Below are 55688 nucleotides of genomic sequence, written 5' to 3'. Positions count from 1 at the left end.
GTGGCTGCCGCGGTTGTCGATGTTGCCGACTTTGCGTGCAGGCGACTTGTTGTTGTCCAGGAACTGACCGGTGGCCTGATCCAGAGTCTTGGCCAGTACCAGGGCTTTCGGGTTGTTGTAAGTCACACCCAAATGCTCAAGGGAGGCGGCCAGAGCCAGGAACTCACCCAGCGAATCCCAGCGCAGGAAGTTTTCTTCCAGCAACTGCTGAACGTGCTTCGGTGCTGAACCGCCAGCGCCGGTTTCGAACAGACCGCCGCCGTTCATCAGCGGAACGATCGACAGCATCTTGGCGCTGGTGCCCAGCTCCATGATCGGGAACAGGTCGGTCAGGTAGTCGCGCAGTACGTTACCGGTCACCGAGATGGTGTCCTGACCGGCGCGGATGCGCGTCAGCGTGAACGCCATGGCGTCGACTGGCGACATGATGCGGATGTCCAGGCCGGATGTGTCGTGATCCTTCAGGTAGGCCTGAACTTTCTCGATCACCACGCCGTCGTGGGCGCGCATTGGGTCCAGCCAGAAGATCGCTGGAGTGCTGCTGGCGCGAGCACGGTTGACGGCCAGTTTGACCCAGTCCTGGATCGGCGCGTCTTTGGTCTGGCACATGCGGAAGATGTCGCCGGCTTCAACCGACTGTTCCAGCAGAGTGCGGCCAGCGCTGTCGGAAACGCGAACAACGCCGTCAGCCTTGATCTGGAAGGTCTTGTCGTGGGAACCGTACTCTTCGGCTTTTTTCGCCATCAGGCCAACGTTTGGCACGCTGCCCATGGTGGTTGGGTCGAAGGCGCCGTGTTGCTTGCAGTCTTCGATCACCGCCTGGTAGATGGTGGCGTAGCAACGATCCGGGATCACGGCCTTGGTGTCGTGCAGTTGGCCATCGGTGCCCCACATCTTGCCGGAGTCACGGATCATGGCTGGCATCGAGGCGTCGACGATCACGTCGCTCGGCACGTGCAGGTTGGTGACGCCTTTGTCGGAGTTGACCATGGCCAGCGACGGACGAACGGCGTAGACCGCCTGAATGTCGGCTTCGATCTGTGCTTGCTGCTCGGCCGGCAGGGCCTTGATGCGGGCGTACAGGTCGCCGATGCCGTTGTTCAGGTTGAAGCCGATCTGTGCCAGCACGTCAGCGTGCTTGCTCAGGGCGTCTTTATAGAACTCGGCAACGATCTGGCCGAACATGATCGGGTCGGAGACCTTCATCATGGTCGCTTTCAGGTGAACCGACAGCAGCACGCCTTTTTGCCTGGCGTCTTCGATTTCAGCGGCGATGAAGCTGCGCAGGGCGTTTTTGCTCAGCACGGCGCAATCGAGGATCTCACCGGCTTGTACGGTGGTTTTTTCTTTCAGGACGGTGGTACTGCCATCCCGAGCGATCAGTTCGATTTTAACGCTGTCTTTGGCGTCGATCAGGGCGGCTTTTTCGCTGCCGTAGAAATCGCCAGCGCTCATGTGAGCGACGTGGGACTTGGAGTCCGAGCTCCAGGCGCCCATTTTGTGCGGGTGCTTGCGGGCGTAGTTCTTGACCGACAGCGGGGCGCGGCGGTCAGAGTTGCCTTCGCGCAGAACCGGATTTACGGCGCTGCCCTTGACCTTGTCGTAAGCCGCTCTGGCGCTCTTGTCGGCATCGCTGGTCACGGTTTCCGGATAGTCCGGCAGTTCAAAGCCCTGGGCTTGCAATTCTTTGATCGCGGCCTGCAGTTGCGGAACCGAGGCGCTGATGTTCGGCAGCTTGATGATGTTGGCTTCAGGCGTGACGGCCAGGGCGCCCAGTTCGGCGAGGTGGTCGGCTACGGCTTTGTCGCCCAATTGCTCGGGGAAGCTGGCCAGGATGCGCCCTGCAAGAGAGATATCGCGGGTTTCCACGGCGATATCAGCGGAGGCGGTGAAGGCCTCTACGATAGGCAGCAGTGAATAGGTGGCGAGGGCTGGGGCTTCGTCGGTGAAGGTGTAGATGATCTTCGAGCGGGTGGGCATATTCGGATTAACTCTCTTCTTTGCTAGGCGTGCTCGGAATCTCGAGTTGCGCGGGGGTGAGCGCTTTCGTTCAAAGTCGTCCATGAGCCGAAAGTCGAGGTTTCTTCGCGGTGATGTTGGGTGCATCAGTCGAGCGTCAGACGACCGGGTCGCGGTAACAACCCAGTCTTTTCGGGCTTGAAAGTCTCATTCCAGACAGGTCAGCCGGTGTGACTCTGTGGTCACCGGCGCATTATACATAGGTCTTTGGTGTTGCGACGATAGGTCGCGTATTCGAGGTGACGTCCATTGGTCTAAAGGATCGGCTCGCAGGGTCGCCGTACACTGATCGCCCTGGTCCTCGATTTTGTCGTTTTTACCTTTGCTTTCAGGCTTGTAGGCCGCAAAGAGTATAGGTTTGGCCCTGGATGTATGGAACATAAGGTTCCCGTCCAGATTCAACTGGGGTACGCTCCAGAGCAGCCAGATGTTCAATCCACGTAACGGAGTTCAGCATGGGATACAAGAAGATTCAGGTTCCAGCAGTCGGCGACAAAATCACCGTCAATGCAGACCATTCTCTCAATGTTCCTAATAACCCGATCATCCCTTTCATCGAAGGTGATGGTATTGGCGTCGACATCAGCCCGGTCATGATCAAGGTTGTCGATGCTGCTGTTAAGAAAGCTTACGGTGGCGATCGTAAAATCTCCTGGATGGAAGTCTACGCCGGCGAGAAGGCTACCCAGGTCTACGACCAGGACACCTGGTTGCCTCAGGAAACTCTGGATGCTGTCAAAGACTACGTCGTTTCCATCAAAGGCCCGCTGACCACTCCGGTCGGTGGCGGCATCCGTTCCCTGAACGTCGCCCTGCGTCAGCAGCTGGACCTTTATGTTTGCCTGCGTCCAGTGCGTTGGTTCGAAGGCGTGCCTAGCCCGGTCAAGAAGCCTGGCGACGTCGACATGACGATCTTCCGTGAAAACTCGGAAGACATTTATGCCGGTATCGAGTGGAAGGCCGGCTCGCCAGAAGCGATCAAGGTCATCAAATTCCTGAAAGACGAAATGGGTGTCACTAAAATCCGTTTCGACCAGAACTGCGGTATCGGCGTCAAGCCGGTTTCCCTGGAAGGCACCAAGCGTCTGGCGCGCAAGGCCCTGCAGTATGTAGTCGACAATGATCGCGACTCGCTGACTATCGTGCACAAAGGCAACATCATGAAGTTCACCGAAGGTGCCTTCAAAGAGTGGGCCTACGAAGTGGCTGCTGAAGAATTCGGCGCTACCTTGCTCGATGGCGGTCCCTGGATGCAGTTCAAGAACCCTAGAACCGGCAAGAATGTCATCGTCAAAGATGCCATCGCCGATGCCATGCTGCAGCAAATTCTGCTGCGCCCGGCTGAATACGATGTGATCGCGACCCTGAACCTGAACGGTGACTACCTGTCCGACGCCCTGGCGGCCGAAGTGGGTGGTATCGGTATCGCACCAGGCGCCAACCTGTCGGACACCGTCGCGATGTTCGAAGCCACCCACGGTACGGCTCCAAAGTACGCAGGCAAAGACCAGGTGAACCCGGGTTCGCTGATCCTGTCTGCTGAAATGATGCTACGCCACATGGGCTGGACCGAAGCGGCTGACCTGATCATCAAAGGCACCAACGGCGCAATCTCGGCCAAGACAGTGACCTATGACTTCGAACGTCTGATGGACGGCGCCAAGCTGCTGTCGTCTTCTGCGTTCGGCGATGCTCTGATCTCTCACATGTAAGCTGATCCGCGCCAAGCAGAACCGGCCGACTCAAGTGAATGAGTCGGCCGGTTTTTTTATGACTGGATGTTTGGTGTTGTCAGCTTGATATGGTTTCGTGGTGGGTTGGAGGGTTCGTCTGGGCTGCCTGTGCAGTGGCTGACCTGATTTCAATCGCATGCAAGCCTTTTGGCCCCTGGATGATATCGAAACAAACGGCTTGTCCTGCTTTCAGGGTTTTGTAGCCATCCATTTTAATGGCCGAGTAATGGGCAAACAGATCTTCGTCCTTGCCGTCCTCGTTGATGAATCCATACCCTTTGGCATTGTTGAACCACTTGACCTTGCCGCTTGCCATGCTCATATCCCTCTGCAACAGACTCCATCACTGGAGTATCATCCAGTTCATCAGCACTCAAACCCGGAAATCGGGTTGACTGTGCGGACGTTTATTACCCACTGTGGGCCCTATTGGTTGTAACACCGTTTTGCCGATAGTCAAGGTGACCGGGCGGTCAGAGTTGAAATCCTGCCTGGGCGCCCCCACCACAGTATTTGTTCAACTAACGAACCTTTCTTTCCATGCATGCAATCAGCCAGATTCGACTAACATTCAATCAGGATCGCCCGGATTTACACGACGACGATTCCGCTGGCTTGGCTGTACAGGAGGCTAAGCCCGCGTTGCAGGCGCCGCCGATGTACAAGGTGGTTTTGTTTAACGATGACTACACACCGATGGATTTCGTCGTCGAAGTGCTCGAGGTGTTTTTTAACCTGAATCGAGAGTTGGCGACCAAGGTAATGCTGGCCGTTCATACAGAAGGACGGGCAGTATGTGGAGTGTTTACCCGCGACATCGCCGAGACCAAGGCCATGCAGGTCAACCAGTACGCCAGGGAAAGCCAGCATCCGCTACTCTGTGAAATCGAGAAGGACGGTTAACGCCGACCACTTGGGTATGAGGTGAAGCTATGTTAAACCGCGAGCTCGAAGTCACCCTCAATCTCGCCTTCAAGGAGGCCCGCTCAAAACGTCATGAGTTCATGACGGTCGAGCACCTTTTGTTGGCTCTTTTGGATAATGAGGCAGCCGCTACCGTTCTGCGTGCCTGCGGCGCAAACCTCGACAAACTCAAGCATGACCTGCAGGAGTTTATCGACTCCACCACGCCATTGATCCCTCTTCATGACGAGGATCGCGAAACCCAGCCAACCCTGGGCTTCCAGCGTGTACTGCAACGTGCTGTCTTTCACGTACAGAGCTCGGGTAAACGCGAGGTGACTGGTGCCAACGTGCTGGTCGCAATCTTCAGTGAGCAAGAGAGTCAGGCAGTGTTTCTGCTGAAGCAGCAGAGCGTTGCGCGCATCGATGTCGTCAACTACATCGCTCATGGCATCTCGAAAGTGCCAGGGCATGGCGAACACTCTGAAGGTGAGCAAGATATGCAGGACGACGAGGGCGGTGAGTCTTCTTCTTCAGGCAATCCTCTGGATGCTTATGCCAGCAACCTCAACGAGCTCGCGCGCCAGGGTCGAATAGACCCGTTGGTAGGCCGGGAGCTGGAGGTCGAGCGCGTTGCGCAGATTCTGGCGCGTCGGCGTAAAAACAATCCGCTGTTGGTGGGTGAGGCGGGCGTGGGTAAAACCGCGATCGCCGAAGGTCTGGCCAAGCGCATTGTCGACAATCAGGTGCCTGATCTGTTGGCTCACAGTGTCGTCTATTCCCTCGATCTGGGAGCGCTGCTGGCCGGGACCAAATACCGCGGCGATTTCGAGAAGCGCTTCAAGGCGTTGCTCAACGAGCTGAAGAAACGTCCGCAGGCGATTCTGTTTATCGACGAAATCCACACCATCATTGGCGCCGGTGCAGCGTCCGGTGGTGTCATGGATGCCTCGAACCTGCTCAAGCCGTTGCTGTCTTCGGGTGATATCCGGTGCATCGGCTCGACCACCTTCCAGGAATTCCGTGGCATCTTCGAGAAGGATCGTGCCCTGGCTCGTCGCTTCCAGAAGGTCGATGTGTCTGAACCTTCGGTAGAAGACACCATTGGCATTCTCAGGGGGCTCAAGGGGCGCTTCGAGCTGCATCACGGTATCGAATACAGTGATGAGGCGTTGCGTGCCGCAGCTGAGCTGGCATCGCGTTATATCAATGACCGACACATGCCGGACAAGGCTATCGACGTTATCGACGAGGCGGGTGCCTACCAGCGCCTGCAGCCGATCGAGAAGCGTGTGAAACGCATCGAGGTGGCTCAGGTCGAGGACATCGTGGCGAAGATCGCGCGGATTCCGCCCAAGCACGTCACCAGTTCGGACAAAGAGCTGCTGCGTAACCTTGAGCGTGACTTGAAACTGACAGTATTCGGGCAGGATGCGGCGATCGACTCCTTGTCGACTGCGATCAAGCTGTCCCGTGCCGGCTTGAAGTCGCCCGACAAACCTGTGGGTTCGTTCCTGTTCGCAGGTCCTACGGGTGTCGGTAAAACCGAGGCCGCGCGGCAGCTGGCCAAGGCGTTGGGGATTGAACTGGTTCGCTTCGATATGTCCGAGTACATGGAGCGCCACACCGTTTCCCGCTTGATCGGTGCACCTCCAGGCTACGTGGGCTTCGATCAGGGCGGTTTGCTGACCGAAGCGATCACCAAGCAGCCTCACTGCGTGCTGTTGCTCGATGAGATCGAGAAGGCGCATCCGGAAGTCTTCAACCTGCTGTTGCAGGTCATGGATCACGGTACGCTGACGGATAACAACGGGCGCAAGGCAGATTTCCGTAACGTGATCGTCATCATGACGACCAACGCCGGTGCCGAAACCGCAGCGCGTGCGTCAATCGGCTTCACTTATCAAGATCACTCTTCCGATGCGATGGAAGCGATCAAGAAGAGCTTTACACCGGAATTCCGTAACCGTCTGGACACCATTATCCAGTTTGGTCGCCTCAGTCATGAGGTCATCAAAAGCGTGGTGGACAAGTTCCTTACCGAGCTTCAGGCGCAACTGGAAGACAAGCGTGTACTGCTCGAAGTGACCGATGCTGCACGCGGTTGGCTGGCGGCGGGTGGTTACGATGTGCTGATGGGCGCGCGACCAATGGCTCGCTTGATTCAGGACAAGATCAAGCGTCCGCTCGCTGAGGAAATTCTCTTTGGCGAACTGGCCGAGCATGGTGGCGTGGTACACATCGACCTCAAGGACGGCGAGTTGACCTTCGAGTTCGAGACCACTGCAGAAATGGCCTGACAGTTGTTGCTGTAAAGCGAAAGGCGCCGAAAGGCGCCTTTTTGCTGTCTGGGGGATCGTTCCCACGCTCCGCGTGGGAATGCCTCAACGGACGCTCCGCGTTCGGCTCTTGGGACGCAGAGCGTCCCGGGCTGCATTCCTACGCAGAGCGTGGGAACGATCCACAAACAAAAACGCCCGGCATAAGCCGGGCGTTTTGTATTGACTTGCTTAACGAGCGCGGTAAGTGATGCGCCCTTTGCTCAAGTCATAGGGCGTCAGCTCGACGCGCACTTTGTCACCGGTAAGAATACGGATGTAGTTCTTGCGCATCTTGCCGGAAATATGCGCGGTTACGACGTGCCCATTTTCCAACTCCACACGAAACATGGTGTTGGGCAGGGTGTCGACGACAGTGCCTTCCATTTCGAAGCTGTCTTCTTTCGACATGCAGTAAAGCCCTCGGTGTCCAATGAATGGCCCGGTGCAACTGCGCCAGGCAAAAGCGGCGTGCATTGTGCCCGAAAAGTGGGGTTTAAGCCAAGGGCTTCTAGTTCAGGGTGACCCATCTCTGGTTAATGAGCAGCTCGATGGGGCGATATTGGGTCTTGTAGTTCATCTTTTTGCAGTTCTTGATCCAGTACCCGAGGTAGACGGCGTCCAGCCCCAGGCGCCGGGCCTCGCCGATCTGCCAGAGAATCGCATAGCGGCCCAGGCTGCGGCGTTCTTCCTCGGGTTCATAGAAGGTGTAGACCGCCGATAAGCCGTTGGGCAGCAGATCCGTGACGGCTACCGCCAGCAGGCGTCCCTCAAGACGGAACTCATAGAATCTGGAGAACGGCAGGTCGCGGACCAGAAAGGTTGAAAACTGATCGCGACTCGGCGGATACATATCGCCATCAGCGTGACGCTGCTCGATATAGCGCTGGTAAAGATTGAAATACTCTTCGCTGAAGTCGGGTTTCGCAGGCCGGACCTGAAGATCGGCATTGCGCTTGAAGATGCGTTTCTGCTGACGATTAGGCAGAAACTGCGTCACGGGAATTCGTGCCGGAACACAGGCATTGCAATTTTGGCAATGCGGCCGGTAAAGGTGGTCGCCACTGCGACGAAAACCCATTTCGGACAGATCTGCGTAGACGTGCACATCCATTGGCTGACTAGGGTCGAGGAACAGCGTGGTGGCCTGCTCTTCGGGCAGATAGCTGCAAGAGTGGGGCTGAGTGGCATAAAACTTCAGGCGCGCCAACTCGGTCATGATCAACCCTCGGTATAAGCTTTTGAATTAAGTGTAAGCCAGCCTGGGAGAAGTCGCCTAGCAAACCCAGGTGGCAGTATTGGGTTGGTCGAGATGCTGCTGCAAATAGCCGGAAAAACTGCTGCGAGGTATGGCGCGAGCGCCCAGGCTGTGCAGATGGTCGGTTGGCATCTGGCAGTCAATCAGCACGAAACCCCATTGCTGGAGGTGTTTGACCAGTGTAGCGAAGCCGAATTTCGAGGCGTTGTCGGCGCGGCTAAACATGGATTCGCCGAAAAACAGTTGCCCCATCGCCAGTCCGTAGAGCCCGCCGACCAGAACGCCTTGATCCCAGACTTCGACCGAGTGTGCATAACCTCGCTGATGCAAATGCAAGTAGGCAGCCTGCATGGCGTCGGTGATCCAGGTTCCGTCGGCGTAGTCGCGAGGTGCGGCGCATGCCCGGATCACCGAGCTGAAATCGCGATCGAAGGTCACCTCATAGCGCTGCTGACGCAGCAGCTTGTTCAGGCTGCGCGAGACGTGCAGCTCCTCTGGAAACAGCACTGTACGCGGATCGGGCGACCACCAGAGAATCGGCTGGCCTTCCGAGAACCATGGGAAGCAGCCATGGCGGTAGGCCTGGATCAAGCGATCGGCGGACAGATCGCCACCGGCTGCGAGCAAACCGTTGGGGTCGCGCATGGCTTTTTCCAGCGGCGGAAAGGTCAGGGTGTTGCGTTGTAACCAGGTCAGCATGGCATTCCGACTTGCAGAAGGGGAGGGCGATGGCGGGTCGTATGGCCCGCCGTGAGGCGCTGGATGATCAGTTGTCGTCGAGGTACTTCTCGGCGTCCAGTGCCGCCATACAGCCGGCGCCGGCTGAGGTGACGGCCTGGCGGTAGACATGATCGGCGACGTCGCCGGCCGCGAAGACGCCTTCAATGCCGGTTGCGGTGGCATCGCCTTCGCTGCCGCCCTTGATCAGCAGGTAGCCGTTGCGCATTTCCAGTTGGCCCTGGAACAGGTCGGTATTGGGCTTGTGGCCGATAGCGATGAATACGCCGGTCAACGCCAGATCCCTGGTCTCACCCGTATTGCTGTCCCGCAGACGGGCGCCGGTTACGCCGCTGGCATCGCCCAGCACCTCGTCGAGGTTCTGGTTCCAGTGCAGATGGATATTACCGTTGGCGGCCTTTTCGAAGAGTTTGTCCTGAAGGATTTTCTCCGAGCGCAGTTTGTCGCGACGGTGAATCAGGTGGACTTCCTTGGCAATGTTGGACAGATAAAGTGCTTCTTCCACGGCAGTGTTGCCGCCACCGACCACCGCGACCACTTGATTGCGGTAGAAGAAACCGTCGCAGGTTGCGCAGGCAGAGACACCTTTACCGGCAAAGGTTTCTTCGGATGGCAGGCCCAGGTATTGCGCAGAGGCGCCGGTAGCAATGATCAGCGCGTCGCAGGTATAAGTGCCGCTATCGCCGGTGAGGATAAACGGACGCTGCTGCAACTCTGCAGTATGGATGTGGTCGTAGACGATCTCGGTGTCGAAGCGCTCGGCATGTTTGTGCATGCGCTCCATCAGCACGGGTCCGGTCAGGCCTTCCACGTCGCCGGGCCAGTTGTCGACTTCGATGGTGGTGGTCAGTTGACCGCCGGCCTGCAGGCCGGTAATAACCATCGGCTTGAGGTTGGCGCGAGCGGCATATACGGCGGCGCTGTAACCTGCAGGGCCCGAGCCCAGGATAATCAGGCGTGAATGCTTCGCTTCGCTCATAAAAACACCTCATAAGCCTTTGTCACAAAAGAGAATGCATGCTCAAATTGAACCGCGCGTAAAGTGCTGTTGGCTATGCTACACCGAAGCCGCTCTGGCGTGGCATCGGGCGGACAAACCCGTACAATGCGGGTCTGTAACAGAATGTTCACTGATCACCAACCTGTGCTGGCAGGAGCAAGCACTATAAAGATCGCAGCCTTCGGCAACTTCTACAGTTTCAGAATCGAAGGCCAGAGTGTTAAAAGTAGCTCCAGTTACGCTCGTTAACTTTGTTACCTGCTCGGATTGAGCAGTTTTTATAGTCAATCAACAGTTGGTCGCGCTACAGGCGCAGGAAAAGACGCGTTTTGAAGAAATCCACCGCTACACCTAAAACAGTAGTTCCGCTCTGGCGTCAGCAACTGCACTACCGGTTAAAGGAAGGTGCGCTGATTGCCATTGGAGCCTTATGCCTGTTCCTGATGATGGCATTGTTGACATATGGCAAGGATGATCCGGGCTGGAGTCACAACAGCAAAATTGAAAATGTGCAGAACTTCGGCGGGCCTGCGGGCTCCTACAGCGCCGATATTCTGTTCATGGTGCTGGGCTATTTCGCTTATATCTTTCCGTTGCTATTGGCGATCAAGGCTTATCAGATTTTCCGTCAGCGCCACGAGCCTTGGCTGTGGAGCGGCTGGTTGTTTTCCTGGCGCCTGATCGGCCTGGTGTTTCTGGTGCTGTCGGGCGCGGCCCTGGCACACATCCACTTCCATGCGCCGACCGGCTTGCCGGCGGGCGCTGGCGGTGCATTGGGCGAAAGCCTCGGTGACCTGGCGAAGAACGCGCTCAACATCCAGGGCAGCACCCTGATGTTCATTGCGTTGTTTCTGTTCGGCCTGACGGTGTTCACCGACCTCTCGTGGTTCAAGGTCATGGACGTGACCGGCAAGATCACCCTCGATCTGTTCGAGCTGTTCCAGGGGGCGGCCAATCGCTGGTGGGCGGCGCGCAATGAACGCAAGCAGCTGGTTGCGCAATTGCGTGAAGTCGATACCCGGGTCAACGAAGTGGTGGCCCCGACGGTGACCGACAAACGTGAACAGGCCAAAGTCAAAGAACGCTTGATCGAGCGTGAGCAAGCCCTGAGCAAGCACATGTCCGATCGCGAGAAACAGGTTCCGCCGGTCATTGCCCCGGCACCGCCCAAGGCGCCGGAACCGAGCAAGCGCGTTGAGAAGGAGAAACAGGCGCCGCTGTTCGTCGACAGTGCGGTGGAAGGCACCTTGCCGCCGATCTCGATTCTCGATCCGGCAGAAAAGAAACAGCTCAACTATTCGCCTGAGTCGCTGGCCGCCGTTGGCCATCTGCTGGAAATCAAACTCAAGGAATTCGGTGTCGAGGTCTCGGTGGATTCGATTCACCCAGGCCCGGTGATTACCCGTTACGAGATTCAACCGGCGGCCGGGGTAAAGGTCAGCCGTATTTCCAACCTGGCCAAAGACCTGGCGCGTTCGCTGGCAGTGACCAGTGTGCGGGTCGTGGAAGTGATTCCCGGCAAGACCACCGTCGGCATCGAGATTCCTAACGAAGACCGGCAGATCGTGCGCTTCTCCGAAGTGTTGTCGACCCCGGAATACGATGACGCCAAATCCCCGGTCACCCTGGCCCTGGGCCATGACATCGGTGGCAAGCCGGTTATCACTGACCTGGCAAAAATGCCTCACTTGCTGGTGGCCGGTACCACCGGTTCCGGTAAGTCGGTGGGCGTGAACGCGATGATTCTGTCGATTCTGTTCAAGTCGGGCCCGGAAGACGCCAAACTGATCATGATCGACCCGAAAATGCTTGAATTGTCGATCTACGAAGGCATTCCGCACTTGCTGTGCCCGGTGGTTACCGACATGAAGGACGCCGCCAACGCACTGCGTTGGAGCGTGGCCGAGATGGAGCGTCGCTACAAGCTGATGGCGAAGATGGGCGTGCGTAACCTGTCCGGCTTCAACCAGAAGGTGAGAGAGGCGCAGGAGGCGGGTACACCGCTGACGGATCCGCTGTACAACCGCGAAAGCATTCACGACGAAGCGCCGCTGCTTACCAAGTTGCCGACCATCGTGGTGGTGGTCGACGAATTTGCCGACATGATGATGATCGTCGGCAAGAAGGTTGAAGAGCTGATCGCGCGGATCGCCCAGAAAGCCCGTGCTGCCGGTATTCACTTGATTCTGGCGACCCAGCGTCCATCTGTGGACGTGATCACCGGTCTGATCAAGGCCAACATTCCGACCCGTATGGCGTTCCAGGTATCGAGCAAGATCGACTCGCGAACCATCATCGATCAGGGTGGCGCCGAGCAATTGCTGGGTCACGGTGACATGCTCTACATGCCGCCGGGCACCAGCCTGCCGATTCGGGTGCACGGCGCGTTCGTTTCCGATGATGAAGTTCACCGGGTGGTTGAAGCCTGGAAACTGCGCGGTGCGCCGGAGTACAACGACGACATCCTCGCCGGTGTCGAAGAGGCCGGTAGCGGCTTTGACGGCGGCAGCGGCGGTGGCGACGATGACAGCGAAACCGATGCGCTTTACGACGAAGCAGTGCAGTTCGTGCTGGAAAGCCGCCGCGCCTCTATCTCGGCGGTTCAACGCAAACTCAAGATCGGCTACAACCGCGCTGCGCGCATGATCGAAGCCATGGAGATGGCCGGGGTCGTGACGTCCATGAATACCAACGGTTCGCGTGAAGTACTCGCCCCAGGCCCAATGCGCGACTGACCGGTGCCGCGTGAGATCACGCGGCATGCCATTCAAACGAATATCAAAGAGGACTCCCATGCGTCTTATCCGCATGCTGTTGCTGCCGGTACTGGCTTTAACCACACTTTCGGCCCACGCCGATGACAAGGACGTAGCGCGTCTGACTCAACTGCTCGAAAAGTCGCAGACCCTGACCGCACGTTTCTCGCAGCTGACCCTCGATGGCAGCGGCACTCAGTTGCAGGAAACCGCTGGCGAGATGTCGTTGCAGCGTCCGGGCCTGTTCTACTGGCACACCGATGCGCCACAAGAGCAACTGATGGTTTCCGACGGCAAGAAGGTCTCCCTGTGGGACCCAGACCTGCAACAGGTCACCATCAAGAACCTCGATCAACGCCTGACCCAGACGCCAGCACTGTTGTTGTCCGGTGACGTGTCGAAAATCAGCCAGAGCTTCGCCATCACTTCCAAGGAAGCCGGCGGCGTGATCGACTTCACGCTCAAGCCCAAGACCAAGGACACGCTGTTCGACAGCCTGCGTCTGTCGTTCCGTAACGGCATGGTCAATGACATGCAGATGATCGACAGTGTCGGTCAGCGCACCAACATCCTGTTCACCGGGGTCAAGGCCAACGAGCCGATTCCGGCTTCCAGGTTCAAGTTCGACATCCCCAAGGGTGCCGATGTGATTCAGGAATAAAGAGCAAGAGTACAAAGTCGGAATAAAGAGCCAAGAGGTTTCAAACGCTGCCATGGACCTGTTTCGAAGTGATCCGATTGCTCAACCCTTGGCCGCGCGCTTGCGCTCGACCAACCTGGACGAGTACGTCGGTCAGGAGCACCTGCTCGCTCGCGGCAAGCCTTTGCGCGAAGCCCTGGAGCAGGGAGCCTTGCATTCAATGATTTTCTGGGGGCCGCCAGGGGTGGGTAAAACCACGTTGGCGCGCTTGCTGGCGAAAGTCTCGGATGCGCATTTCGAAACGGTCTCGGCTGTGCTGGCCGGGGTCAAAGAGATTCGTCAGGCGGTAGAAGTTGCCAAGCAACAGGCTGGGCAATACGGCAAGCGAACCATTCTGTTCGTCGACGAAGTGCACCGTTTCAACAAGTCGCAGCAGGACGCGTTTCTACCCTATGTCGAAGACGGCACGTTGATCTTTATCGGCGCGACGACAGAAAACCCGTCCTTCGAGTTGAACAACGCACTGTTGTCCCGTGCACGCGTCTACGTCCTCAAAAGCCTTGATGAGGTGGCACTGCACAAACTGGTGCAACGCGCGCTGACCGAAGAGCGCGGCCTCGGCAAGCGGCAACTGAGCCTCGGTGATGAAGGTTTCAAGATGCTGCTGGCGGCAGCCGATGGCGACGGCCGGCGTTTGCTCAACCTGTTGGAGAATGCTTCCGATCTGGCCGAGGACGGCACTGAAATCGGTGTCGAACTGCTGCAAAGCCTGCTGGGCGATACCCGTCGGCGTTTCGACAAGGGTGGCGAAGCCTTTTACGATCAGATTTCCGCGTTGCACAAGTCGGTGCGCGGCTCCAACCCGGACGGCGCGCTGTATTGGTTCGCACGCATGCTCGACGGTGGTTGTGATCCGCTGTATCTGGCGCGGCGTGTGGTGCGCATGGCCAGTGAAGACATCGGTAATGCCGATCCGCGGGCCCTGAGCCTGTGCCTCGCGGCCTGGGATGTTCAGGAGCGTCTGGGCAGTCCCGAGGGCGAGTTGGCGGTGGCTCAGGCCATCACCTATCTGGCCTGCGCACCGAAAAGCAATGCGGTGTATATGGGCTTCAAGGCCGCCATGCGCAGTGCCGCCGAACATGGTTCCCTGGAAGTACCGCTGCATTTGCGCAATGCGCCGACCAAGCTGATGAAACAGCTGGGTTATGGCGACGAATACCGTTACGCCCACGATGAACCCGATGCTTATGCTGCCGGCGAGGACTACTTTCCGGACGATCTCGAACCACAGCGCTTCTATCAGCCAGTGCCCCGTGGCCTTGAACTGAAAATCGGCGAGAAGCTCAATCACCTCGCAGAACTGGACAGGCTCAGCCCAAAACAGCGGAGAAAGCCTTGATTCCATTGATTGTCGCGGTCTCCGTGGGGGGCATCGCCGGGACGCTGTTGCGCTTTGCTGCCGGCAACTGGATCAACGCTAATTGGCCTCGGCACTTCTATACCGCGACGCTGGCCGTTAATATCGTGGGCTGCCTGTTGATTGGCTTTTTGTATGGCCTGTTCATGCTGCGTCCGGAGGTGCCGATTGAGGTGCGGGCCGGATTGATGGTGGGTTTTCTTGGCGGCCTGACGACTTTTTCATCCTTTTCACTGGATACGGTGCGTCTGCTGGAAAGCGGACAGGTACCGCTGGCCTTGGGCTATGCGGCCATCAGCGTATTCGGCGGGCTGCTCGCGACCTGGGCTGGCCTGTCCTTGACCAAACTTTGATAAACGAGAGACCGACATGCTCGATTCCAAACTGTTACGTAGCAACCTTCAGGACGTAGCGGACCGCCTGGCATCCCGTGGCTATGCCTTGGATGTTGCGCGCATCGAAGCGCTGGAAGAACAGCGCAAGACCGTCCAGACCCGCACCGAAGCGCTGCAGGCTGAACGTAACGCGCGCTCCAAATCCATCGGTCAGGCCAAGCAACGCGGCGAAGACATTGCGCCGTTGATGGCTGACGTCGAGCGCATGGCGAACGAGCTTGGTGTCGGCAAGTTCGAGCTGGACGCGATCCAGACCGAGCTGGACTCGATTGTGCTGGGTATCCCGAACCTGCCACACGAGTCGGTGCCGATTGGTGATGACGAAGACGGCAACGTCGAAGTGCGCCGCTGGGGCACGCCGACCACCTTCGACTTCGAGGTCAAGGATCACGTTGCGCTGGGCGAGAAGTTCGGCTGGCTGGATTTTGAAACCGCCGCCAAGCTGTCCGGCGCCCGTTTCGCCTTGCTGCGCGGACCGATCGCTCGTCTGCACCGCGCCCTCGCGCAGTTCATGATCAACCTGCACACCAGCGAGCATGGCTACGAAGAGGCTTACACGCCGTATCTGGTTCAGGCGCCGGCCTTGCAGGGCACCGGTCAACTGCCGAAGTTCGAGGAAGACCTGTTCAAGATCAGCCGCGAAGGCGAAGCCGATCTGTACCTGATTCCGACCGCTGAAGTGTCGCTGACCAACATCGTTTCGGGCGAAATCATTGACCCGAAACTGCTGCCGATCAAATTCGTGGCTCACACCCCGTGCTTCCGTAGCGAAGCCGGTGCGTCGGGTCGTGACACGCGCGGGATGATTCGTCAGCACCAGTTCGACAAGGTCGAAATGGTCCAGATCGTCGAGCCATCGACTTCGATGCAAGCGCTGGAAGGCCTGACCGCCAACGCCGAGAAAGTCCTGCAACTGCTGGAACTGCCGTACCGTACGCTGGCGCTGTGTACCGGCGACATGGGTTTCAGCGCGGTCAAGACCTACGACCTGGAAGTGTGGATTCCGAGCCAGGACAAATACCGTGAAATTTCGTCGTGCTCCAACTGCGGCGATTTCCAGGCCCGTCGCATGCAAGCGCGTTTCCGTAACCCGGAAACCGGCAAGCCTGAGCTGGTTCACACCCTGAACGGTTCCGGTCTGGCGGTCGGTCGTACCCTGGTAGCAGTGCTGGAGAACTATCAGCAGGCCGACGGTTCGATCCGTGTACCGGCGGTACTCAAACCGTACATGGGCGGCATTGAGGTCATCGGCTAAATGGAATTTCTGCCGCTGTTCCACAACCTGCGCGGCAGTCGTGTGTTGGTCGTCGGTGGGGGTGAGATTGCCTTGCGCAAATCCCGCCTGCTGGCCGATGCCGGTGCACTACTGCGGGTGGTTGCACCTGAAATAGAAACCCAGCTGCGCGAACTGGTACAGAGCAGTGGCGGTGAATTGGTCTTGCGCGGTTATGCCGCGGCCGATCTCGATGGTTGCGTGCTGATTATCGCGGCCACTGACGATGAACCGCTCAACGCGCAGGTTTCCAACGATGCGCATCAGCGTTGCGTGCCGGTCAACGTAGTCGATGCTCCGGCATTGTGCAGCGTGATTTTTCCGGCGATCGTCGACCGTTCGCCACTGATTATTGCTGTCTCCAGCGGCGGCGATGCACCTGTTCTGGCACGGTTGATTCGGGCCAGGCTGGAGACCTGGATTCCCTCGACTTATGGCCAGTTGGCCGGTTTGGCGGCGCGCTTTCGCAACCAGGTCAAAAGTCTGTTCCCTGATGTGCAGCAGCGGCGAGCATTCTGGGAAGATGTTTTCCAGGGACCGATTGCCGACCGCCAAATGGCTGGGCAGGGCGCGGAAGCCGAGCGCTTGTTGCTGGCTAAAATCAATGGCGCCGCGCCTGTCGCGCCGGGCGAAGTCTATCTGGTTGGAGCCGGGCCGGGTGATCCGGACCTGCTGACTTTCCGTGCCCTGCGGCTGATGCAGCAAGCGGACGTGGTGTTGTATGACCGTTTGGTAGCTCCGGCGATTCTTGAACTGTGTCGTCGTGATGCCGAGCGGGTCTACGTCGGCAAGCGTCGGGCTGATCACGCGTTACCGCAGGAGCAGATCAATCAGCATCTGGTTGATCTGGCCAAGCAGGGCAAGCGGGTATTGCGCTTGAAAGGCGGCGATCCGTTTATCTTTGGTCGTGGCGGCGAAGAGATCGAAGAGCTGGCGGCCCATGGCATTCCATTTCAGGTTGTGCCAGGTATCACCGCGGCGAGTGGTTGTGCGGCGTATGCCGGGATTCCACTGACACATCGTGATTATGCGCAATCGGTGCGTTTCGTGACCGGGCATCTGAAGGATGGCACCACGGATTTGCCGTGGAGCGATTTGGTAGCTCCAGCGCAGACTCTGGTGTTCTACATGGGCTTGATTGGCTTGCCGATCATCTGTGAGCAACTGATCAAACACGGTCGTTCGGCGGATACTCCGGCAGCCTTGATCCAGCAGGGCACCACCTCGAATCAACGGGTCTTCACCGGCACGCTGGCCAATCTTCCACAGCTGGTTGCCGAGCATGAAGTGCATGCGCCGACGCTGGTGATTGTTGGGGAAGTGGTACAGCTTCGCGAGAAACTGAAGTGGTTTGAAGGGGCACAGTCGCAGGTTTGAAAAAGCTTCGCGGGCAAGCCTCGCTCCTACGGGATTTGTGTCAGGCCACAATAATGTGATCGACACCAATCCCGTAGGAGCGAGGCTTGCCCGCGAAGAGGCCATCAATTGCACACAAATCCCTTCTCAGACCTCGGCCTTGCGCCAAATCCCTTTCCCGCTCAACCGTCCCCGATCATGACTGGCATCGAAGTCCAGCGCAGGCCCTTTCGGCACGATCCCGGTCGGATTGATGGTGCGGTGGCTCGCGAAGTAATGCCCCTTGATGTGCGTGAAGTCCACGGTCTCGGCAATCCCCGGCCACTGATACAACTCACGTAACCAGTTCGAAAGATTCGGGTAATCGGCAATTCGCCGCAGGTTGCATTTGAAGTGGCTGTAATACACTGCGTCGAAGCGAATCAGCGTGGTGAACAGTCGGATATCGGCTTCGGTCAGGTATTCGCCGACCAGATAGCGCTTCTCGCCCAGTCTCTTTTCCAGCCAGTCGAGTTCGGCGAACAGCTCATCGAAGGCTTCTTCATACGCCGGCTGCGAGGTGGCGAAGCCAGCCCGATAAACGCCGTTGTTTACCGCCGGATAGATCCGCGCGTTCAGCTCATCAATCTCTGCCCGTAGAGGTTGCGGGTAGAAGTCCAGGTCATTTCCGGTCAAGCCATCGAATGCACTATTGAACATGCGGATGATTTCCGCTGATTCATTGCTGACGATGCGATTGTGCTGCTTGTCCCAGAGCACAGGCACCGTGACACGGCCGGTGTAGTCGACGGCGTCTGCGGTGTAGCGTTGATGCATGTAGGACAGGTTATCGAGGCGGTCGCCGCTGGAGCCGAACGCTTTATCGAAGGTCCAGCCGTTTTCCAGCATCAACCAGCTGACGACAGAGACGTCGACGAGGCTTTCAAGGCCTTTGAGCTTGCGCAGGATCAGCGTGCGGTGGGCCCAGGGGCAAGCGAGAGACACATAGAGGTGATAGCGACCGGCCTCGGCGGGAAAACCACCTTCACCGCTAGGGCCAGGTCTGCCATCAGCGGTCAGCCAGTTGCGGCGCTGCGCTTGTTCGCGCTGGAATGCGCCGTCCTTGCTGCTTTCGTACCACTGATCACGCCAGTGCCCTTCAATCAGCAAACCCATCTCGAACTCCTCGGTCGTTAAACGTTGGAGTTGAGTCTATGCCGATGGCTTCGAACAAAAAGCGCAAAGGTTGGGCGTTAATGATCGGTTAAATCGATTTGTCCCGAGCGTCCCAGTACTGCTGAGCCAATTCGAACGCCTGCTCCCGCGGCGAGCCGAGGCCGCGCAGGGCCAGCGCCATGGTCGAGATCAGCGCCAGTTGCGGGTAGCTGTCCTGCGCGTCGCCGCGCCAGAGCGCACTCAGTTGCTCGGGGTCCAGGGTCGCGGGTTTGACATGACGCTGGGCCGACAGCGCAGGCCATTCCTCATCCCAGCTTTCGCCACCGGTGGTGCCATACAGATGGCTGATGGTGTCCGGGTTGATTTCGATCTCACCGCCATCGCCTTTGATGACGATGGTGTTGTCGCCCAGCAAGCCGCTGGCGTCGCGGTGCACGCCCTGGTAGCCGGGATGGAAAATACTTTGCAGGCCACAGCGAGCGCCCAGTGGATTAAGAATGCGTGCCAGAGAGTGGATGGGTGAGCGCAGGCCCAGGGTATTGCGCAGATCGATCATCCGTTGCAACTGGGGCGCCCAGTCACCGAGCGGGATAAACGCCAGGTTGCTTTGCTCGAGCGCCGTACCGACTTGCTGCCAATTGCGGCACAGCGGGATCTGTAATTGATCGAGTAGCTGCTCGCTATACAGGCGACCTGCGGTATGGGCGCCGCCGCCGTGCAGCAGAATACGCACACCGTTCTGAGCCAGGCATTTGGCTGCCAGCAGATACCACGGCAGATGACGTTTCTTGCCGGCATAGGTCGGCCAATCCAGATCAACCTTCAAGGCCGGCGCTGTCAATCGTTCACGAACCGCTTCGGTAAAACCGGCCAGTTCCTCAGCGCTTTCTTCCTTGTGCCGCAGCAGCATCAGGAATGCGCCCAGTTGCGTGTCCTCGACTTTCTCGTCGAGCAACATGCCCATGGCTTCGCGTGCCTCTTCGCGGGTCAGGCTGCGGGCACCGCGCTTGCCTTTGCCCAGGATTCGCACGAATGGCGCGAAAGGGTGTTCGGTCGGTGTTTCGGTCGTCAGCGGCGCAAAATCAGTCATAAGCAATTCGTCGGTTTGGGCAGGCCCGCCAGCTTGGCGGCAAGTTTGGCGGGAGTGCCTTTGAACAGTCGGTTCAGGTGCAGGCTGTTGCCCTTGTCCGGGCCCAGCTTCAGTGCAGTGTATTTGATCAGCGGGCGGGTCGCCGGAGACAGTTGGAACTCCTGATAAAACCCGCGCAGTAACTCGAGGATCTCCCAGTGTTCCGGGCTCAGCTCGAGGTCTTCGGCGGCGGCCAGTGCATTTGCCACCTCTGCGGACCAATCGTTCAGGTCTACCAGGTACCCGTCTTTATCGAGGCCAATGCTATGAATACCGACAGTGAGCGACTTCATAGCCAGGTGTTGACCTTGTCATAGTGAATCGACAGCTCGACAAACCCTGGGTAATCGACGCGTTTGACCCAGCCAGGGATATCCAGCCCACGGGCCTGGATATCTTCCGACAGAACGAACAAGCGCAGCGTATCGATTCGAGCCTCCAGCGCGCTGAGCGGTACGCTATCGGGTTGCAGGGCATACACCGCGTCGCCGCAGAGCAGAATCGCGTCTTGCGCGCCGAGCAGACGCAGGCAACTGGTCAGCCGGTTATCGGTAAACGGCGAGTGGGACAACACATGCAAAGTCGACATCAGAGAGTTATAACCTGGTCGTAACGATCAATAATCGAGGAGATTTGCTCCGGGTTCAGCAATTGCACTGCGTCCATGTTCCGGCCGAGTGGCGCAAACCCACGCTCCATTACGCTGTTGGCGCAAGCAAAAACATCTTCAACACCAAACAGCGACAGCGCCTGCAGATTGGCGCTGAGGTCTTTTTGCTGAACGGCCCTGGCATCCTGGGTAGGTGCAAGCTGGAATACACCGTCATCCAGAAACAGCAGGCCGATCGGCAAATCAAAAGCGCCGCCAGCCAGCACGATGTCCAATGCTTCGCGAGCGCTGGGGCCTGACCAAGGCGCCTGCCGACTGATAATCAGCAACGATTTAGGCATTTCATGGCCCTCCGAAACAAATCAATCGGTCGGCCGATTGCACGGCGTCATGCAATTGACCCAGCCCGGACAACTCCCAAGGCGCGCTCAAATTGACGGCGGGGCGCTGATAACGCAGGGCTTCTTCTTCATTCAGCACGCCGCGGCGCAAGGCGGCAGCAATACACACCACGCCGTCGAGCTGATGCTCACTGACGAACGAGCGCCATTGCAACGGCAAATCTTGCTCATCTTGCGGGGTGACGATATTGCCTGACGCGCTGTGAACACCGTCCTGATAGAAAAACAGCCGCACGATCTCATGGCCACCGGCCAGTGCCGCCTGAGCGAACAGCAGAGCGCGGCGCGAGGAGGGCGCATGGGCAGCGGAGAAAAGGGCAATGGCGAACTTCATGACGGACTCTGTCAGCAAACCTTGCGCAATGATAAAGCTTTATCGCCGGGTCGGCGAAATCCGTTTCAGCCTGCCTGGGGCGGATGTTTCCAAAGCGCGAAAGAGCGCCCGTCACGCAGGTAAGCCCGACGGGCAGACCATTAACCTCTTCGACTGCAGCGTCAAGCATCCCCATGGCGATGCTCGCGGCCAGCAGTGCTGAGATTGTCAAGCGTAGCCAGGCATGACTGCCTGCCACGATCTATAGTGATACTCCCGCCACTTAATAGAAGAGAGAGTCCTATGAAACGATCCATTCTGTTTATGGTTGCCGCATTAGTCGCTACGCCGCTCTTTGCGGCGGACGATCTATGCGCCATTAATCTGAAAAAAATTAGAGACGACAAGGCGACCCCCGTGATGGGCCAGCCTCAACTGGATCAAATTCGAGATGCGCGAATAGCCGCGGAAAAAGCGCAGAAAGCCGGCGATAAACAAAAATGCATAGACCTGACCAATAGGGCTTTAAAGGACATTGAGAACTCACAAAAAAACTAATGACACGAGAGGCTGAGCCGGTAACTTCGGCTCAGCCATTCATTAGCGTGTGTGCAATGGTGACCTTGACGGCGTGCTGGTAGGCTGATGGCCGCAGCTATTGGCCAAAAACACTTAAGGAAAAGAAGTATGAAGATGGATGCGTTCGCTTTTGGCGTCACCAACTGGGCTGAGATCGAAAGGACAGAGCATCCGGGAGAAACTGGGGTGGCCTATTGGCGAACCCGGGTTTTCGGCGACGAGTCGAATCGGATTCGGGTACGCATGGTGGAGTACAGCCCTGGCTACCTTGCAGACCATTGGTGTCACAAAGGGCATGTTTTGTTTTGTATGGAGGGTGAGCTGGAAACCACCCTCGAAGACGGGCGAAAGTTCGTATTGACCGCGGGAATGAGCTATCAGGTCGGCGACAACGCAGAGGCGCATCAATCCTGCAGTGGTCCGGGCGCCAGATTGTTCATTGTTGATTGAGCGCAGCAAGGGTGACGCCGCATGAGGGATTTGCTCTTGCGCTCACCTCAAACTGAAGGCCTGACTGCCGAGCGATCTACTCGGCTTTAGTCCGATGGATTGCCCGGGCCTTCACCTCATCGGCGTACGCAATCAACCGCTCTTCACCCGCCTGGAACACTCGGCACATCCTCAGCACTGCCTGAGCATCGGCTTCATTTCCTGCGTCGCTCAATCGTTTGGCAATTTGCGTCAGATCAACGATTGACCATCTGAAATCAGACGCAATGCCCTGAAGATCGCGCCGTAGGTCCTGCTCGGATTCGTTGAGCCACATGATGACCTCCTGAATATCAATGCCGCGCCTGACCCCACTCCCGGTACTAAGTGAACAAAAAGGATCCTGAGCTTTTCAGTCGGGGCCTGGTCGCTGTTCACGGTGTTGCCTTTTGCTGATATCGCTTGCATAGACAGTAATCGACGGCTGCGCAGAGTGTGATTTGAGGCGACGAGCTGTAGGGGCGGACTAGTTTTCCGTGAGTTTGTGCGCGAAGGGCTTCGGGGGGATGCGCGCACTGGAAGGAAGCGGGTGTTGAAGCCAGTTCAGGCGAAATTCTTCGACTTCCACCCAGCGACCGTTCTGCGGTGGCAGGCGGCATTGCTTGAAGGCCACGCACACTCCTTTGTGATCGACCAAGGCAAAATTTCGATATTTATGGCGCAGGGCGAATAGAAACCGGAAAAACTGCATTGCGAACACCTCCTTGGCGATCTTCTAGTTATAGCCAACTCAAGGAAGGTAAAGCGCTTTGTTCAGTTTGAAAAGATCAATTGTGCTCGTTCGGCAGAGCGCGGGAGGAGGGCGGCGGATTTACTGCCGATTGCCGTCGACATTTTTGGGTAGTTGCGCAAATGGCGAGATGATTCGCGCTCAGGCTCTCTAAGGGGCAAACTCCATAAACGAAAAGCCCCGAATAATCGGGGCTTTCACGTACAAATATGGCGAAGGCAAGGGGCTTCGAATTTATGGACCTGTTACTGGAGCCGGTTCAATAGAAGCCGGTCGTCGAGTGCGTGAGGCATGAGTGCTCCTCGCCCGCCGCTCACTGGCAGTCGTGAATGTAAAAGTTGGCAGCTCTAAATCGGTTGGTGTATCGTTTCAGTTGTTCGCACAGCCGTATTTCTCTTTACCAGTCCATGGATGGCGAGGCGATACGTGCTGGGCGGACGCTACCCCCAAGGTTTGCCAATAGCCATTCAGGGGCTGGCTGGTTATTACCTAACGTCTTAGTCGAAATCTTTGCAAACCCCGCTTGCCGGAGAAAACTCCCGAGTCACCTCGAAGGGCATAGAGGCTTGCCCTGTAGAAGGCCGTCCTTCGAGAGCATCCAAAGCTCCTGATCTTTTTATACCCCCACACCCATCCCCTGGATTTGGTGTTTTCAGCAGGTGTCATTTCCATTCAACAGCCTCTGGCAGCATGTTCTACAGCGGACAATAGCAATTTGCCTCTGTTAGAAAGCGCCAAATAATAACCTTTCATATGTCATGGTTATTACAAGGCCGGCGTCTGGTCGTCAGGAGAGAAAGCATAACTACGCGACCACCATGCCCAAAGCGCCGGACCGCGCGGCGTGGGGGTGGCCGGCATTGGCGTGCAGATCCTGCTACTGGTTGCAGTGCAGGCTGCATCTAAATGGCATTCCATTGGTTATCTTGCCTGTCAAATTGCACTGACCTCCCTTGGCCCTCCTGCTGCCAGTGCTGCCTGAGGTTAAGGACGCCTGGTGGGGCCAGGTGATCGGGTGTTTTGAACCTCCTCAATGGGAGGGGATCGAACGATCATAGTGTCAGGCTTCGCCTGCCAGGAGATGATCAAATGAAACGTACAGCTACTTTGATTTTGGTGATGTCAGCAGCGCTGTTGCTCGGCGGGTGCTGGCCGTATTGGCATGACCATGAAGGGCACGGACGTGATCAGGGGCGTTACTACGGTGGCGAGCATAGGGGGCAAATGTATAGCCGGTGACATCGCTGTAGCAGGGCGGGAATAGATCCGCATCGGAGGGTTCGCCATGAGTACCCTGACGATCCAGGCTGTGTGAAAACGTTTTAGAGCAGGTTTGATGGTCAGAACCGGTACGAAAATCGCGTCCCTACGCAAATTTCAGGTCTGCTGACCAACCAAACACTGGCAGATTTTATGTAGCAACGCGGACTTCAACACGGTGCATGCGTTTTCACACTGCCTGGATCCAAAGCGGACATCGAGATAGCAAGCCTCAAAGGGGCCGAACGCTGAGGCCGTTGGCTATTTAAGTAGCGGCTCCCTAGAACTTTTCCCTATTTATCGGTCTATGTGGATAAGCACATCAGCTCGGTAAGCGCGAACCCGCAGATTTCTCGCAGCCAGATGGCCACACGTCCAATTGTCAATCAGAGGTTGTCTTCGCTCATGAAATTCCATGACCCACGGATGGTGCTCTTTGGCCTGTTCGCATTCGCGGCAGTGGGCTCGGCATCAGCAACACAGATGAAGACCTCAACCCCTGTTTTTGCAACTGAAGCCGCAGCCGTTCAGGCTCCGGTCCAGGCTGCCGGCAACCCTTGGCCGACCTTGGCCAGTATGGCCGGCAAGCAGCCAGGGCCGTTGCTTGCCCATGACGACCGATACTGGCATGACGGCCGTTGGCACGATCGTAGAGACGATTGGCGCCGAGACGATTGGCGCCGAGACAACTGGCGTAGAGAGCAAGCCCGCCGAGAAGCCGAACGCCATCGTGATTGGGAGCGCCACCATGATTGGGCCATGCGGCACCGCTACGAGGACGATCACCGCTACTATCGTCGCTAGTGCGAAGCCACGGGATCAATCCGCCTGCAATACGGGCGCTGCTCCGCCAACCTGCGAAACCGGGACTCAAACCGGTCCGAAATAGCAGCGCTCAGGCCACTAGCTCCACCTGGTTGATCCCATGAGACTGGATCAGTGTCCGCTCACCTGGACTCGACCATAGCAACTTGGGAACCAGACCATGGTAGCCAAACATGAACGCGAGGCCGCCTCGGGCGATCCCGTTAATGCGTACCAAGGCGTTCACATTGGCGCCTTCAAAAAACGTTGTTCATGATCAGGATCAGGCAAAAGGCAGGTATCGTATTTTCCGAAGAGCCTATAGCGATTCAGCGCAATACGATCGTATGCCCAATCCCGAAGCTTGCGTGGGAAGATGCGTAGAAGTCTCACTGGCAGCCAACTCGCGGGCAGTTGCGCGATGACTTCGAAAAATGCATCCGAGCGCACCCAGTAGTGTTGGTCGCGGATCACGGCCATGGTGTCGAATTGATCCATGGGCAAACCTGCCCAAGCAAGCAGTGCCTGCCCCTCGGGCGACTGTACTGTCGCCAACTGAATGCGTCGGTGGCGGTCATGGCGGATCAAGAACCTCACCCAGCCATTGCACAGCTTACATACGCCGTCGAACAAGACCACCGTCTCGCCTTGCTTGAGCAATGGTGCGGGTGAGGGGCGAATTTGGGAGGCTGGCATAAGCGTGGATCCAATGGGGGCCTGGTTAATCCGGATCATACCCGCGCGCCAGACTTAAAGTCTGCTTTCGGCCGGTTGTAGCCGGCAGATATTCACCAAGCGAACAGCTAAGGGATTTATTAAGGGTTTTATGTCCCATTGATTCGATCCCGCAGCCAATGCTGTCCGACTGCGAAGCCGAGCCAAGGTAAGCGAACGAGACTGCTGATAACGGCGTTTATGGTAAATCCCTGGATCCATCCTGGACACGGACACGATCAAGCGCAGAACACTACTGTAAGCCAAACCTGACCTCTGGTAATCGCCAGCCTCGTTCCAAAAGCAAACATGACGACCTCAAACTTCTAGCAGCACCTCTGTCAGATCGGGGACGCGCCAGACAGATCAGGAGTTGGAGTGATCGGCCGCCTTGGCTTTGCTTTGAGCTACAGCGGCTTCAGCCTTCTGTTTCTGTGCAACCTGGTAGGCTTCCATCGAGACTTTCCGGGCTTTCTCCATGCGTGCGATGGTCCGGTCACCACCGCCACCTGTGGCCATAGCCAGAGAGGAAACGGTCAGAGCGGCGACGACGAAGAGAGCTTTCATGGATTTCATTTGGGTATCCTCAAGTGAGATTGGGTTAACAGCTAACAGCGGGATTTATTGGCTAAAGCTGAACGTCCTTGTTCAACCTGGCTTCACCATCCAGCCAGGGCGGCGTTTCCTACTGTCCAGGTGCCTTGCTCCGTAGATTCTGCCGTGCTCTTGTTTTTGGCCCAGATGGTGAGCATCACCATCATCCCGAATCCACCGACGATGAGGACCGGATAGGCTGCCAGCAACTCCACCAACGAGTATTTCCAGGCCAACGGACGACCAACACCCAGCATTGCGGCATAGAACCACGACACGCCAGAGAACGCCCCCGAGAACAGCGCCAGCATGCGCAGGCTGAAGGAGAGCTTGAGCAACGAACCGGCTTTTTTCAGAGCAGGCAATACCGCGCTATGCAACACGACGCCATTAATGGTCAGCAGTACAACTATGCCGATCTTGGCTTGCAACTTTGGATTGAGGAAATACTCCATCCCCTTGCCGGCATAATCTATCCCGACAATACCAATGCCCGTAATCCAAAGAGCTACAAGGGCAAGCACTACGGTTTTTTGAAGACTTTCCATGTGCGCGTCATCATGCTGACCTGACGCATCCCCCTTCAGGAGTTGCTTGACCATTGCAATATCGCTGGTCAAAACAAGCCCGATTGCCACACAGCAGGCAATAAGGTGGGCATATACAACGCCCAAACGCAAAAACTCCACGGTCGACGAAGAAAGCATATTAAGCTCCATGGTTACCGGCTACCTCTTTGTTCTAGTAGTGAATCAGTAAATGACTCTCAGTTGGACTTAACTGGAACTTACAGTTACTGACTGCAATTAAGATCCAGCAATTTCTATTAATTAGTCTTGCGGTATTACGCTGTCGAGATAAAAGTGAGCTTCGCGAATGAACTTCTAATCATTCGATTATCTCCATTTTCAGGTAATGAAAATCCCCATTCGCACTTAGTGCATATGTGGTTTAACTTCCGCTTCTGGGGCTAGGTGAGGATCAGAGCCTGTGTCACCTGCTGCGTATTCTGAACGAAAAAGTCCGAGTCCGTTCATTTTTTGATCAATTGTCCCGACAAACGGCAGTGAAATGGATAGTGGCATATTGCCAGTTTTGATGGCGAAGCCAGCACCATTACTGGGTTTACGGCCAACCAGCGTGCCGCTGAGAACCGCTGCGCAAGGCCCAAAGTAGCCACGCTTGTCGCCTTACTCCTGAGTTATGCGACAACTCACTCGCGCCTGACGGTAAAGGCTTTGCGATGTCACGTGAGTCTGTCGCAGGAGGTAGGCGGAAGGGATTCGAAATCCCTCGGTCATCAACGCGTTTTTTTGCTTTTATACCCGTGCGTGAATGACGTGCGATACGAGGCAAAAATGGGGTAAGCCGTTCGCCATTCAATGTCAATCAGTGCCAAGCGCTTAATTAACCGACTTGTCAAAAAAAACCTACAGCCCATATTTCAGGGGGGGTAGGTTTTTTTGCGTTAATACTCCAGCGCAATTGGCGCATGGACAGGATGCGCCCGGGTCAAGCCGGAGGGTATACCGCAGACGCACAGATCTGCGTTGCCATTTGCCCAAGAGAGTTACCTCCGATGATTACTGATTTTCCACCAGCAGGTACCAGTGCCCATGTGTAGCCAATGTAACTCCCGTAACTATTTTTGCTATTAACTTCAACGCACCAAGAGTCCTTGGTCTTGTCGCGGCTCTCCCCCCTTGCATCTGCCGTAATGAAGAATGTGTCTCTGAATTTTGCACTGTCCGGGTCTTTCATGTCGTGACTAACAAATGTGTGGGCTAACAGCATGGCGTTTTCCGGCATTGGGTAACGATAGAGAATTGTTGCGGGTGCTACATGGGTTGGTGCTGGGTGCTGGGTGCTGTTGAGCGGTGCAGCCGGTGAGCAGTTTCAGCGTAGCAGCAGGATTTTTTGGATGGTGATCGTGGGGTGGCAGGATGCCGGAAGGCGGGAAAAGCGGGATAGTTTTGTAACGCCACCCGAAAAGTTTTGTAACGCTTTGGGGGGGAGGGGTTTTGGCCAAACCCCAGAAACGAAAAAGCCCTGAAAAATCAGGGCTTTGACGTACAAATATGGCGGAGGCGATGGGATTCGAACTCATGGACCTGTTACAGTCGACGGTTTTCAAGACCGTTGCCTTAAACCACTCGGCCACACCTCCGTATTGCGTTGCGGGCGCCATAATACCTGAATGAAACACACTGTCAAACTCTCTGCGTAGCTTGTTACAGAGCGTCTGTTATGATCTTTGCGACTGAACGTTTCAAACCTACAGGAGTGTCGCCATGCGCGAACAGGAATACGCAGTTAATAACAGCGTGCAGGCTGAGCAGCTAGAGGTTAGCCGCGTCCTGCGCAACACTTACGGCTTACTCGCACTCACCCTCGCGTTTAGCGGCGTGATGGCGTTCGTGGCGCAGCAGATGCGCGTCGGCTACCCGAACGTCTTTGTCGTGCTGATCGGCTTCTACGGCCTTTTCTTTCTCACCAACAAACTCCGTGACTCGGCCTGGGGACTGGTTTCGGCTTTCGCCCTGACCGGTTTCATGGGTTTCCTGCTGGGCCCGATCCTCAATCGCTACCTGGGCATGCAAGGCGGCGCTGAAGTGGTCAGCTCGGCCTTTGCGATGACGGCATTGGTGTTTGGTGGTCTCTCCGCCTACGTACTGATCACCCGCAAGGACATGAGCTTTCTCGGCGGCTTCATCACTGCCGGTTTCTTTGTCCTGCTGGGTGCGACGCTGGCGGGTATGTTCTTCAAGATCAGCGGTCTGCAACTGGCGATCAGCGCGGGCTTCGTGTTGTTCTCCTCGGTCTGCATCCTGTTCCAGACCAGCGCCATCATCCATGGCGGCGAGCGTAACTACATCATGGCGACGATCAGCCTGTATGTATCGATCTACAACCTGTTCATCAGCTTGTTGCAGCTGTTCGGCATCATGAGCCGCGATGATTGATCGCAAGCCTTGAGCAAAAAGCCCGCTTCGGCGGGCTTTTTGTTGGGTGCGGATAGGGTTGACCCTATTTGGAAATGACAATGCTGCCGTCGGCCTGCTGACGGTAGATGGTGTAAGGCAACAGCAAGGTATCGAGCGCTCCGGATATGACCAGGTCGATCAGCACAATGGGCGTGGCGTTATCGTATTGCTGCTCATCGATTCCCTCACCCAGCGGCGCATGCAGTGAGCAGAAATCATAGGTGACTCCGCTGTAGATTCGCGGGATCGCGCCGCAGTAACTCTTCTGCTGCTTGAGATTCTGCGCAGCCACCTCATCAGGGCGCACAACCGTGTTGATGGTGCCGCACCCGGCGAGCATTAGCGCCGCCAATAACACTGCCTGAGTTTTCATGCCGCCAATCCTTCGCCGGAAAAATGAGCAATCTACGTTGTTCGGAGCAAAACCGCACTCAGGCCATCGGTGGCAAGCGGCGCTTGACCGGAGTTTTCTTGACGATCGCGGTGTTGGTTTCGGCGTGGGTGTTGAGCCGGTCGAGCAGGGTGTCCAGTTGCTCCATCGAGCGCACATGCAGACGAGCGATGAAGCAGTCATCGCCAGTGACCTTGTCGCACTCGGTGAATTCGGGGATGGCCAGGATCTGCCGTTCGACTTCCTGCAGCTGGCCCGGAAGCGGGCGGATGCGGACGATGGCCTGGAGCTGGTAGCCGAAACATTTCGGGTCTATTTCGACTGTGTAGCCCTTGAGTAGGCCGCGCTCTTCGAGACGCCGCAGCCGTTCGGCGACGCTCGGTGACGACAGGCCGCTGATTTGCGCCAATGCTTTAAGTGAACGTCGCGAGTCAGCCATCAGCGCGGCGATCAACACCTGGTCAATGTCATCAGTCATACAAACCTCGTTAGGCAAAGGGTTCAATCTGCCTTGATAAGAAAGGTAGAAATGGATTTTAGCCTGCTATTGGCTCTGGAGCTGCCTCACTGTGGATTGTCATAATTCAGGCTCTTACCGAGGAGGCTGATGATGGACAAGTCGATACGTCGTGGGTCGTTTGAAATGACCGCTGCCATGCTGATTTCGGGAACCATTGGATGGTTCGTGCTGGTTTCCGGGCAGCCGGTGCTGGATGTGGTGTTCTGGCGCTGTGTGTTTGGCGCTGCGACCTTGCTGGTGATCTGCGCGGTGCTGGGCTTTCTGCGTCCCGGTATTTTGACTCGCACCACATTCATCCTGGCGGTGCTCAGCGGTGTGGCGATTGTCGGTAACTGGGTGTTGTTGTTTGCCTCTTATTCCCGGGCATCGATTGCCATCGGTACCGCGGTCTACAACGTTCAACCCTTTATGTTGGTGGGGCTGGCGGCGTTGTTTCTCGGAGAAAAGATCACCGCACAGAAATTGTTCTGGCTTGGTGTGTCGTTTCTCGGGATGTTGGCGATCGTCAGCGCTCATGGTGAGCAGGGCTCAGCAGGTGGCGACTACCTGCTCGGAATCGGACTGGCACTGGGCGCCGCGCTGCTCTATGCCTTCGCTGCACTGATTATCAAGCGTCTGACCGGTACTCCACCGCATTTGATCGCCCTGATTCAGGTCTGCACCGGTGTTCTGTTGTTGGCGCCGTGGGCGAATATCGCCGCGTTGCCGCAGGAGTCTGGCGCCTGGGCCAGTCTGCTGACATTGGGTGTGGTGCACACCGGCGTGATGTATGTATTGCTGTACGGCGCGATTCAAAAGCTGCCGACAGCATTGACCGGTGCGCTGTCGTTTATCTACCCGATTGCGGCGATTTTCGTCGATTGGTTCGCCTTCGGTCATCGCCTTGAGCTGATGCAATGGCTGGGCGTGATCGCGATTCTGCTCGCTGCGGCAGGCATGCAGCAGGGCTGGAGCCTTGGCTTTCGGCGGGCGGCGGTGCAGTGACTGGTTTTCAGATCTTCCAATGCACGGCGGTCTTGGCCAGGCGTTGACGCATATTGTCGAGATTGGCGGCCAATTGCCGGGTCAATAGGCGATAGCCGTCCAGCGCGGTGTAGACCGGAACGCTGAATGTGGAGTTGTCCGGCGAACCGGCAACAGAACGGTCTAGCCGTTGCGAGGCACCGGACTTGAGGGCGCGGGCCATGCCGATCAATTGCACGCGGATCTGTCGGTGCTCGGTTTTCAGGGCTGATTGCATCAAGGCCATGGCCTGTTCGTCGCTGGGATCGGGCCGTGTGTTGGCGAGGATTTCGAGGGTGCTGACACACATCCGCAGGTTGCGCTGAAGAGCGTCCAGTTCGGTCATGGAGATCCGCACTTCCTTGGACACCGACGGCATCAACGAACGCAGTTGCACCATCGCGCCGTTCAGGCGGTTCATCAGTTTGAGATGTTCGTCGTCGGTGACCGATTGGCCACTGACGATGCGGCCGTAGATCGTCGCACAATCGCGCAGCGCGCTCGCCAGGTTGTAGCGCCAGGAATAGACCGCGTACAGCGGCAGTGCGAAGGAAAAGGCGAGAGCCAGGGCGATACCGATGAGGATGTCGACCGCCCGCCAGAGACCGTCGGTCACCGGGTTGTCGCCATGACCGGCGACGATGAACACGGTGATCGCCGACAACAACGCCGTATACCCACCCTTGCCGATCGCATGGTACGAAAAGAATCCGCAAACCACCGACATGCCCAGGTAGGTCAGCCATGGCATCCCCAGCCAGGCCTGCTGAGCCACCAGCAACAAGCCAACGCCGGCGCCGATCAAGGTGCCGATAGCCCGTTCGGCGGCTTTCTTGCCGATATTACCGTGATGTTGCAGCCCGCCGATGACCACCAACATGGTCACCGAGGCCCATTCGCCATGGGGCAGCTTGATCCCGGTGGTGAGCAGGATGGTGGCCAGCAGCCCCAGTGACACCCGCACGGCGTGGATCAGTTTGGCATGCCGATAGCGCCGATAGGGGTCCAGCAGCGGACGCAAGAAACGGCGCAGCAACGGTGGCAGTCGAGACGATCGCAAGTCATTCATCGGGCCTGGCTGTTTTCCTCGAGTGTCAGTTCCTGGGCTCTGTCATCAGAATATGTAATCGGTGGTCAGAAAGCTCGACTCACGATTACGGATAATGTCGCTGATGAGCTCTTTGTTGCTCTCCTGGAATTTGCTCGCGACCAGGGTGCGGATCGAAAACACCCTGAGCGCGTCGTGAACCGACAGGGTGCCTTCGGCCGAGTTTTTCCGGCCATTGAACGGATAGGTGTCCGGGCCGCGTTGGCACTGGGCGTTGATGTTGATCCGTCCGACCTGATTGGCGAAGGTATCGACCAGGCGTCCGACTTCGGTGGAGTTTTTACCGAAAATACTCAGCTGTTGGCCGAAGTCTGATTCCAGCACGTAATCGATCACGGTTTCCAGATCACGGTAGGGAACGATGGGCACCACCGGGCCGAATTGCTCCTCCTGATACACACGCATCTGGGCGGTGACCGGGTAGAGCACTGCGGGATAGAAGAATGACCCGCGCGATTCACCGCCGTGGGCATTCACCACTTTCGCGCCCTTGTTGACGGCATCCTCCACCAACGAGTGCAGGTAGTCGACCTTGCCCGACTCCGGAAGTGGGGTCAGTGCTACGCCGCTTTCCCAGGGCATGCCCGGTTTGAGGGACTGCAGTTTGCGGTTGAATTTCTCGATGAAGCTGTCGACCACCTGTTCGTGGACGAAGAGGATTTTCAGTGCGGTGCAACGTTGGCCGTTGAACGACAGTGAGCCGGTAACAGCTTCGTTGACGGCGTTGTCCAGGTCGACCTCGGGCAACACGATGCCGGGGTTCTTGGCATCAAGCCCCAGCGCCGCGCGCAAGCGGTGTGGTTTTGGATGCAGCTTTTTCAGGTCACTGGCGGCTTTGTTGGTGCCGATGAAAGCAAAGATATCGACCTTGCCGCTGGCCATCAGCGCGCTGACGGTTTCCCGGCCGCTGCCGTAGATTACATTGATCACACCGGCCGGGAAGCTGTCGCGAAAGGCCTCCAGCAATGGACGAATCAACAGCACACCCAGCTTGGCCGGCTTGAACACGACGGTGTTGCCCATGATCAAGGCAGGAATCAGCGTGGTGAAGGTCTCGTTCAGCGGGTAGTTATAGGGGCCCATGCATAACGCCACGCCCATCGGTACGCGGCGGATCTGGCCGAGGGTGTCCTGTTCGAGCTCGAAACGGCTTGAGCGGCGGTCCAGTTCCTTGAGGGCATTGATGGTGTCGACGATGTAGTCGCAGGTGCGATCGAACTCTTTCTCCGAGTCCTTGAGGTTTTTGCCGATCTCCCACATCAGCAGCTTGACCACTGCTTCACGCTGTTCGCGCATGCGGCCGAGAAAGGCTTCGACATGCTGAATACGTTCGGCGACGCGCATCGTCGGCCAGTTGCCCTGACCTCTGTCGTAGGCGCGGACGGCGGCATCCAGCGCAGTCAATGCGGTGTCGGCATCCAGCAGAGGCGTGCTGCCGAGGATGACTTGTTCATCCGCGTTTTCACTGGCCAGATAGACCGGACTGCGCACCAGTGCGAGTGGGCCGGACCAAATCTTTAATACGCCATCGACGAGGTATTCGCGTTGTTCGATCTGGCCGTTGATGCGGTACTTTTCCGGGATGTCCGCGGCGCTGGGGAACAGGTTGTCGAGAATGTTATCTGTGGTCATGGCGCTACCCCGTATGGATTGGGTGATGCAGATAAGGTGTGTTATCACGGAGCGCGGCCAAAGGGTCAAGTTCTTCAGGCCGCGCGCCAGGATCAGCATAGCTGAATCGTTTTACCTGATCGTGACAAGGGTTGTCATGCCCTATCCGTGCAGATTTGTTCGACTTGCTCAATTGTTTCTCATTGAAACCGCAAGCATATGCCGCTGCGCGGCGGTTAAACTTTGTGCTTTCTAAAGGAGTTCTCATGAGTTACTACCAGCCGGGCATCCTTGCCACCCCAGTACCGTCTCAGGCACGCCATATGTTTTTCGCTCCCGAATCCGTCGATGCATTGCCGACTGCGATCGACCAGTTGAGGCAGCTGGTGGATGGTAAAACAGCGGTGGTCGGTTTCGGTGAATCGCTGGTACGGGCGCTGGGCGGTCGGATCGATGGCTTGCGGGCGTTCCCTGCGTTGGCGGGCGTTGGCGTTGATAACCCTTCGACCCAGCACGCACTCTGGTGCTGGCTGCACGGCGAGGACCGCGGCGAGTTGCTGCATCGCAGCCGCGCCGTTGAAGCTGCATTGGCTCCAGCGTTGCGTTTGGTACAGATGACTGAAGCCTTCCGCTACAAGACCGGGCACGATCTGACCGGTTATGAAGACGGCACCGAAAACCCCCACGACGAAGCGGCCGTGGCGGCAGCGTTGGTGGGCGAGGGCACAGATGGCCTGCACGGCGGCAGTTTCGCTGCGATTCAGCAGTGGCAACACGATCTGGAGGGCTTCGCCGCGCTGCCTGCCCGGGAGCAGGATCACATCATCGGTCGGCGCAAGAGCGATAACGAAGAGCTCGAGGAGGCGCCAGAATCCGCCCACGTCAAACGTACTGCTCAGGAAAGCTTCGCCCCTGAAGCCTTTGTCGTGCGCCGCTCCATGCCTTGGGTGGAAGGCGATCGAGCCGGCTTGATGTTCCTGGCATTTGGGTATTCCCTCGACGCCTTCGAAGTACAACTGCGGCGCATGAGCGGCCTGGAAGACGGCATCGTCGATGGCCTCTATCGGATCAGCCGGCCGATGACCGGTGGCTATTACTGGTGCCCGCCGCTCAAGGATGGCCGGCTCGATTTGCGGGCGCTGCGGATCGGCTGAGTGACGCAGTGGGCGTATTTGGCGGGCATGTAGGAGGTAGGAGGTAGGAGCCGAGCTTGCTCGCGATGGCGGCCTTACAGCCGACCTGTCTCTCACAGATGTACACCAATCCATTGTGGGAGCAGCCGGTCGACGCTCGATTGCTCGCGAAGGCGGCCTGACAGCCGGCCTGTCTCTCACAGATGTACACCAATCCATTGTGGGAGCAGCCGGTCGACGCTCGATTGCTCGCGATGGCGGCCTGACAGCCGGCCTGGCTCTCGCAGGTGTACATATCCATTCCTGCGGTAACGGCCACTTAGGGTTTCGCCCTTACGGCGAGGCCCTTTTGGCAAACGCCCCAAAAGGACCCAAAAGGGCTTGCCCCGAGCGTACGGCACCTCGCTCAGGCTCGGTGTTCCCTCGCTCCGGCATTCATCAGGGGGCATCGCCTCCGGTCGGCTTCGCTTCGACCTCCTCTCGATGTGTTCGACTTCGTCGAACGGCGCTTCGCGCCCACCCCCTGATGAACGCCTCCGCTCGGCCTTCCGAAGGGGCGGGTAGATCAAAAGCCAAAGCGAGGCGGCCTGCCGGCCGGCCTGTTTGTGTGGGTACGCGTTCCGCCTGTGGAGCTGCCGATAGGCTGCGATCTCACTTGCGCCGACGTTGTTGACGACTGTCGGCTCTTGTCAGAAAAATCCGACAGGAGTACAAATGTACTCCATGACGACTTTAACTCCCCGCCGTACTGCCATCCTGACCTTTATCCGCGACCGCATCGCGCAACAAGGTCAGCCACCGAGCCTCGCCGAGATCGCCGAGGCTTTTGGTTTTGCCTCGCGCAGTGTGGCGCGCAAGCATGTGGTGGCCCTCACCGAAGCCGGTTTCATTGAGGTCAACGCCAATCAGGCGCGAGGTATTCGTTTGTTGAATCAGCCACCCAGGCCCGAACTGCTGGATATTCCGGTGCTGGGGCGGGTGGCCGCCGGTGCACCGATCGGTGTCGATGCCCAGGTGCACAGTCGGCTGATGCTGGACCCGGCGATGTTTTCGCGGATTCCGGATTACCTGCTGCGGGTGCAGGGTGATTCGATGATCGAAGACGGCATTCTCGACGGCGATCTGGTGGGCGTACGGCGCAGTGCCGAGGCTGAAAACGGTCAGATCGTGGTGGCGCGGCTCGATGGTGAAGTCACGATCAAACGCTTTGAACGGGTCGCAGGGGGCGTGCGTTTGCTGCCGCGCAACCCGGCCTATGCGCCCATCGTTGTGCACGCCGATCAGGACCTGGCCATCGAAGGGGTGTTCTGTGGGTTGGTGAGGCGAGGATGATGGGTGCCGTCGTTGCTCTGGATACTCTGTTCAATGCTGGCCAGGTCTGGAAAGGCCGGCCCGCCGCGCCACCGGCCAGCCCTCAACCGACAGGCCATTGGGCGCTGGATGCGGCGTTGCCCACGGGTGGCTGGCCAGAAGCGGCCCTGACGGAAATCCTGATTGCCGGGCAGGGCGTCGGTGAGCTGCAACTGGTGTGGCCGACCCTGGCGCGATTATCCGCCGTGGGCGAACGAATTGTCCTGGTGGCGCCGCCCCATGTGCCATATCCGCAGGCCTGGCAGAACGCTGGCGTGGACCTGCGTCAGCTGTCGGTGATTCAGGCCAGTGAGCGCGATGCCCTGTGGGCGGCGGAACAATGCCTGCGCTCGGGCAGTTGCGGCGCGGTCCTGTGTTGGCCGCAGAAGGCTGATGACCGTGCCTTGCGCCGCTTGCAGGTGGCGGCCGAAACCGGTCAGACCCTGGCGTTCGCCTATCGCTCGATCAGTGAAGCCATCAATCCTTCGCCAGCCGCCTTGCGTATCGCCATCGATGCCCGGCCCGCGCAACTGCGGGTACTCAAGTGCCGTGGCGGTCTGGCCCGCTCGGCGCCGATTGCCTTTGCGACAGGGCATTGAGGTTGGTATGCGCTGGGTCTGTATTCTTTTCCCGCAGCTTGCTCTGGATGCTGTGCTGCGTCAGCGGCCCGATCCCGATGAACCGCTGGCGCTGTTGACGGGCACTGCGCAGCGCCGGGTGGTGCAAGCGGTGAACGCCTCCGCTCGGGCGCTCGGCCTGCGACCCGGGCAATCGCTGACCGCCGCTCATGCCTTGACCAAAGCCTTTGCCAGCGCCGAATACGACGTTGCCGATATCGAGCAGTGGCAGCAATTTCTCGCGGCCTGGGCCTACCGCTTCAGCTCCCAGGTCAGCGTGTTTTATCCCCGGTCCTTGTTGTTTGAAATCGAATCGAGTCTGGGCCTGTTCGGACCCTGGCCACAGTTCGAGGCGCGGCTGCGGGCGGAACTCACGGAACTGGGCTTTCGCCATCGCATCGTCGCAGCCCCCAATCCGGCGGCCGCGCGGGTGTTGGCTAACGCTTACGACGGCCTGGCAGTGCCGGACAATGAAACCTTGCGGCGGATCCTGGGGCAGATGCCCATTGATCGCGTCGGGCTGGAGCAGGACGTCGCCACTGCCTTGTCGCGCATGGGCTTGCGGACCTTGAGTCAGGTTCAGGCGCTGCCACGCCATACCCTGGCGCGACGCTTTGAAGCCCAGGTGCTCAAGCACCTCGACACGTTAATGGGAGATCGGCCGCTGGTCCTGGCGTTTTACCAGCCGCCGGACCGCTTTGACGTGCGCATCGAGCTGAATTTCGATGTCCTGTCCCATCAGGCGCTGCTGTTCCCGTTGCGTCGGCTCACCGGCGATCTGTCGGCTTTTCTCTGTGGGCGGGACAGCGGCGTGCAGCGTTTTGATCTGCATCTGGAACATGCCGGGTTGCCGGACACGCAGGTCAAGGTCGGCTTGCTCAGCGCCGAGCGCGACCCGGCGATGCTCTTCGAACTGGCTCGCGGTCGACTGGAACAGGTGCAAGTGGAGTCTGCGGTTCGGGGCTTTCGCCTGGTGGCCCATGACTTGCCCAGGTTCGTCCCGCAACATCGGGAACTGTTCGAGGAGCGCCCGCAGCAATCCTTGCCCTGGGAGCAATTGCGCGAACGCCTGCGTGCGCGGCTGGGCGATGACGCGGTGCAGGGTCTGCGCTGGCAGGCCGATCACCGGCCGGAGCACAGTTGGCAGCCGAATGCCGATAGCCAGACGTGCCCGCCGAGCCTTGGCGTGCAACGTCCGGGCTGGCTGCTCACAGAACCGCTGCAGGTGCACGAAGGCGCGGCGCGGATTCTCATGGGGCCGGAGCGTATCGAGTCCGGCTGGTGGGATGGCGGCGATGTGCGTCGCGACTACTACCTGATCGAAACCCGCTCCGGCCAGCAGGCCTGGGCCTGGCGCACGGTGGGTGAGAGCGGGCCTTTGTGGCTGCAAGGCTGGTTTGCATGAGTGTCGAGTATGCCGAACTGCACTGCCTGTCGAACTTCAGTTTCCAGCGCGGAGCCTCCAGTGCCCGCGAGCTGTTCGAACGGGCCAGGCGTCAGGGTTATCAGGCTTTGGCGATCACCGACGAGTGCACCCTGGCCGGCATCGTCCGCGCCTGGCAAGCCGCTAAAGAGGTGGAGTTGCCGCTGATCATCGGCAGCGAAATGCGCATCGAAAATGGCCCGAAACTGGTGCTCCTGGTGGAGAACCTGGAGGGCTACCAAACGCTTTGCCGACTCATCACCCGAGCCCGGCGTCGTGTGGCAAAGGGGCAGTACCAAGTGCTGCGCGAGGACTTCAACGAACCGTTGCCGGGACTGCTGGCGTTGTGGATGCCCGATACCCTCGAGGTTGGCGGGGAAGGGCGCTGGCTGCGCAAGGTCTTTGGCGACCGATTGTGGCTGGCCGTCGAGTTGCACTGCGGTCAGAACGATGCCCGACGGCTTGCGGGTTTGCTGGATCTGGCCGCTGCCCTGGAAATTCCGGCGGTGGCCAGCGGCGATGTGCATATGCACGCGCGCGGGCGCCGCGCCTTGCAGGACACCATGACCGCGATCCGTCATCACGTGCGCGTCGCCGAGGCCGGGCAACGCTTGCACCCCAACGGCGAACGGCACTTGCGCAGCCTTGATGCATTGCAGGCACTCTATCCGCCGCAACTGCTTGAAGAGTCAACGCGCATTGCCCGGCGCTGCACCTTCGAACTCGGCCAATTGCGCTATCAGTACCCGCGTGAACTGGTGCCTGAAGGGCAGACTCCGAAATCCTGGCTGCGCGAACTGACCGAACGGGGTATGCGCTGGCGCTGGCCTGAAGGCGTGGAAGACAAGGTGCTGGCGCTGATCGAAAAAGAACTGAAGCTGATCAGCGAGATGGGTTACGAGAGTTACTTCCTCACCGTCCACGACATCGTTCGCTTTGCTCGTGATCGCAACATTCTCTGCCAGGGACGCGGTTCGGCGGCCAACTCGGCGGTGTGTTATGCCTTGGGCATCACTGAAATCAATCCCAGCCTGATGAACATGCTGTTCGAGCGTTTCCTCTCCAAAGAGCGCAACGAGCCGCCGGACATCGATGTGGATTTCGAGCATGAACGGCGTGAAGAGGTTTTGCAGTATGTGTTTCAGCGCTATGGCCGGACCCGCGCGGCGCTCACGGCCGTGGTCAGCACCTACCATGGTGCCGGCGCGGTGCGGGATGTGGCCAAGGCCCTCGGTTTGCCACCGGATCAGGTCAATGCGCTGGCCGATTGCTGCGGCCATTGGAGTGATGAACCGCCTTCCGTGGAGCGCCTGCGTGAAGGCGGTTTCGACCCGGACAGCCCGGTGCTGCGCCGGGTGCTGAGCCTGACAGGGCAACTGATCGGCTTTCCCCGGCATCTGTCCCAGCATCCAGGTGGTTTCGTGATTTCCGAGCAACCGCTGGACACTCTGGTGCCGGTGGAAAACGCGGCCATGGCCGAGCGTACGATCATCCAGTGGGACAAGGATGATCTGGACATGGTCGGCCTGCTCAAGGTCGATATTCTCGCCCTCGGCATGCTCAGTGCCATCCGCCGCTGTTTCGACCTGCTGCGCCGTCATCGCGGTCTGGATTTGAGTCTGGCGCAGGTGCCGAAAGAGGATCCGAAAACCTACGAAATGATCGCTCGTGCCGACACCATCGGGGTATTCCAGATCGAGTCCCGGGCGCAGATGTCGATGCTGCCAAGGCTCAAGCCGAAGGAGTTTTACGACCTGGTGATCGAGGTGGCTATCGTGCGGCCCGGCCCGATTCAGGGCGGGATGGTGCATCCGTACTTGCGGCGGCGTAACAAAGAGGAGCCTGCAACCTATCCGTCCGAAAAATTGAAGACAGTCCTGGAGCGCACTCTGGGGGTGCCGCTGTTTCAAGAACAGGTCATGCAGATCGCGATTGTTGCCGCCGATTACAGCCCCGGTGAAGCCGACCAGCTACGTCGCTCCATGGCTGCCTGGAAACGTCACGGCGGTCTGGAACCGCATCAGGTACGGCTCAAGGAAGGCATGCTGAAAAATGGCTACACTGCCGAGTTCGCCGCGCAGATTTTCGAGCAGATCAAGGGCTTCGGCAGCTATGGTTTTCCCGAGTCCCATGCCGCCAGTTTTGCCTTGCTGACCTACGCCAGTTGCTGGTTGAAATGCCACGAACCGGCGGCCTTTGCCTGTGCGCTGATCAACAGCTGGCCGATGGGTTTCTACAGCCCGGACCAGATTCTTCAGGACGCTCGCAGGCATCATTTGCAGATCCGTGCGGTAGACGTGCGCGCCAGCGATTGGGATTGCAGTCTGGAACCTGTCCACGGTGAGCAGCCGGCGATTCGCATGGGGTTGCGGATGATCCGTGGTTTTCGCGAGGACGATGCCCGGCGCATTGAAGCGGCACGCTTGGCCGGTGAATTTGTCGATATCGCCGATCTGGGTGAACGGGCGCAGCTCGACTCCCGGGCCCAGGAGCAACTGGCCGACGCGGGTGCCTTGCGCGGGCTGGCCGGGGATCGGCATCGGGCGCGCTGGATCGTTGCCGGCGTGCAGAAACAGCTTGGATTGTTCGCCGGTTTGCCGAGTCAGGAAGAACCCGGGGTGTCCTTACCCAAGCCGACGGTGGGTGAAGACCTGCAAGCCGACTACGCCAGCGTCGGCACGACCCTGGGCCCGCATCCGCTGGCCTTGCTACGTGACGAACTCAAAGCCCGGCGCTGCCGCAGCTCGCGGGAATTACTCGAGGTCGAGCATGGGCGCAATGTCAGCGTCGCCGGGCTGGTCACCGGCCGGCAAAGACCCGGGACCGCCAGCGGCGTGACGTTCGTCACCCTGGAAGACGAGTTCGGCAACGTCAACGTGGTGGTCTGGCGCGACCTGGCTGAACGTCAGCGGCAGGTATTGGTGGGTTCGCAATTGCTGAAGGTTGACGGCACGCTGGAGACCGAGGGTGAAGTGCGGCATCTGATTGCCGGGCGGTTGAGCGATTTGAGCTCGCTGCTGACGGGGATCAGCGTGCGTAGCCGGGATTTCCGTTGAGCACGGATGATCGTTCCCACGCTCTGCGTGGTAACGCATCCCGTGACGCTCTGCGTCACAGCCGAAGGCGGACGCGGAGCGTCCATGGCGGCATTCCCACGCGGAGCGTGGGAACGATCATCAGGGGATGACCATCCAGATCAAGTTGATCTACTTCGCGCAGACCCTGAACAATCCGGTATTGCTCGACTGATTTCGCAAGCTGATCTCGCGGGCATCGAGAAGGCGATTCTGGATGTCGCTGCGACGCTGAAGTCTGAGTATCACCCGCTCAAGCATCTGATCGAGGTTTGAAGCCGCTGGGTATCTCTCGGTCAAGCCAATCATCAAAGTGCGGCGGACTGACGAACGGGCACCACTGGTCTGATTGACGGTCGACAGAAGGGCATAGGCGAGGCCATGCTGATATCTGGTAATTGCGATAAAACGCGGTTGCCACCGATCAACAAACGGAGGTGTTCCATGCCGGTGAACCATGACCTTTATCAGGATTTGGGCTGCACGAAGGACGTCATTAAAGAAAAGAGCGCCAACGATCCCCATCTCCACTCGTTGCTTGAGAAATACACACGCATCGATGCCGACGTGCAGAAGGCTGAGGCTGCGGCGCTCGCTGATGATCAACTGAAGAAGCTCAAAGAGAAGCGTGTGGACATCAAAAAACAGATATCCAACCAGTTGAAGAATCAATCCTGAATCTGTGAAATCCTGAGCGAGGCTGCGCAGACTCCTGTGCACCCCGCCAGATTGGCTCGATGACCGATGAACAAGTAAATGGAACGGCCATAAATGCTAACGCCTCGAACTATCAGGGACTGATTTTTCAGGCTCCATGGGAGGTGACCATGAGTCATCCAAGATTTCCCAGTGAAGAGCAGGGCGGTTATGACCCGATGCAGAGGTCCCCTCAACCCTTGAGTCCAGGACGTATGACGGTTCATCCAGAGAACGCGCCGGGTACTGATGAACTGCCGGACAACGAAGCACTGCGTTCGCTGGATGAGGACGATGAAGCGGCGAATGATGCGGAGCAGGTGCGTGAAAAAACTGACAACTGAGGTGTCCGACGCTTGAGCGCGTTACCTGACTGACTGGCATTAGCACAAGCCCGGCCCCTGAGTCGGGCTTTCCATATCTGGCTTATTTTGCGTTTGCCCGTTTCTCTACCCACCGCTACTCGGTGATGACGCGGTTGACGGTGTCCAACTGACCGGCTGCACCTTGGTCGGTACCAGCAGCAGGAATGCTGCGATGGCAATCACCAGCAACAGAAGAATGTGGCGAATTTTGACTCGACGGGGGGAATGATTCATCAAATGATAACTCCTGTCTGGGCCGGGATAGTCCGCTGTGTCATCTCACACATTGCCAGCATGGGCGATCCCGTTGTCAGTGGGCCAGAGGCGGGGGGATTGATTGGGAGCGTTCGGGCTCCCAATACAGGGTGCCGAAAAGATAGTCCGTCAGTGGGAAAACGATATTGAAATTGCATTCCTGCATCAGCTCGGGACGGTGATGCAGCTCATGCAGACGGCGCATCTGGCGAATCCACGGCAGGCGCGCGAGTGGGTTGCTGTGCGGCAGATGCTCGCAGGCGTGGAACACTTCATAGGCCAGATAACCAAGAATCATGCAGCCGGCAAACAGCCCGGCGACGTTGGCATTGAGCTGCTTGAGCAACCACCAGGCGGGCAGGTTAATCACCAGGCTGTGCAACACGATCAGCCAGGCCGGGAACAGAATCACCCGCCAGTCGCGGGCACTGTCATAGGTCATGTAGCCTGGCACGAAAAAACTGTGGTGGTCACCGGTATGCCGCGCATAAAACATTCGCGCAAATGACTTTTTGTGATGCCCCAGATGCCGATGCACGGTGTAGATGCAAACGTTGAAAAACAGCAAGGTCAGGGGTACCGCCAACCATTCCAGCGGCTGCACCCGGTCCAGGGTGTGCCAGAAAAAACCGATGCACAGCAGACCAAAAACCAGCACAAAACCACCGTGCAGCCACGGGTTGTAGAGTGGATGAATGCTGGCGCGATAACGCATGCGCAATGCTTGAGTGGTCTGGCCCACCGCGGTCTCCTGTTTTAAGTGTTATTGAAAGAAGATTAGCCCCAGCCGAATTATCCAGCGAATGGATATTCGGAATGTGTGTTCAAGCGAGGCAACGCAATGATTCAATGCAAACGCGCCTACAGCCCCGCAGACACCCACGATGGTTACCGGGTGCTGGTCGAGTGGCTGGAAGACGAAGTTGATCGAGGCGGGGGCTGTAGGAGCCGAGCTTGCTCGCGATGCAGGCAGCGCGGTCTGTCTGTTTCACCGTGGTGATGTCATCGCGAGCAAGCTCGGCTCCTGCAAGGCCGGTGTTAACCTGGATATCGGCGTAGATTTCGCCTTAATCCTTATCAAATCAGCGGATCCCAGCGTTGAGACCAGTCACCGTCAGCCTTGACCACTTCTCTGAGCAGCTCGAACGCCAGCTGCAAGGTTGCCGAGTCACGATCCCGTGAGTAGACCAGGTAAGTCGGGTAACTGAATTCCGGTGCCTTGGGCACCCGCTCCAGTACGCCGCTGTCGAGATAGCTTTGCACCACTCGGGTCCGGAAATAGCCGCAACCGCCATTTTCGAGGATGTACTGCAACGCCAATGGCCCGAGGTTGAAGCTGATGGCGGCTTTTGCATTGTCCGGCAGCGCAGCGTCGTGTTGCCGCCGAAAGTCTTTGCCCCAATCGATATAGACATACGGCTGCGGATTGGCCGCCAACCGAACCTGAATGAGCTTTTCTTCCAGTAACTGCTCGACTTGCAGGCGTGGCCAATATTCGGGTTGATAGACCAGGGCTGCGTCCAGCACTCCCAGCTCAAGCTGGCGCAACAGGTTTTCGCCATCGCGAATTTCCGTGCGCAACGCATGGCTTGGAATCTTTTCGCGCAACTTGCGAGCCCAACTGAGCATCAACGGGTTGCACAGGCTGACCTCACCCCCGATATGCAGCACGTTACGGTAACCGTCAGGCAACGGCAGATCGCGACGGGCCGCTTCCCAGGTCTGCACCAATTGATTGGCATAGACCACAAAGGCTTCGCCATCCGGGGTCAACCGGGCACCGGCGCGATTGCGTACGAACAAAGTGCAGGAGAGCTGACTCTCGAGCTTTTGCACGCGTGCGGTAATGGCGGTCTGAGTGACATGCAGCTTCTCGGCTGCCGAGGCAAGACTTCCGTGGCGCACGATCTCCAGGAAAGTGCGGGCTAGATCGATGTCCATGGGCATCCCGGTATTCAAAAGGCTTTGCAGTGTAGAGCAACAGCCGCCGTTGCCGCACACCAACAGCGCGGTATGTGCTGTAGGAGCAGCCGGTTGATGCTCGATTGCTCGCTACGCAGGCAGCGCGGTCTGTCTGTTTCACCGCGGTGATGCTATCGCGAGCAAGCTCGGCTCCTACAGGATTCCCACGCACTACACTGCAAATCACCCCGAACCCACGGAAGTCCCTATGACGGCAAAGCCGGCAGCGAATATTCTCGAGACGGTTGAAGGTCAACGCCTGGCGGGTGTTGATGCCGATCGCTGGCGTGAGTGGGGGCCGTACTTGAGTGAACGGCAGTGGGGCACGGTACGCGAGGACTACAGTGCCGATGGTGATGCCTGGCGCTACTTTCCCCATGATCATGCCCGCAGTCGTGCCTATCGCTGGGGCGAGGACGGGTTGGCGGGGTTCTCGGACAAGGCGCAGCACTGGTGCCTGGGGTTGGCGTTATGGAACGAACGCGACCCGATTATCAAGGAGCGGTTGTTCGGTCTGAACAATGCCGAGGGCAACCACGGCGAAGATGTCAAAGAACTCTATTTTTACCTCGACGGGGTGCCGAGTCATGCCTATATGCGCATGCTCTACAAATACCCTCAGGCGGCGTTTCCCTATGATGATCTGGTCACCGAAAACGCCCGTCGCGGCCTTGCGGATACCGAGTACGAAGTCCTCGACACCGGGGTCTTCGAAGACGATCGTTATTTCGATATAACGGTTGAGTATGCCAAGCACACGCCGGATGACATTTTCATGCGGGTCACGGTAGAGAACCGTTCCGATCAACCGGCGCGCTTGCGCGTGTTGCCGCAGCTCTGGGCGCGCAATACCTGGAGCTGGGATGCTGATGGGCACAAGCCAGGTCTTGCCCTGAGCGGCGAGCACGTCATCGCGCGGCTCGCACATCGAGCCGACATGCAGGCCAATGCCTGGGGGCAGCCAGGCTGCGAGTGGTTGTTCTGCGACAACGAAACCAACTTTCCGAAACTCAATGGCCTGATGGCAACCGGACCGTTCAAGGACGGAATCAACGACTACATAGCCAACGGCGCCGGCAGCGCCATTCGACGCGATGCAGGTACACGGGTGGCGGCGCATTTCACGCTGGAACTCGCGGGACGGGAAAGCAAAAATGTCTTCCTGCGCCTGGCTCCGGCGGGCGCCGAGCGGGTCAATGCCAGAACCTTGTTCGAGCAGCGGCGTGCCGAGGCCGACGAGTATTACGCTGCGCTGCAAGCTGACCTCGACGATGCAGACGCGCGCAATGTTCAGCGCCAGGCACTGGCCGGGTTGTTGTGGTCCAAGCAACTGTATTATTTCGACGTCAATCAATGGCTGGACGGTGATCCCACCCAACCGTCGCCCCCCCCGCAGCGTGTCCACATCCGCAACACCCATTGGCGGCATCTCTCCAATTTCGACATCGTCTCCATGCCGGATACCTGGGAATACCCGTGGTATGCCTCATGGGACCTGGGCTTTCAGGCGGTGGCCTTTGCGTTGATTGATCCGGGTTTCGCCAAGCAGCAGTTGCTGCTACTGGTCAAAGACCGCTTCATGCACCCCAACGGCCAATTGCCGGCTTACGAATGGCGCTTCGACGACGCCAATCCACCGGTCCATGCCTGGGCTTGCTGGCGGGTTTATCAGCGCGATAAGGCCCTGACCGGCACCGCTGACATGGACTTCCTCGAGCGGATTTTCCACAAACTGCTGTTGAATTTTTCCTGGTGGGTAAACCGCAAGGATGCCGAGGGCCGTAACTTGTTTCAGGGCGGTTTTCTGGGGCTCGACAACATTGCGCTGTTCGACCGCTCAGCCGCGCTGCCGCCGGGCTACCAGCTCGATCAGGCTGACGGTACGGGGTGGGTTGCTGCCTACTCCCTGGACCTGATGCGCATCGCCCTTGAACTGGCCAGGCGCAACGCGGTGTATGTCGACATCGCAGTGAAGTTCTTCGAGCACTTCCTGTACATCGCCGGGGCGATCAACCGCGTTGATAGCACCTCTGAAGGGCTGTGGGATGAACAGGACCGGTTTTTCTACGACGTTCTGCACCGTCCAGACGGCCAGAGCGAACCGCTGCGGTTGCGTTCCATTGTCGGGTTGATGCCGCTGTTTGCGGTGCAGGTACTGGAACAGCATGAGCACGAGGGATTGCCGGGTTTGCGCGAGCGTCTGTTCGCATTCATACGGCATCGCCCGGACCTTGCCAATCTGGTTTCACGCTGGACCGAGCCGGGTGAAGGCAATCGCTTCCTGCTGGCGCTGCTGCGTGGCGAGCGCACCAAAGATTTGCTCAAACGCATGCTCGAGGAAACCGAATTTCTCTCCGAGTTCGGTATTCGCTCGCTCTCCAAAGCCTTCGCCGACCAACCTTTTGCCATGCAAATGAACAGTAATACGCTGTGCGCCCGCTATGAACCGGCGGAATCCGGCTCGCGGCTGTACGGCGGGAACTCCAATTGGCGCGGGCCGCTGTGGATGCCGATCAATTACATGCTGATCGATTCATTGCGTGAGTTTCATCGTTACTACGACAAGAGTTTTTCGGTCGAATACCCCAGTGGGTCGGGCTATTTTGCGTCACTGGCTGAGGTCGCCGACCGCTTGAGTCAGCGTCTGACGAAGCTGTTTCTACTGGACGAAAACGGCTGCCGGCCATCGATGTCCGGGTATCCGCAATTGCAGGCCGATCCCGCCAGCCGCAATCTGCTGTTGTTCCATGAGTACTTTCATGGCGAGACCGGGCGCGGCTTGGGGGCTTGTCATCAGACCGGGTGGAGCGCGTTGGTGGCATTACTGTTGCAAAAGCAAACCTGAGCCAGCGCGCCCGTGACGGCATTGGTGAGTTGCGTGGGGTGTTGCGGATCAATGCGCCGATGTCGTTCGGTCTGCGGCGGTTGGGGCCGCTGATCCCGGTGTTTCATGAGTTGCACCCGAAAGTCGAACTGCAACTGGTGCTCAGCGATCAGCAGGTCGATCCGGTGCGCGGTGGTTTTGATGTCACGATCCGGATTGCCAGCCTGCCGGACTCGTCTTTATTGACTCGACCTTTGGCTTCGGCCCCGCGGGTGCTGGTGGCCTCACCAGCTTATCTGGCGCGATCGGGTACGCCGCAAACGCCGCAGCAATTGAGTGCACACCAATGTCTGGGTTACTGCTACCTGCAAAGCGGCGTGAGCCTGGCGTTAAGTAGAGGCCAGGAATCTCAGCGTGTGCAAATAAACGGACCGATGAGCGCCAACAACGGCGATCTGCTGGCCCAGGCAGCAGAGGCGGGGATGGGGATTGCCTTGTTGCCGAACTTCATCGTTGACGAGGCGTTGGCCGCAGGCAGGCTGGTGACGGTGCTGGAGGACTGGAGTGCGCCGCCGATCACGATCAATGCGGTGTACCTGAGTGCCCGACATGTGCCGAAAAAGATTCGGACTCTTATCGATTTTCTGGTGGAGCAGTTGAGCGACTCATGAGGCAAAAGTCCGGGCCTTGGATACACGAATCCCGCCATAAAGGCGGGATTCGTTTGCAGCCGGATGTGCTCCCGATGGCCGGGAGCCGTGTGCTCAGGACGGGAACAGTTCGCTCAGCTTCATCGCCAGCATCATGTCGCCTTCGGCGCGCAGTTTGCCGCCCATGAAGGCCTGCATGCCGTCGGTCGAACCGTCGACGATGCCTTCCAGGGTTTCGCCGTCCATCACCAGAGTAACCTGGGCGTCAGGGTTTTCGCCTTCTTTCAGCTCGCAGGTGCTGTCTTTTACGACCAGCGAGAAGTTTTTGGTGTCATCGATGCGAAAACCGAATACCAGGTCCAGGCCCGCAGCGGCGGCTGGGTTGAACTTGGCTTTCATTGCTTGTACGGCGTCAGCTACGGAGGTCATGGTTCGATCCTTTTATGGGTGATTACAACAAGGGTCACAGTTAGCCGGTACTCAGCGGAAGGTGATGAGTTCCGGGGCCTTCAGCAGTTGCAAATGTGCATGACTGTTGAAGGAAGCCAGGGTCACCTCGCGATCACGAAACTTGATCAGGTTGAGCGAGGTGTTGACGATTTGCCAATTCAGTTCAAAGGCCTGCGCGGCAGGCATTCGGGTAATCAGGTGGAGCAGGGCGGTGATAGTACCGCCGGAAGTAAACACGGCGATCTTCTGAGTGTTGTCCGCTTGTTCGAGGATGCGCTGCAAACCTGCCTGGACACGCCCGACAAAACCCAGCCAGCTTTCCAGCCCCGGAGTGTCATAGGCGCCGCTGAGCCAGCGTTCGATGATCAAGGCGAAGATCCGCTGGAACTCTGCACGGTTTTGCGTGGCATTGCGCAGGATATCCAGCGCTTCGGGTTCATCCGGCAGCAGGCCTGGAAGCAGGGCGCGGATGATGGCGTCGGCATCGAACTCGTTGAAGGCCGAGTCGATTTCAAGGGGCGGAACCGGCATGCCGACGGCCCTGAACTGTTCAAGCGCCGAGCTGGCGGTGTGCTGTTGCCGGCGCAAGTCGCCCGACAGACAGCGATCGAAGTTCAGGCCAAGTTCAGCCAGGTGGCTGCCGAGCACTTGCGCCTGGCGTATACCGGTCGGTGACAGCACGTCATAGTCGTCTGCACCGAATGAGGCCTGGCCATGTCGAATCAAGTAGATGCTGCCCACGTCCGCGTCGTCCCGGTGCGTTGTAAGTTTTGCGAGGTTATGAGGATGCCGGTGGGCTGTCAATGAAAAAACATACGCTTGTTTGAAATGTCCGTTGGAGGCCCGTTACAGCAGGTTTCACGGCTGGCCGTAAGGCGGGCGCATGGGTATGCTTGAGGTATCCCGCGCCCGATTGTTCAGCGGCGCACAGTATTAAGGAGTCCCTGTGGAGTTTCTTGCCGAGTACGCAAGTTTTTTGGCTAAAACCGTCACCTTGGTCATCGCTATTCTGGTGGTCCTGGCCAGTTTCGCGGCCCTGCGCAGCAAAGGCCGGCGCAAGGCTGGGGGCCAGTTGCATGTCAACAAACTCAACGATTTTTATAAAGAGCTGCGTGAGCGCCTCGAGCAGGCCTTGCTGAGCAAGGATCAACTCAAGGCCTTGCGCAAATCCCAAGGCAAGCTCGAGAAAAAGCAGAAGAAACAACCGGAGGCCAAGCCACGGGTATTCGTGCTGGATTTCGACGGCGATATCAGAGCCTCCGCCACTGAAAGCTTGCGCCACGAAATCACCGCGCTGTTGGCCCTCGCCACGCCCAAGGATGAAGTGGTGCTGCGCCTTGAGAGTGGTGGCGGCATGGTCCACAGCTACGGTCTGGCTTCTTCGCAACTGGCGCGAATCCGTCAGGCTGGCGTGCCGCTGACCATCTGCATCGACAAGGTCGCAGCCAGCGGCGGCTACATGATGGCCTGCATCGGCGAGAAGATCATCAGCGCGCCGTTCGCCATCCTCGGTTCGATCGGTGTGGTGGCCCAGTTGCCCAACGTCAATCGCCTGCTGAAAAAGCACGATATCGACTTTGAGGTACTGACCGCCGGTGAGTACAAGCGCACCCTGACTGTGTTTGGCGAAAACACCGAGAAGGGCCGGGAGAAATTCCAGGAAGAACTGGACATCACCCATCAACTGTTCAAGAACTTCGTCTCGCGCTACCGCCCGCAACTGGCCATCGACGAAGTGGCGACTGGCGAAGTCTGGCTGGGTGTTGCAGCACTGGACAAACAACTGGTTGACGAACTGAAGACCAGCGACGAATACCTCTCCGAACGCGCCAAGGGCGCCGAGCTGTACCACCTGCACTACGCCGAGCGCAAAAGCCTGCAAGAGCGCGTGGGGCTGGCGGCGAGCGGTTCGATCGATCGTGTGTTGTTGAGCTGGTGGAGTCGTTTGACGCAGCAGCGGTTCTGGTAAGTCGTTTTGCTGCTTCCCCTGTAGGATTGGACTAATCTGGCAGACACAAAAAAGCCCTGAAACCTGGATGTCCGGTTTCAGGGCTTTTTGTTTTTGCCTGTCGTTTAGCGTCGACGGAACAGCGGCAGCGGTTCGTCGGTGGCGGCCTGATAGGTCACCGAGAAGTCCTTGAGGCTTTCCAGGGCTTCGTACGGGTCTTTGTCTGCGCGCAAGGCGTAGGCATCGAAGCCGCAACGGTGCAGGTAGAACAGCTGGTCACGCAGCACGTCGCCGATGGCCCGCAGTTCACCCTTGTAGCCAAAACGATCACGCAGCAGGCGAGCGTTGGAGTAGTTGCGGCCGTCGGTGAAGGCCGGAAAGTTCAGGGCAATCACCTGGAAGTCTGCGATGTCGTCGCCGATTTCCTCGGCTTCTTCATCCGCGTCCAGCCAGACACCCAGACCGCCGTCACGGGCCTTGAGGGCGTGAGCGTGGTCACGCCACAGCGCCAGCGGGACGATCAGGTCGTCGCAGTTGGAAATGCCGTCGAGGGTCGCGTCCTTGGGCAGCAAGTGCCAGGTTTCGTCGACGACCTCGTTGTTCTTAATTATTCGTTGCATAGACGCGCTCCTTGAAGAGGTCAATGCCGATACGTTGGTAAGTGTCGATGAAGCGCTCGTCTGGAGTACGTTGTTCGACGTACACGTCGATCAACTTCTCGATCACGTCAGGCATTGCATCCTGGGCGAAGGATGGGCCGAGGATCTTGCCCAGGCTGGCATCGCGGCTGGCGCTGCCACCGAGGGAGACCTGGTAGAACTCTTCGCCTTTCTTGTCCACCCCGAGAATGCCGATATGGCCGACGTGGTGGTGACCGCAGGCGTTCATGCAGCCGGAAATGTTCAGGTCCAGCTCACCAATATCGAACAGGTAGTCCAGATCGTCGAAACGACGCTGGATCGATTCGGCGATAGGGATCGACTTGGCGTTGGCCAGGGAGCAGAAGTCACCGCCCGGGCAGCAGATGATGTCGGTCAACAGGCCGATGTTCGGCGTGGCGAAACCGTGCTCGCGCAACTCGCCCCACATGGCAAACAACTGGCTCTGTTCGACGTCGGCGAGAATGATGTTCTGCTCGTGGGAGGTGCGCAGTTGACCGAAGCTGTAGCGGTCGGCCAGATCTGCAATCGCGTCCAGCTGCTTGTCCGTCACATCGCCAGGGGCAACGCCGGTCGGTTTCAGCGACAGGGTCACGGCAACATAACCCGGCTTTTTGTGCGCCAGGGTGTTGCGGGTACGCCAGCGGGCGAAACCTGGATGCTGTTTGTCGAGTTCGGCCAGCTCTTCGGTCTGGTCGACCAGGACTTTGTAGTCCGGGTCGACGAAGTGCTTGGCGACACGATGCACTTCGGCGTCGGTCAACGTGGTTTGGCCGCCGCGAAGGTGGGTCATTTCCGCGTCGACTTTTTCGGCGAACACTTCAGGTGTCAGTGCCTTGACCAGAATCTTGATCCGGGCCTTGTACTTGTTGTCACGACGGCCGTAGCGGTTGTAAACACGCAAAATGGCGTCGAGGTAGCTCAACAGGTCTTGCCACGGCAGGAACTCATTGATGAAGGCGCCGACCACCGGCGTCCGGCCCAGACCGCCACCCACCAGCACCCGGAAGCCCAGCTCGCCAGCGGCGTTGTGCACCGGCTCAAGGCCGATATCATGGACTTCAATGGCCGCGCGGTCCGAGGTCGAACCGTTGATGGCAATCTTGAACTTGCGCGGCAGGTAGGCGAATTCAGGGTGGAACGTCGTCCACTGGCGAACGATCTCGCACCATGGGCGCGGATCGATCAATTCATCGGCAGCGACACCGGCGAACTGGTCGGTGGTGACGTTGCGCAGGCAGTTACCGCTGGTTTGAATGGCGTGCATCTGCACGGTTGCCAATTCAGCCAGGATATCCGGGATGTCTTCCAGCGCCGGCCAGTTGAACTGCACGTTCTGCCGGGTGCTGATGTGGGCATAGCCCTTGTCATAGTCGCGAGCGATCCTGGCCATCATTCGCGCCTGGCGCGAAGTCAGTTGGCCATAGGGCACGGCAACCCGCAGCATCGGGGCAAAGCGTTGGATATAAAGACCATTTTGCAGGCGCAGGGGGCGGAATTCTTCTTCGCTCAGCTCGCCTGCCAGATAGCGTCGGGTCTGATCACGGAACTGCTTGACGCGGTCCTCGATGATCCGCTGATCGTACTCGTCATATACGTACATAGGTGTCCTGTTCTCAGGCTGCAAATCTGCGCGCACGGCCGCGCACTCCCAACGGAGCCGAGGCACGATACCAGTTTGCAGTTATGCGCAAAAGTGATGTTTGAGTATATGCAAAGAACCAAAACGACTAATGAGATTGAGTATTGTCTTACCCCCATTTGTGGTGCGGGCAATACTGGACTTAACTGTGCTCGAGTCTTTATGCAATCACCGATAAAACCGACAAGAGGCGATGCAATGAGCAACCCAACCAAAGCAAGGAAAAGCGACAGCAGTGTCGACGCGTGGGCGATTTTTTTTCTGATCATCCTGGTGGTATCGACCGCAGTGTTCTGGGTCAGCCATCAATAAGCGACCTGTCCGGGCCCTGAACCGACGATTGTCGGACAAAAACGGCAATGAAGCGCAGTTTGCCAGCATTTTGCCAGCTATAATGCGCGGCTAATTCCCGGGGCTCGGATGACCATGTTGAAGTTCCTCTGTGGTGTGTTGCTGGCGCTTGGCACGGTTTTCGGGCCTGCTGCGCAGGCGGAGTCAGTGTTGTTCCTGAATCCGGGAATCAGCACGGAAACGTTCTGGGTCAGCTATTCGCAATTCATGCAGGCTGCGGCCAAGGATCTTGGCATGGACCTGCAAATTCTCTATGCCGAGCGAGTACCCGAGACCAATCTCAAGCAGGCTCGTGAAGCCCTTCAAGGGCCCAATCGTCCGGATTATCTGGTGTTCGTCAACGAGCAATATGTCGCTCCGGAAATCCTGCGCCTGTCCCAGAGTAGCGGCGTGAAGCTGTTTATCGTCAATAGTGGCCTGACGCCCGACCAGCTTAAGCTGTTGGGTGAGCACGGCAGCAAGTATCCCGACTGGATTGGCAGCATGGTGACCAATGATGATGACGCCGGTTACCTGATGCTCAAGGAGTTGATCCGTCAGCACGGCCCCGTGGCGTCAGGCCAGACCATCGATCTGTTGGCGTTCTCCGGGATAAAAATCACCCCGGCTGCACAGTTGCGTGAGCAGGGCCTGCGGCGGGCCCTGGCTGAGCATCCTGAAGTGCGATTGCGTCAGTTGGTGTATGGCGAGTGGAGTCGTGAGCGAGCCTATGAACAGGCCAGGCAACTGCTCAAGCGCTATCCGCAGACTGCATTGATATGGTCGGCGAACGACCAAATGGCCATGGGGGCGATGAAGGCGTTGGAGGAGGTGGGAGGCCTGCCTGGGAAAGATGTGTTGTTCAGCGCGGTCAACAGTTCGCCAGAGGTGTTGCAGGCGCGTGTCGATGGTCGTCTGAGTGCACTGGTCGCCGGGCATTTCACCCTCGGCGGCTGGGCCATGGTGCTGTTGCATGACCACGCCCAGGGGATCGATATCGCCCGCCACGGTGGTCGGACCCGACAAGTACCTTTGCTGCAGCTGATCGACCGGCAGCAGGCGCAGCGTTTATTGGGACTCAAGCAAACCGGGGATTACAAAGTCGACTTTCGCGCACTCTCGGCACAAGGCAAGCCGTCCTCATACCGCTATCCGTTCAGCCTGCAACTATTGATGCGCTGACCAGCGCTTCAAACACCCGCCAAATGCAAGACCAGTTTCACGATACCGAACAGCGTCAGCGCGAAGACCGCCGTGAACAGGATACCCAGTATCACGAAGTGACTGGGTTTGCCGTGAGTGAAATCCCGGGCGCGATTCTTCCCGCTTTGCACGCCGAACGCAGCGGCCATCACACTTTGCAGCATCTGCCAGAAGGTCGGTGGCTTGTTCTTGGCTGGATCGTCCATAAAAATCCCTCGACACGGGTTGCGTGAAGAGAGCATAGACGTCCAGGGATGGTGTGGCGAGAGAGCTTGCTCCCTCGCCACAGGGTGTGGTCAGTTGTCGTAACCCAGGTTAGGCGCCAACCAGCGCTCACTCACACTCAAGTCCTGACCCTTGCGCGCGCTGTAGCTTTGCACCTGGTCCTTGTCGATCTTGCCCACGGCAAAGTACTGCGCTTGCGGGTGGGCGAAGTACCAGCCGCTGACGGCGGCGGCCGGGAACATCGCGTAGTGTTCGGTGAGGAACACGCCGCTGCGGCCGGCTTTGAGTTCGCTCGCAGCAGGATCCAGCAGCTTGAACAAGGTGCCTTTCTCGGTGTGATCCGGGCACGCCGGGTAGCCGGGGGCAGGGCGGATGCCGGTGTATTGCTCTTTGATCAGCGCTTCGTTGTCGAGCTGTTCGTCCTTGGCATAACCCCAGTAGTCTTTGCGCACCTGCTGGTGCAGCCACTCGGCACAGGCTTCGGCCAGACGGTCGGCCAGGGCCTTGACCATGATCGAGTTGTAGTCGTCGCCGGCGTCCTGATAGGCCTTGGCCACTTCTTCGGCACCGATCCCGGCGGTGGTGATAAAACCGCCGACATAGTCGGTGATGCCGCTGTCTTTCGGTGCGACGAAGTCGGCCAGCGAGAAGTTCGGCTTACCGTCGGTCTTGATGGTCTGCT

General features: G+C 58.2%; 54 protein-coding genes, 1 tRNA gene and 3 pseudogenes (2 of these 58 only partly in view). 26 read left to right on the top strand and 32 right to left on the bottom strand.

Annotation, left to right across the window (positions count from 1 at the left end; translation table 11 throughout):
* Positions 1-1980: the 5' portion of an NADP-dependent isocitrate dehydrogenase gene (locus tag AC07UI_RS15695; protein WP_494993335.1), read on the bottom strand. 264 nt of this gene lie to the left of the window's left edge; 1980 of the gene's 2244 nt are visible here — the first part of the coding sequence; its start codon is at positions 1978-1980; the stop codon falls past the left edge of the window.
* Between the two features lie 494 nt (positions 1981-2474).
* On the opposite strand from AC07UI_RS15695, the gene icd reads away from it, so the two are divergent.
* The gene (gene icd, locus AC07UI_RS15690) at positions 2475-3731 is read left to right on the top strand and encodes an NADP-dependent isocitrate dehydrogenase (RefSeq protein ID WP_494993334.1); all 1257 of its coding nucleotides are present in this window, start codon (positions 2475-2477) and stop codon (positions 3729-3731) included.
* Positions 3732-3810: 79 nt separating this feature from the next.
* Here icd and cspD read toward each other — a convergent pair whose 3' ends face one another.
* Complete coding sequence (gene cspD / locus AC07UI_RS15685; protein WP_494993333.1) at positions 3811-4068, bottom strand: cold shock domain-containing protein CspD; 258 nt, start codon at positions 4066-4068, stop codon at positions 3811-3813.
* 224 nt (positions 4069-4292) lie between these two features.
* Here cspD and clpS point away from each other — a divergent pair, with 224 nt between their 5' ends.
* Both clpS and clpA read left to right on the top strand, forming a co-directional pair.
* The gene (gene clpS / locus AC07UI_RS15680; protein ID WP_150806949.1) at positions 4293-4655 is read left to right on the top strand and encodes an ATP-dependent Clp protease adapter ClpS; all 363 of its coding nucleotides are present in this window, start codon (positions 4293-4295) and stop codon (positions 4653-4655) included.
* A 29-nt stretch (positions 4656-4684) separates the two neighbouring features.
* Positions 4685-6955: an ATP-dependent Clp protease ATP-binding subunit ClpA gene (gene clpA, locus AC07UI_RS15675; protein ID WP_494993332.1), complete on the top strand. Its 2271-nt coding sequence runs from the start codon at positions 4685-4687 to the stop codon at positions 6953-6955.
* A 210-nt stretch (positions 6956-7165) separates the two neighbouring features.
* Here clpA and infA read toward each other — a convergent pair whose 3' ends face one another.
* From infA to trxB, 4 genes are all read right to left on the bottom strand, one after another.
* Positions 7166-7384, bottom strand: coding sequence for a translation initiation factor IF-1 (infA, locus tag AC07UI_RS15670; RefSeq protein ID WP_002553999.1), 219 nt, complete (start codon positions 7382-7384; stop codon positions 7166-7168).
* A 100-nt stretch (positions 7385-7484) separates the two neighbouring features.
* Positions 7485-8192 carry an arginyltransferase gene (locus tag AC07UI_RS15665; RefSeq protein ID WP_494993331.1) on the bottom strand — a complete coding sequence of 236 codons (708 nt, stop codon included), beginning with the start codon at positions 8190-8192 and terminating at the stop codon, positions 7485-7487.
* Between the two features lie 57 nt (positions 8193-8249).
* Entirely contained in the window at positions 8250-8930 is a 681-nt protein-coding gene (aat, locus tag AC07UI_RS15660) for a leucyl/phenylalanyl-tRNA--protein transferase (protein WP_494993330.1), read from the bottom strand.
* Between the two features lie 67 nt (positions 8931-8997).
* On the bottom strand, positions 8998-9948 hold the full coding sequence (gene trxB, locus AC07UI_RS15655) for a thioredoxin-disulfide reductase (RefSeq protein WP_494993329.1): 951 nt from the start codon (positions 9946-9948) through the stop codon (positions 8998-9000).
* Positions 9949-10298: 350 nt separating this feature from the next.
* Between trxB and ftsK the strand changes: the two genes are divergently transcribed.
* The 6 genes from ftsK to cysG are packed head-to-tail and all read left to right on the top strand — an operon-like array spanning position 10299 to position 17827.
* Positions 10299-12704, top strand: a complete 2406-nt coding sequence (gene ftsK / locus AC07UI_RS15650; protein WP_494993328.1) for a DNA translocase FtsK — start codon at positions 10299-10301, stop codon at positions 12702-12704.
* A 58-nt stretch (positions 12705-12762) separates the two neighbouring features.
* Positions 12763-13386, top strand: coding sequence for an outer membrane lipoprotein periplasmic chaperone LolA (lolA, locus tag AC07UI_RS15645; RefSeq protein WP_494993327.1), 624 nt, complete (start codon positions 12763-12765; stop codon positions 13384-13386).
* Positions 13387-13438: 52 nt separating this feature from the next.
* Complete coding sequence (locus tag AC07UI_RS15640; RefSeq protein ID WP_494993326.1) at positions 13439-14764, top strand: replication-associated recombination protein A; 1326 nt, start codon at positions 13439-13441, stop codon at positions 14762-14764.
* Positions 14761-15135, top strand: coding sequence for a fluoride efflux transporter CrcB (crcB, locus tag AC07UI_RS15635; RefSeq protein ID WP_494993325.1), 375 nt, complete (start codon positions 14761-14763; stop codon positions 15133-15135). The genes AC07UI_RS15640 and crcB overlap by 4 nt, the downstream gene beginning before the upstream one ends.
* Before the next feature lie 16 nt (positions 15136-15151).
* Positions 15152-16432, top strand: coding sequence for a serine--tRNA ligase (gene serS, locus AC07UI_RS15630; RefSeq protein WP_494993324.1), 1281 nt, complete (start codon positions 15152-15154; stop codon positions 16430-16432).
* The gene (cysG, locus tag AC07UI_RS15625) at positions 16433-17827 is read left to right on the top strand and encodes a siroheme synthase CysG (protein ID WP_494993323.1); all 1395 of its coding nucleotides are present in this window, start codon (positions 16433-16435) and stop codon (positions 17825-17827) included.
* A gap of 126 nt (positions 17828-17953) precedes the next feature.
* Here cysG and AC07UI_RS15620 read toward each other — a convergent pair whose 3' ends face one another.
* From AC07UI_RS15620 to AC07UI_RS15590, 7 genes and pseudogenes are all read right to left on the bottom strand, one after another.
* On the bottom strand, positions 17954-18961 hold the full coding sequence (locus AC07UI_RS15620; RefSeq protein WP_494993322.1) for a glutathione S-transferase family protein: 1008 nt from the start codon (positions 18959-18961) through the stop codon (positions 17954-17956).
* Between the two features lie 88 nt (positions 18962-19049).
* Positions 19050-20051 carry a glycosyl transferase family protein gene (locus tag AC07UI_RS15615; RefSeq protein ID WP_494993321.1) on the bottom strand — a complete coding sequence of 334 codons (1002 nt, stop codon included), beginning with the start codon at positions 20049-20051 and terminating at the stop codon, positions 19050-19052.
* A complete protein-coding gene (locus AC07UI_RS15610; RefSeq protein WP_494993320.1) occupies positions 20048-20383 on the bottom strand; it encodes a TusE/DsrC/DsvC family sulfur relay protein in 336 nt (111 codons plus the stop codon). The genes AC07UI_RS15615 and AC07UI_RS15610 overlap by 4 nt, the downstream gene beginning before the upstream one ends.
* Positions 20380-20679 (bottom strand): sulfurtransferase complex subunit TusB, encoded by a 300-nt coding sequence (tusB, locus tag AC07UI_RS15605; RefSeq protein WP_494993319.1) that lies wholly within the window; start codon positions 20677-20679, stop codon positions 20380-20382. Before tusB ends, AC07UI_RS15610 begins: the two co-directional genes overlap by 4 nt.
* Positions 20679-21041, bottom strand: coding sequence for a sulfurtransferase complex subunit TusC (gene tusC, locus AC07UI_RS15600; protein WP_494993318.1), 363 nt, complete (start codon positions 21039-21041; stop codon positions 20679-20681). The genes tusB and tusC overlap by 1 nt, the downstream gene beginning before the upstream one ends.
* 1 nt (position 21042) lies before the next feature.
* A complete protein-coding gene (gene tusD / locus AC07UI_RS15595; RefSeq protein ID WP_494993317.1) occupies positions 21043-21435 on the bottom strand; it encodes a sulfurtransferase complex subunit TusD in 393 nt (130 codons plus the stop codon).
* Positions 21436-21523: 88 nt separating this feature from the next.
* Positions 21524-21640: pseudogene (locus tag AC07UI_RS15590) on the bottom strand (DUF1275 domain-containing protein); the annotation flags it as partial.
* A 77-nt stretch (positions 21641-21717) separates the two neighbouring features.
* On the opposite strand from AC07UI_RS15590, the gene AC07UI_RS15585 reads away from it, so the two are divergent.
* Entirely contained in the window at positions 21718-21972 is a 255-nt protein-coding gene (locus tag AC07UI_RS15585) for a PA2433 domain-containing protein (RefSeq protein ID WP_494993316.1), read from the top strand.
* 129 nt (positions 21973-22101) lie between these two features.
* The gene (locus tag AC07UI_RS15580) at positions 22102-22443 is read left to right on the top strand and encodes a DHCW motif cupin fold protein (protein WP_494993315.1); all 342 of its coding nucleotides are present in this window, start codon (positions 22102-22104) and stop codon (positions 22441-22443) included.
* Positions 22444-22519: 76 nt separating this feature from the next.
* Here AC07UI_RS15580 and AC07UI_RS15575 read toward each other — a convergent pair whose 3' ends face one another.
* Positions 22520-22759 (bottom strand): hypothetical protein, encoded by a 240-nt coding sequence (locus AC07UI_RS15575; RefSeq protein WP_494993314.1) that lies wholly within the window; start codon positions 22757-22759, stop codon positions 22520-22522.
* 189 nt (positions 22760-22948) lie between these two features.
* The gene (locus AC07UI_RS15570) at positions 22949-23173 is read right to left on the bottom strand and encodes a hypothetical protein (protein WP_494993313.1); all 225 of its coding nucleotides are present in this window, start codon (positions 23171-23173) and stop codon (positions 22949-22951) included.
* Between the two features lie 1704 nt (positions 23174-24877).
* Between AC07UI_RS15570 and AC07UI_RS15565 the strand changes: the two genes are divergently transcribed.
* A complete protein-coding gene (locus AC07UI_RS15565) occupies positions 24878-25276 on the top strand; it encodes a hypothetical protein (RefSeq protein WP_494993312.1) in 399 nt (132 codons plus the stop codon).
* A 243-nt stretch (positions 25277-25519) separates the two neighbouring features.
* On the opposite strand, the gene AC07UI_RS15560 is transcribed toward AC07UI_RS15565, so the two are convergent.
* The 4 genes from AC07UI_RS15560 to AC07UI_RS15545 form a co-directional block, all read right to left on the bottom strand.
* Complete coding sequence (locus tag AC07UI_RS15560; RefSeq protein WP_494993373.1) at positions 25520-25972, bottom strand: thiol-disulfide oxidoreductase DCC family protein; 453 nt, start codon at positions 25970-25972, stop codon at positions 25520-25522.
* A 384-nt stretch (positions 25973-26356) separates the two neighbouring features.
* Positions 26357-26566 carry a co-regulatory protein PtrA N-terminal domain-containing protein gene (locus AC07UI_RS15555; RefSeq protein ID WP_494991706.1) on the bottom strand — a complete coding sequence of 70 codons (210 nt, stop codon included), beginning with the start codon at positions 26564-26566 and terminating at the stop codon, positions 26357-26359.
* An 83-nt stretch (positions 26567-26649) separates the two neighbouring features.
* A complete protein-coding gene (locus tag AC07UI_RS15550) occupies positions 26650-27303 on the bottom strand; it encodes a hypothetical protein (RefSeq protein ID WP_494993311.1) in 654 nt (217 codons plus the stop codon).
* 1360 nt (positions 27304-28663) lie between these two features.
* A tRNA-Ser gene (locus tag AC07UI_RS15545) sits at positions 28664-28751 on the bottom strand.
* A 124-nt stretch (positions 28752-28875) separates the two neighbouring features.
* Between AC07UI_RS15545 and AC07UI_RS15540 the strand changes: the two genes are divergently transcribed.
* Positions 28876-29547 carry a Bax inhibitor-1/YccA family protein gene (locus AC07UI_RS15540; RefSeq protein ID WP_494993310.1) on the top strand — a complete coding sequence of 224 codons (672 nt, stop codon included), beginning with the start codon at positions 28876-28878 and terminating at the stop codon, positions 29545-29547.
* 64 nt (positions 29548-29611) lie between these two features.
* Here AC07UI_RS15540 and AC07UI_RS15535 read toward each other — a convergent pair whose 3' ends face one another.
* Both AC07UI_RS15535 and AC07UI_RS15530 read right to left on the bottom strand, forming a co-directional pair.
* Positions 29612-29941, bottom strand: coding sequence for a YceK/YidQ family lipoprotein (locus tag AC07UI_RS15535; RefSeq protein ID WP_494993309.1), 330 nt, complete (start codon positions 29939-29941; stop codon positions 29612-29614).
* Positions 29942-29999: 58 nt separating this feature from the next.
* Entirely contained in the window at positions 30000-30437 is a 438-nt protein-coding gene (locus AC07UI_RS15530) for an Lrp/AsnC family transcriptional regulator (RefSeq protein ID WP_494993308.1), read from the bottom strand.
* A 132-nt stretch (positions 30438-30569) separates the two neighbouring features.
* Between AC07UI_RS15530 and AC07UI_RS15525 the strand changes: the two genes are divergently transcribed.
* Entirely contained in the window at positions 30570-31463 is an 894-nt protein-coding gene (locus AC07UI_RS15525; RefSeq protein ID WP_494993307.1) for a DMT family transporter, read from the top strand.
* Positions 31464-31470: 7 nt separating this feature from the next.
* On the opposite strand, the gene AC07UI_RS15520 is transcribed toward AC07UI_RS15525, so the two are convergent.
* Together AC07UI_RS15520 and AC07UI_RS15515 are read right to left on the bottom strand one after the other, a co-directional pair.
* Complete coding sequence (locus AC07UI_RS15520) at positions 31471-32550, bottom strand: FUSC family protein (RefSeq protein WP_494993306.1); 1080 nt, start codon at positions 32548-32550, stop codon at positions 31471-31473.
* 45 nt (positions 32551-32595) lie between these two features.
* The gene (locus tag AC07UI_RS15515; RefSeq protein ID WP_494993305.1) at positions 32596-34221 is read right to left on the bottom strand and encodes an NADP-dependent glyceraldehyde-3-phosphate dehydrogenase; all 1626 of its coding nucleotides are present in this window, start codon (positions 34219-34221) and stop codon (positions 32596-32598) included.
* Positions 34222-34466: 245 nt separating this feature from the next.
* Between AC07UI_RS15515 and AC07UI_RS15510 the strand changes: the two genes are divergently transcribed.
* The 8 genes and pseudogenes from AC07UI_RS15510 to AC07UI_RS15475 all read left to right on the top strand — a co-directional run bounded on the left by AC07UI_RS15510 (position 34467) and on the right by AC07UI_RS15475 (position 42837).
* Positions 34467-35354, top strand: coding sequence for a Dyp-type peroxidase (locus AC07UI_RS15510; RefSeq protein ID WP_494993304.1), 888 nt, complete (start codon positions 34467-34469; stop codon positions 35352-35354).
* Positions 35355-36047: 693 nt separating this feature from the next.
* Complete coding sequence (gene lexA / locus AC07UI_RS15505) at positions 36048-36665, top strand: transcriptional repressor LexA (RefSeq protein ID WP_494993303.1); 618 nt, start codon at positions 36048-36050, stop codon at positions 36663-36665.
* Positions 36665-37282 (top strand): translesion DNA synthesis-associated protein ImuA, encoded by a 618-nt coding sequence (gene imuA, locus AC07UI_RS15500; RefSeq protein ID WP_494993302.1) that lies wholly within the window; start codon positions 36665-36667, stop codon positions 37280-37282. Before lexA ends, imuA begins: the two co-directional genes overlap by 1 nt.
* A gap of 7 nt (positions 37283-37289) precedes the next feature.
* Positions 37290-38705, top strand: a complete 1416-nt coding sequence (locus tag AC07UI_RS15495) for a Y-family DNA polymerase (RefSeq protein ID WP_494993301.1) — start codon at positions 37290-37292, stop codon at positions 38703-38705.
* A complete protein-coding gene (locus AC07UI_RS15490; RefSeq protein WP_494993300.1) occupies positions 38681-41779 on the top strand; it encodes an error-prone DNA polymerase in 3099 nt (1032 codons plus the stop codon). Before AC07UI_RS15495 ends, AC07UI_RS15490 begins: the two co-directional genes overlap by 25 nt.
* Positions 41780-41986: 207 nt before the next feature.
* Positions 41987-42073: pseudogene (locus AC07UI_RS15485) on the top strand (GntR family transcriptional regulator); the annotation flags it as partial.
* A 168-nt stretch (positions 42074-42241) separates the two neighbouring features.
* Complete coding sequence (locus AC07UI_RS15480; RefSeq protein ID WP_494993299.1) at positions 42242-42475, top strand: hypothetical protein; 234 nt, start codon at positions 42242-42244, stop codon at positions 42473-42475.
* A gap of 59 nt (positions 42476-42534) precedes the next feature.
* Entirely contained in the window at positions 42535-42837 is a 303-nt protein-coding gene (locus tag AC07UI_RS15475) for a hypothetical protein (protein ID WP_494993298.1), read from the top strand.
* Positions 42838-42942: 105 nt separating this feature from the next.
* Here the strand turns inward: AC07UI_RS15475 and AC07UI_RS15470 are convergent, their stop codons facing one another.
* From AC07UI_RS15470 to AC07UI_RS15460, 3 genes and pseudogenes are all read right to left on the bottom strand, one after another.
* Positions 42943-43092 carry a hypothetical protein gene (locus AC07UI_RS15470; RefSeq protein WP_494993297.1) on the bottom strand — a complete coding sequence of 50 codons (150 nt, stop codon included), beginning with the start codon at positions 43090-43092 and terminating at the stop codon, positions 42943-42945.
* Between the two features lie 94 nt (positions 43093-43186).
* A pseudogene (locus tag AC07UI_RS15465) lies at positions 43187-43855 on the bottom strand (sterol desaturase family protein); the annotation flags it as partial.
* A 335-nt stretch (positions 43856-44190) separates the two neighbouring features.
* Positions 44191-45054: a LysR family transcriptional regulator gene (locus AC07UI_RS15460; RefSeq protein ID WP_494993296.1), complete on the bottom strand. Its 864-nt coding sequence runs from the start codon at positions 45052-45054 to the stop codon at positions 44191-44193.
* 229 nt (positions 45055-45283) lie between these two features.
* On the opposite strand from AC07UI_RS15460, the gene AC07UI_RS15455 reads away from it, so the two are divergent.
* Both AC07UI_RS15455 and AC07UI_RS15450 read left to right on the top strand, forming a co-directional pair.
* Complete coding sequence (locus AC07UI_RS15455; RefSeq protein WP_494993295.1) at positions 45284-47920, top strand: MGH1-like glycoside hydrolase domain-containing protein; 2637 nt, start codon at positions 45284-45286, stop codon at positions 47918-47920.
* Positions 47863-48570: a substrate binding domain-containing protein gene (locus AC07UI_RS15450; RefSeq protein WP_494993294.1), complete on the top strand. Its 708-nt coding sequence runs from the start codon at positions 47863-47865 to the stop codon at positions 48568-48570. The genes AC07UI_RS15455 and AC07UI_RS15450 overlap by 58 nt, the downstream gene beginning before the upstream one ends.
* 93 nt (positions 48571-48663) lie before the next feature.
* Here the strand turns inward: AC07UI_RS15450 and AC07UI_RS15445 are convergent, their stop codons facing one another.
* Both AC07UI_RS15445 and AC07UI_RS15440 read right to left on the bottom strand, forming a co-directional pair.
* A complete protein-coding gene (locus tag AC07UI_RS15445; protein ID WP_494993293.1) occupies positions 48664-48978 on the bottom strand; it encodes an SCP2 sterol-binding domain-containing protein in 315 nt (104 codons plus the stop codon).
* 51 nt (positions 48979-49029) lie between these two features.
* Positions 49030-49740, bottom strand: a complete 711-nt coding sequence (locus AC07UI_RS15440) for a histidine phosphatase family protein (protein WP_494993292.1) — start codon at positions 49738-49740, stop codon at positions 49030-49032.
* Between the two features lie 205 nt (positions 49741-49945).
* Here AC07UI_RS15440 and sohB point away from each other — a divergent pair, with 205 nt between their 5' ends.
* Positions 49946-50968 (top strand): protease SohB, encoded by a 1023-nt coding sequence (gene sohB, locus AC07UI_RS15435; RefSeq protein WP_494993291.1) that lies wholly within the window; start codon positions 49946-49948, stop codon positions 50966-50968.
* Positions 50969-51072: 104 nt separating this feature from the next.
* Here sohB and AC07UI_RS15430 read toward each other — a convergent pair whose 3' ends face one another.
* Both AC07UI_RS15430 and AC07UI_RS15425 read right to left on the bottom strand, forming a co-directional pair.
* Positions 51073-51567 carry a DUF934 domain-containing protein gene (locus AC07UI_RS15430; RefSeq protein ID WP_494993290.1) on the bottom strand — a complete coding sequence of 165 codons (495 nt, stop codon included), beginning with the start codon at positions 51565-51567 and terminating at the stop codon, positions 51073-51075.
* Positions 51551-53209 carry a nitrite/sulfite reductase gene (locus tag AC07UI_RS15425; protein WP_494993289.1) on the bottom strand — a complete coding sequence of 553 codons (1659 nt, stop codon included), beginning with the start codon at positions 53207-53209 and terminating at the stop codon, positions 51551-51553. Before AC07UI_RS15425 ends, AC07UI_RS15430 begins: the two co-directional genes overlap by 17 nt.
* A 465-nt stretch (positions 53210-53674) precedes the next feature.
* Here AC07UI_RS15425 and AC07UI_RS15420 point away from each other — a divergent pair, with 465 nt between their 5' ends.
* The gene (locus AC07UI_RS15420) at positions 53675-54760 is read left to right on the top strand and encodes an ABC transporter substrate-binding protein (RefSeq protein WP_494993372.1); all 1086 of its coding nucleotides are present in this window, start codon (positions 53675-53677) and stop codon (positions 54758-54760) included.
* An 8-nt stretch (positions 54761-54768) separates the two neighbouring features.
* Here AC07UI_RS15420 and AC07UI_RS15415 read toward each other — a convergent pair whose 3' ends face one another.
* Together AC07UI_RS15415 and metH are read right to left on the bottom strand one after the other, a co-directional pair.
* Positions 54769-54987, bottom strand: coding sequence for a DUF2970 domain-containing protein (locus AC07UI_RS15415; protein WP_494993288.1), 219 nt, complete (start codon positions 54985-54987; stop codon positions 54769-54771).
* Between the two features lie 90 nt (positions 54988-55077).
* Positions 55078-55688, bottom strand: the 3' end of a protein-coding gene (gene metH / locus AC07UI_RS15410) for a methionine synthase (protein ID WP_494993287.1). Its footprint extends 3100 nt past the window's final position; only the last 611 of its 3711 coding nucleotides appear in the window; the start codon falls outside the window, past its right edge — the gene reads right to left on this strand; it ends in the stop codon at positions 55078-55080.

This window comes from Pseudomonas sp. GW821-FHT04C07 (assembly GCF_059420325.1).
The sequence above is the reverse complement of the archived record's forward strand: the minus strand, read 5'-3'. Positions and strand labels throughout refer to the sequence as shown.

Bases quoted from the DNA above. Each gene is read 5' to 3' on its own strand.
- icd (WP_494993334.1), top strand. From the start codon at position 2,475: ATGGGATACAAGAAGATTCAGGTTCCAGCAGTCGGCGACAAAATCACC.
- cspD (WP_494993333.1), bottom strand. From the start codon at position 4,068: ATGGCAAGCGGCAAGGTCAAGTGGTTCAACAATGCCAAAGGGTATGGA.
- clpS (WP_150806949.1), top strand. From the start codon at position 4,293: ATGCATGCAATCAGCCAGATTCGACTAACATTCAATCAGGATCGCCCG.
- clpA (WP_494993332.1), top strand. From the start codon at position 4,685: ATGTTAAACCGCGAGCTCGAAGTCACCCTCAATCTCGCCTTCAAGGAG.
- infA (WP_002553999.1), bottom strand. From the start codon at position 7,384: ATGTCGAAAGAAGACAGCTTCGAAATGGAAGGCACTGTCGTCGACACC.
- AC07UI_RS15665 (WP_494993331.1), bottom strand. From the start codon at position 8,192: ATGACCGAGTTGGCGCGCCTGAAGTTTTATGCCACTCAGCCCCACTCT.
- aat (WP_494993330.1), bottom strand. From the start codon at position 8,930: ATGCTGACCTGGTTACAACGCAACACCCTGACCTTTCCGCCGCTGGAA.
- trxB (WP_494993329.1), bottom strand. From the start codon at position 9,948: ATGAGCGAAGCGAAGCATTCACGCCTGATTATCCTGGGCTCGGGCCCT.
- lolA (WP_494993327.1), top strand. From the start codon at position 12,763: ATGCGTCTTATCCGCATGCTGTTGCTGCCGGTACTGGCTTTAACCACA.
- AC07UI_RS15640 (WP_494993326.1), top strand. From the start codon at position 13,439: ATGGACCTGTTTCGAAGTGATCCGATTGCTCAACCCTTGGCCGCGCGC.
- serS (WP_494993324.1), top strand. From the start codon at position 15,152: ATGCTCGATTCCAAACTGTTACGTAGCAACCTTCAGGACGTAGCGGAC.
- cysG (WP_494993323.1), top strand. From the start codon at position 16,433: ATGGAATTTCTGCCGCTGTTCCACAACCTGCGCGGCAGTCGTGTGTTG.
- AC07UI_RS15620 (WP_494993322.1), bottom strand. From the start codon at position 18,961: ATGGGTTTGCTGATTGAAGGGCACTGGCGTGATCAGTGGTACGAAAGC.
- AC07UI_RS15615 (WP_494993321.1), bottom strand. From the start codon at position 20,051: ATGACTGATTTTGCGCCGCTGACGACCGAAACACCGACCGAACACCCT.
- AC07UI_RS15610 (WP_494993320.1), bottom strand. From the start codon at position 20,383: ATGAAGTCGCTCACTGTCGGTATTCATAGCATTGGCCTCGATAAAGAC.
- tusB (WP_494993319.1), bottom strand. From the start codon at position 20,679: ATGTCGACTTTGCATGTGTTGTCCCACTCGCCGTTTACCGATAACCGG.
- tusC (WP_494993318.1), bottom strand. From the start codon at position 21,041: ATGCCTAAATCGTTGCTGATTATCAGTCGGCAGGCGCCTTGGTCAGGC.
- tusD (WP_494993317.1), bottom strand. From the start codon at position 21,435: ATGAAGTTCGCCATTGCCCTTTTCTCCGCTGCCCATGCGCCCTCCTCG.
- AC07UI_RS15585 (WP_494993316.1), top strand. From the start codon at position 21,718: ATGAAACGATCCATTCTGTTTATGGTTGCCGCATTAGTCGCTACGCCG.
- AC07UI_RS15580 (WP_494993315.1), top strand. From the start codon at position 22,102: ATGAAGATGGATGCGTTCGCTTTTGGCGTCACCAACTGGGCTGAGATC.
- AC07UI_RS15575 (WP_494993314.1), bottom strand. From the start codon at position 22,759: ATGTGGCTCAACGAATCCGAGCAGGACCTACGGCGCGATCTTCAGGGC.
- AC07UI_RS15570 (WP_494993313.1), bottom strand. From the start codon at position 23,173: ATGCAGTTTTTCCGGTTTCTATTCGCCCTGCGCCATAAATATCGAAAT.
- AC07UI_RS15565 (WP_494993312.1), top strand. From the start codon at position 24,878: ATGAAATTCCATGACCCACGGATGGTGCTCTTTGGCCTGTTCGCATTC.
- AC07UI_RS15560 (WP_494993373.1), bottom strand. From the start codon at position 25,972: ATGCCAGCCTCCCAAATTCGCCCCTCACCCGCACCATTGCTCAAGCAA.
- AC07UI_RS15555 (WP_494991706.1), bottom strand. From the start codon at position 26,566: ATGAAATCCATGAAAGCTCTCTTCGTCGTCGCCGCTCTGACCGTTTCC.
- AC07UI_RS15550 (WP_494993311.1), bottom strand. From the start codon at position 27,303: ATGGAGCTTAATATGCTTTCTTCGTCGACCGTGGAGTTTTTGCGTTTG.
- AC07UI_RS15540 (WP_494993310.1), top strand. From the start codon at position 28,876: ATGCGCGAACAGGAATACGCAGTTAATAACAGCGTGCAGGCTGAGCAG.
- AC07UI_RS15535 (WP_494993309.1), bottom strand. From the start codon at position 29,941: ATGAAAACTCAGGCAGTGTTATTGGCGGCGCTAATGCTCGCCGGGTGC.
- AC07UI_RS15530 (WP_494993308.1), bottom strand. From the start codon at position 30,437: ATGACTGATGACATTGACCAGGTGTTGATCGCCGCGCTGATGGCTGAC.
- AC07UI_RS15525 (WP_494993307.1), top strand. From the start codon at position 30,570: ATGGACAAGTCGATACGTCGTGGGTCGTTTGAAATGACCGCTGCCATG.
- AC07UI_RS15520 (WP_494993306.1), bottom strand. From the start codon at position 32,550: ATGAATGACTTGCGATCGTCTCGACTGCCACCGTTGCTGCGCCGTTTC.
- AC07UI_RS15515 (WP_494993305.1), bottom strand. From the start codon at position 34,221: ATGACCACAGATAACATTCTCGACAACCTGTTCCCCAGCGCCGCGGAC.
- AC07UI_RS15510 (WP_494993304.1), top strand. From the start codon at position 34,467: ATGAGTTACTACCAGCCGGGCATCCTTGCCACCCCAGTACCGTCTCAG.
- lexA (WP_494993303.1), top strand. From the start codon at position 36,048: ATGTACTCCATGACGACTTTAACTCCCCGCCGTACTGCCATCCTGACC.
- imuA (WP_494993302.1), top strand. From the start codon at position 36,665: ATGGGTGCCGTCGTTGCTCTGGATACTCTGTTCAATGCTGGCCAGGTC.
- AC07UI_RS15495 (WP_494993301.1), top strand. From the start codon at position 37,290: ATGCGCTGGGTCTGTATTCTTTTCCCGCAGCTTGCTCTGGATGCTGTG.
- AC07UI_RS15480 (WP_494993299.1), top strand. From the start codon at position 42,242: ATGCCGGTGAACCATGACCTTTATCAGGATTTGGGCTGCACGAAGGAC.
- AC07UI_RS15475 (WP_494993298.1), top strand. From the start codon at position 42,535: ATGACCGATGAACAAGTAAATGGAACGGCCATAAATGCTAACGCCTCG.
- AC07UI_RS15470 (WP_494993297.1), bottom strand. From the start codon at position 43,092: ATGAATCATTCCCCCCGTCGAGTCAAAATTCGCCACATTCTTCTGTTG.
- AC07UI_RS15460 (WP_494993296.1), bottom strand. From the start codon at position 45,054: ATGGACATCGATCTAGCCCGCACTTTCCTGGAGATCGTGCGCCACGGA.
- AC07UI_RS15455 (WP_494993295.1), top strand. From the start codon at position 45,284: ATGACGGCAAAGCCGGCAGCGAATATTCTCGAGACGGTTGAAGGTCAA.
- AC07UI_RS15445 (WP_494993293.1), bottom strand. From the start codon at position 48,978: ATGACCTCCGTAGCTGACGCCGTACAAGCAATGAAAGCCAAGTTCAAC.
- AC07UI_RS15430 (WP_494993290.1), bottom strand. From the start codon at position 51,567: ATGCAACGAATAATTAAGAACAACGAGGTCGTCGACGAAACCTGGCAC.
- AC07UI_RS15425 (WP_494993289.1), bottom strand. From the start codon at position 53,209: ATGTACGTATATGACGAGTACGATCAGCGGATCATCGAGGACCGCGTC.
- AC07UI_RS15420 (WP_494993372.1), top strand. From the start codon at position 53,675: ATGTTGAAGTTCCTCTGTGGTGTGTTGCTGGCGCTTGGCACGGTTTTC.
- AC07UI_RS15415 (WP_494993288.1), bottom strand. From the start codon at position 54,987: ATGGACGATCCAGCCAAGAACAAGCCACCGACCTTCTGGCAGATGCTG.